This is a genomic window from Bacillus inaquosorum KCTC 13429 (assembly GCF_000332645.1).
In the GTDB taxonomy this organism is placed as follows: Bacteria; Bacillota; Bacilli; order Bacillales; family Bacillaceae; genus Bacillus; species Bacillus inaquosorum.
Window position 1 is genome coordinate 1 of sequence record NZ_AMXN01000007.1, and the last position, 57671, is coordinate 57671.

Genomic DNA, 57671 nt, shown 5'->3' on the forward strand with positions numbered 1-57671 from the left:
ATCGTAGAACGCACTGTCATAGAATACATTCATTATTATAACAATATTCGTATTCAAACCAAACTAAACAACCAATCACCGATAAACTATCGGCAATTGGCTGTTTAAAAGGTGTTTTGACCCCTGTCTCAAAAACGGGGGTCAGTCCCATGCCGGGCGCTTTTTTTATCTCGAAAACTCATGCTCGATAGCGTTTGGTGTACTCTCTCTAAATTTATCTTTTTTTATCGTGAAAATGTTATTGATTTTACGCTTGAGCGATTATAAAATCTAGAGGTCGTCAGAAAATTTAACAAACATAAAGGGAGTCATCAGAATGGCTTGGGAGCTGCTCAGTGTGATTGGTATCATTGCGTTTGCAGTCAGCGGCGCAATCGTTGCGATGGAAGAGGAATATGATATTTTAGGAGTTTATATATTAGGGATTGTCACAGCTTTTGGAGGGGGAGCGATCCGCAATTTGCTGATCGGTGTTCCGGTGTCAGCACTATGGGAGCAGGGAGCGTACTTTCAAATCGCGCTCTTATCCATTACGATTGTGTTTTTGTTCCCGAAGCTGCTGCTGAAGCATTGGAATAAGTGGGGCAATTTATCAGATGCGATCGGTCTCGCAGCCTTCGCTATCCAAGGCGCATTGTATGCCGTCAAAATGGGCCATCCGCTTAGTGCCGTCATCGTGGCAGCGGTGCTGACGGGAAGCGGCGGCGGAATCATTCGCGATCTTCTTGCCGGGCGCAAACCGCTTGTGCTGAAAGCAGAAATTTATGCGGTCTGGGCGGCTCTCGGCGGTTTAATCGTCGGCTTGGGCTGGCTGGGAAACTCGTTCGGCTTGTACGTACTGTTTTTCGTGCTCGTTGTTTGCCGCGTTTGTTCCTATATGTTTAATTGGAAGCTGCCAAACCGTTCTTTTCGTTTAGATAACTAACATTAAAAAAACCGATTTCAATTTGAAATCGGTTTTTTTGCATATAAATAACCCAAACCTTGATTGATATTGGGTGAATGTGCTAAGATAAATTGTATTTGCGTATTTTTATCATATATTGATTAGATGTATCCAATTATATTTTACAGTGTTTCATCGGTGTTTGTCAACTATTTTCTGGAGGTGCCGTTCATGAATCAGCAGGATAAGGAATGGAAGGAAGAGCAGTCAAGAATAGATGAGGTGCTGCAGGAGCTCGGCAAAAAAGAGCGGTTTCTGGAAACGTCTGCGGGCGGGTTAAAGCATGATATTATCGGATTAAGAAAAAGCTTTTGGGAGGATGTTACGGTTAATCTTGATGATGCCCATGAAGCGGTTGAAACGATGGCAAGCATTAAGCAGCAGGCAGAGCTGCTGTCTGATCGGGAACGGAATCATCGGCGAATGGATCAGCAGCTCAAACGAATTCATCAATTAAAAGCTTCGCCTTATTTCGGCCGGATTGATTTTATTGAAAACGGTGAGGAGCAGGCAGAGCGAATTTATATCGGTTTAGCTTCTTGTATGGATGAGAAGGAGGAACACTTTCTGATCTATGACTGGAGGGCGCCGATATCAAGCATGTACTACAATTATTCCCCAGGAAAAGCGGAGTACGAAGTGCCCGGTGAAACGATAGAAGGAGAAATGGTACTGAAACGCCAGTTTATCATTAAAAACGGTGCTCTCAAGGCGATGTTTAATACTGATATGACAATCGGCGATGAAATGCTGCAAGAAGTATTAAGCCATCACTCTAATACCCAAATGAAAAACATCGTGTCTACGATCCAGAAAGAACAAAATCAGATTATCCGTAATGAAAAAAGTAAATTCCTAATCGTGCAGGGAGCGGCTGGCAGCGGGAAAACATCGGCAGCGCTTCAGCGTGTCGCTTATTTGTTATACAGGCACCGCGGCGTCATAGATGCCGGACAAATCGTTTTATTTTCTCCCAACTTTTTATTTAACAGCTATGTCTCCTCTGTTTTGCCTGAGTTAGGGGAAGAGAACATGGAGCAGGCGACGTTTCAGGAATATATCGAGCATCGGCTTGGCCGCAAGTTTCAATGTGAAAGCCCCTTTGATCAGCTTGAATATTGTCTGACTGAAACAAAGGATGGCGGTTTTCCAACAAGGCTTGCGGGAATCATATGTAAGGCGGGATTATCTTTTCAGCAATTCATTGATGAATACGTCACACGGCTGTCCTCTGAAGGGATGATCTTTAAAAATATCATCTTCCGCGGACAAAAGCTGATCACAAAGGAACAAATTCAATCATATTTTTACTCACTGGATCAAAGACAGTCCATTCCGAATCGGATGGAGCAAACAGCGAAGTGGCTGCTGAGTGAGTTAAACAAGCTTGAGAAAAAGGAACGTCGTAAGGATTGGGTCGTTCAGGAAGCTGAGCTGCTCGACAAAGAGGATTACCTGGACGTGTACAAAAAGCTCCAGGAAAGGAAACGGTTCAGTGAGAGTACGTTTAACGATTATCAAAGAGAGCAGCAGCTGCTTGCCGCTATCATTGTAAAAAAGGCTTTCAAACCGCTCAAACAGGCGGTCAGACTCCTTGCATTTCTTGATGTGAAACAGCTGTACCTGCAATTGTTTTCTGGCTGGGGAGGGAAATCTCAGCACGAGAAGATGGCAGCAATAGGAGAGCTGACCCGATCGGCATTTGCGGAAAATAAATTGCTCTATGAGGACGCGGCACCGTTTCTTTATATGCAGGATCTGATTGAAGGCAGAAAGAAAAATACGAAGATCAAACATCTTTTTATCGATGAAGCTCAGGACTATTCACCGTTTCAGATGGCGTACATGAGAAGCATTTTTCCGGCTGCCAGCATGACAGTGCTCGGTGATATCAATCAGTCCATCTACGCCCATGCCATACATGGCGCAAAGCGTATGGATGCGTGCTTTGAAGGTGAGGCGGCTGAATATGTTCGTTTAAAGAGAACGTACAGGTCGACAAGGCAGATTGTAGAGTTAACAAAAGCGATGCTTCAGGACGGAGCGGACATTGAGCCTTTTAACAGAAACGGGGAAATGCCTCTCGTTTATAAAACCGAAGGACGAGAGGATCTTTGTCAAAAGCTTACGAAAGAAATTGAACGGCTCAAGAAGCAAGGTCACGAAACGATAGCCGTCATTTGCAAGACTGCGCAGCAATGCATACAGGCGCACGCTCATATGAGTGAATATATAGATGTTCGACTGATTCATAAAGAAAATCAAACATTCCAAAAGGGAGTTTGTGTCATTCCGGTGTATTTAGCGAAGGGAATTGAGTTTGACGCAGTACTTGTCTATGATGCTTCAGAAGAACATTATCAAACAGAGCACGATCGCAGGCTGTTATACACTGCCTGCACCCGTGCGATGCATACGCTGACGGTGTTTTATACAGGTAAGGCAAGTCCGTTTGTAACGGCTGTGCCGTCTCATTTATATGAGAATGCTGAATGAAGAGAAGGGAACCCTTCTCTTTTTTTATTTAAATGAAATAAGGTGGTTTTATCATTAGGATTCTTAATAGTTATCATCATGTAAATATATTTTACTTAAGCCTAGTATTCCGGTAAAGTTCAATTAGATGCAATTTTCGATCAGTTTATAACTTTGTGAGGTGGATACGTTGCAACTTCAGGTAATGAACAGTCCGTTTAATCAGGAGCAGGCAGAGCTCCTTAACCGCCTTCTGCCAACCTTGACCGAATCTCAGAAAATCTGGCTGAGCGGATATTTATCCGCGCAATCTGTTTCCGCCCAAGAAACTGCGGGGGCGCCGGCGGCAGCGTCTGCAGCAGCGGCGGCACCGGCCGTTTCAAAGGAAGTAACCGTTCTTTACGGTTCACAGACGGGCAACGCACAGGGGCTTGCAGAAAATGCCGGCAAGCAGCTTGAGCAGCGCGGTTTTCAAGTAACTGTCTCGTCCATGAGCGATTTTAAGCCGAATCAGCTGAAGAAAGTAAATAATCTTTTGATCGTCGTCAGTACGCACGGTGAAGGCGAGCCGCCTGATAACGCGCTGTCGTTTCATGAATTTCTCCATGGAAGACGGGCGCCTAAGCTTGAAGCTCTTCGTTTTTCTGTTTTGGCGCTTGGTGACAGTTCATACGAATTTTTCTGCCAGACAGGGAAAGAATTTGATCAGCGCTTAGAAGAACTCGGCGGAAAACGGATTTCTCCGCGCGTTGATTGCGATCTTGACTATGATGAGCCGGCAGCCGAATGGCTTGAAAGCGTATTTGAGGGTTTAAGTGAAGCCGGGGGCGGAAGTGCCGCGCATGCTCCAGCAGCGCCTCAAACCGGTGAGTCTTCCTATTCCAGAACAAACCCGTTTCGGGCTGAAGTGTTAGAAAATTTAAATTTGAACGGCAGAGGATCAAATAAAGAAACACGCCATGTGGAGCTGTCTCTTGAAGGCTCTGGCCTGACTTACGAGCCTGGTGACAGCCTCGGCGTTTATCCGGAAAACGATCCGGAGCTTGTCGAGCTGCTGCTTAAGGAAATGAATTGGGACCCGGAAGAAATTGTGACGCTTAATAAGCAAGGTGATGTCCGCCCGCTGAAAGAAGCGCTGATTTCTTACTATGAGATTACCGTTCTCACAAAACCGCTTCTTGAACAGGCAGCCCAGCTGACAGGCAGCAATGAGCTTAGAGAGCTTTTAGCCCCGGGGAATGAGGGGAATGTAAAAGCGTATATTGAAGGACGCGATTTGCTTGATCTTATTCGTGATTATGGCCCGTTCAGTGTATCTGCGCAGGAGTTTGTCTCGATTCTGCGAAAAATGCCGGCCCGCCTCTATTCGATCGCGAGCAGTTTATCCGCAAATCCGGATGAAGTGCATTTAACAATCGGTGCAGTCCGCTACGATGCGCACGGCCGTGAACGTAAAGGCGTCTGCTCGATTTTATGCGCGGAGCGTCTGCAGCCGGGAGACACACTGCCGGTTTATGTCCAGCACAATCAAAACTTTAAGCTTCCGAAAGATCCTGAAACGCCGATCATCATGGTTGGCCCTGGGACAGGCGTCGCGCCGTTCCGTTCCTTTATGCAGGAGCGCGAAGAGATGGGAGCGGAAGGAAAAGCATGGATGTTCTTTGGCGATCAGCATTTTGTCACGGATTTCCTTTATCAGACAGAGTGGCAGAATTGGCTCAAAGACGGTGTGCTGACAAAAATGGATGTCGCGTTTTCACGTGATACGGAAGAAAAAGTATATGTGCAGCACCGCATGCTTGAACAGAGCGCGGAATTGTTCGAATGGCTTCAAGAAGGCGCGGCCGTGTACATTTGCGGTGATGAAAAGCACATGGCGCATGACGTCCATAACACATTGCTTGAAATTATCGAGAAAGAAGGCAATATGAGCCGCGAAGAAGCGGAAGCTTATCTTGCCGATATGCAGCAGCAAAAACGCTATCAGCGTGATGTATACTGATTTGACTTGAAAGGAGTTTTTCAACATGGTGACCAAAATCTTAAAAGCACCGGACGGCTCTCCAAGTGATGTTGAACGCATAAAAAAAGAAAGTGATTATTTGCGCGGCACACTGAAAGAAGTGATGCTCGATCGGATCAGTGCCGGAATTCCGGATGATGACAACCGCCTGATGAAACACCACGGCAGTTATTTGCAGGATGACCGCGACCTCCGCAATGAACGCCAAAAGCAAAAGCTTGAACCGGCATATCAGTTCATGCTGCGCGTGCGTATGCCAGGAGGCGTTTCAACGCCTGAGCAATGGCTTGTCATGGATGACCTTTCTCAGAAATACGGGAACGGCACATTAAAACTGACGACACGTGAAACGTTCCAAATGCACGGGATTCTGAAATGGAACATGAAGAAAACCATTAAGACGATTCACTCAGCTCTTTTGGATACGATCGCAGCCTGCGGAGACGTAAACCGCAATGTCATGTGTGCATCGAATCCTTATCAGTCTGAAATCCACTCAGAAGTATACGAGTGGTCTAAAAAATTAAGTGATGATCTGCTGCCGCGGACGAGGGCATATCATGAAATTTGGCTTGATGAGGAGAGAGTGGCTGGCACGCCGGAAGAAGTCGAGCCAATGTACGGACCGCTCTATCTGCCGCGGAAATTTAAAATCGGTATTGCTGTTCCGCCGTCTAATGATATTGACGTCTTTTCACAAGACCTTGGATTCATTGCGATTGTTGAAGATGGCAAACTGATCGGTTTTAACGTGGCCATTGGCGGCGGTATGGGAATGACGCATGGCGACACAGCGACATATCCGCAATTAGCCAAGGTGATCGGGTTCTGCCGTCCTGAGCAACTGTATGACATTGCTGAAAAAACGATTACAATTCAGCGTGATTACGGAAACCGTTCTGTCCGCAAAAATGCGCGATTCAAATACACGGTTGACCGCCTCGGTTTAGAAACCGTAAAGGAAGAATTGGAAAACCGTCTCGGCTGGAGTCTGGAAGAAGCGAAGCCGTATCATTTCGATCATAACGGCGACCGCTACGGCTGGGTAGAAGGCATTAAGGATAAATGGCATTTTACGCTGTTTGTTGAAGGCGGCCGTGTGACGGATTACGATGATTATAAGCTGATGACAGGCTTGCGGGAAATTGCCAAAGTTCATACAGGCGAGTTCCGTCTGACAGCCAATCAGAACTTGATTATCGCGAACGTTTCAAGCGATAAAAAAGATGAAATCAGTGCGTTAATCGAGCAATACGGACTCACTGACGGCAAGCATCATTCAGCGCTCCGCCGCAGCTCTATGGCGTGCGTCGCTCTTCCGACCTGCGGATTGGCAATGGCTGAAGCAGAACGTTACTTGCCGACCCTTTTAGATAAGGTTGAAGAGATCATTGACGAAAACGGCCTTCGTGATCAGGAAATTACCATTCGCATGACAGGGTGCCCGAACGGTTGTGCACGCCATGCGCTCGGTGAGATCGGATTTATCGGAAAGGCGCCGGGCAAATATAATATGTATCTTGGCGCTGCATTTGACGGAAGCCGTTTAAGCAAAATGTACCGTGAAAACATCGGTGAAGAAGACATTTTAAGCGAGCTGCGCGTCCTTCTTTCCCGCTATGCGAAAGAACGCGACGAAGGCGAGCACTTCGGTGACTTTGTCATTCGCGCCGGTATCATTAAAGCAACGACTGACGGCACGAATTTTCATGATTGATAAAGAAAGACGAGAGACAGGGAATAGCTCCCTGTCTCTTTTTATCTGAAATTTGCTCTTCGGCAAAAAAGTTCACTGTGAGCATATCATGAGAAATAATACCCTAAAAAGGGTACTATAAAAGAAGACAAGTGTGGAGGGAACTCCTGCGGAATCACATATCGGATGCAAGGCCATCCTAGCCTAAAGCCTCTTTTAAACAAGCAGCTTCATCGACTCATCATGCACGAACACAACAGACGAAGGAGGTCATGCATTTGGACATATTTTTAGTTGTTCTCGTTTTATTAACGATTATTGCGATATCCAATATCGTGAACCGGTTTATTCCGTTTATTCCAGTGCCTCTGATTCAGGTGGCGCTTGGGATTCTTGCCGCCTCATTTCCACAGGGGCTTCATTTTGAATTAAGTACTGAATTGTTTTTTGTTTTGTTTATCGCGCCTCTTCTATTTAATGATGGGAAGAGAACGCCGCGGGCAGAGCTTTGGAATTTAAGAGCCCCGATTTTATTGCTTGCACTCGGTCTTGTATTTGCGACTGTGATTGTAGGAGGCTACACGATTCACTGGATGATTCCTGCTATTCCGCTGGCAGCGGCTTTCGGACTTGCGGCCATTCTTTCACCGACTGATGTCGTCGCTGTCAGCGCATTATCAGGAAGAGTGAAAATGCCAAAAGGGATTCTTCGCCTGCTGGAAGGTGAGGGGCTGATGAATGACGCATCAGGTCTGGTGGCCTTTAAGTTTGCGATTGCAGCGGCAGTGACTGGTGCATTTTCATTAGCACAAGCGGCTGTCAGCTTTGTCTTTATTTCTCTCGGAGGCTTGCTGTGCGGGGTTGTCATTTCATTCTTGATTATTCGTTTTCGCCTATTTCTGCGCCGCCTTGGCATGCAGGATGTCACGATGCATATGCTGATTCAAATTCTGACGCCATTTGTGATTTATTTGGCAGCTGAAGAAATCGGCGTTTCCGGCATTTTAGCTGTTGTGGCTGGCGGTATTACCCATGCTGTTGAGCAGGATCGTCTGGAATCAACGATGATCAAGCTGCAAATCGTCTCCTCAAGTACGTGGAACATTATTTTATTTATTTTGAACGGCCTGGTCTTCGTTATTCTCGGCACGCAAATCCCTGATGTTATTTCTGTTATCTTTAACGACACTGCCATCAGCAACATGAAGGTGATTGGCTATATCCTTGTGATCACATTTACGCTAATGCTCCTCAGATTTCTGTGGGTGCTGTTCTTCTGGAACGGCAAGTGGTTCTTTAATAAGGATCAGAACATCTATAAACCTGGTCTTCGTTCGACGCTGTTAATTTCGATTTCCGGCGTGCGCGGAGCTGTAACACTTGCGGGTTCTTTCTCCATACCGTATTTTCTGGAGGACGGCACGCCGTTTCCGGAAAGAAATCTGATTCTCTTTTTAGCAGCCGGCGTCATTTTATGCACACTTGTCATTGCCACCGTTGTGCTGCCGCTTCTGACTGAAAAAGAAGAAGAGGACGAGGAACGAAATAAGAAGCTGCTGACGGCGAGACGCAAATTGATCAAAACAGCTCTCCAAACGATTAAAGAGGACATGAACGATACAAACAAAACAGCCTCTCTTGCGGTGATAGCTGAATACAATGAGAAAATGAAAAATCTTCGTTTTCAGCAGTATACATCATCTAATCGTATCAAAAAGCAAGAGCGAAAAGTCCGTGCGCAAGGGGTTAACGCTGAGCAAGAGGCGCTGGTGAAAATGCTGGAGCGGGGAGACATCCCGGAAGAAACAGCAAACGTGCTGCAAGAACGGTTTAATGAATTAGAAATTTTGTATGCCAACCCATTTAAGGTCGGATTATCAAAAACAAGGCTCAAGCGGCTAATGTATTGGATTTTCTTCGGTGAACATAAAAAGCCGGAGATGTCGATTTTAAATGAAGCGGGATTGATACGGGCAACGAGAGTGAAAACGGCAAAAGCAGCGATAGACTATCTGGAAAAACATAAAACGGAAGAACATAAAGAAGTGTTTTTATCTGTCATTTCGTTTTATAAACAGTTGATTTTCAGGCTGGAGCACAGCCATCATGAGCTGAAATCAAGCGCTCATTTTGAAAATCAGAAGCTGGAAGTGAAGCTGAAGGCTGTGCAGGCGATCAGAAATGAAATTCAGACGCTCTTTGAGGAGCGGGAAATTTCCCGGGACATCTCCCATGAGCTTCGCCAATACATTAATGATGTGGAAGCCGCCATGCTTGAAGGCGGCGAATAAAAAGCAGCAAAAAAGCTGGCGTTAGAGCGCCAGCTTTTTTCAATATTAGGGGCGATGGAATTCGACAGTGCTGCCATCCCGGTCGAACCAGCCTCTGAAGGCCCAGTTGATCCAGCCGCCATCACCTTTGTTTGTAAAGGTTCCGTCTTCAAATACCCAAATGCCGTACGTAATGCCGTCGTAAACGGCTGAACCGTAAAATTGCACACCGTTTAAGTGATCTTCATATTCCTGGCTTAAATTAAATACCATGACATTGTATTTTTGGCCGGAAGCGTAGAAGGAAGACTCCATGAGGTTTTTCACAAATCCATCCCGGTTCTGTGCGGATTTAATGGCGTCCGCAATCTGATTGGCAATGCCAAGCACATCAAGGTTTACATTTAAACCGACCTCAGCGGCAGTTGTTCCGGCTGTTGTTGTCTGCGAGATCTTCGGAGCGGGGTTTTCTTCAGCGGAAGCTAAGGACAAAGGGGCAATTGTCAAAGCGGCACCAAGCGCAAGTGTCATTGGAATACGAATACGTTTCAATGTGGTTCCTCCTTTGTATATTGTGGTTTACACTATTCGCATACCCTGCTCACTTTTTTTGTAATCTCAATATTGTTAAAATAGGAAAAAAATAGTGTGTTAGTTTGACCGTGCTGTGAAAAAAGAAGCAAAAAGAGGCTCTTAAGCGTATTATTGGTATCGGCTGAGAGGAATGTGAGATAATATAGACACTTACATTTCATTGAAAGGGTGGATGTTCAAGTGGCAACAAGTTTAAAAGATACTGTAAAGCTACATAACGGAGTTGAAATGCCTTGGTTCGGTCTTGGTGTTTATAAAGTAGAAAACGGAAGTGAAGCGACTGAATCAGTGAAAGCGGCAATTAAAAATGGCTACCGCAGCATTGATACAGCAGCGATCTACAAAAATGAAGAAGGCGTTGGCATCGGAATTAAAGAATCCGGTGTGGCAAGAGAAGAGCTCTTCATTACATCAAAAGTATGGAATGAAGATCAAGGCTACGAAACAACGCTTGCTGCCTTTGAAAAAAGCTTGGAAAGACTTCAGCTTGATTATTTAGATCTATATTTAATCCACTGGCCTGGCAAGGATAAATATAAAGATACGTGGCGCGCGCTTGAAAAGCTGTACAAAGACGGCAAAATCCGCGCGATCGGCGTCAGCAACTTCCAAGTTCATCATTTAGAAGAGCTATTGAAAGATGCTGAAATCAAACCGATGATCAACCAAGTGGAATTTCACCCGCGTTTGACGCAAAAAGAATTAAGAGATTACTGTAAAGCGCAAGGCATCCAGCTTGAGGCATGGTCTCCGCTCATGCAGGGACAGCTTCTGGATAACGAAGTGCTCGCACAGATTGCTGAAAAGCACAATAAATCTGTGGCTCAAGTGATTTTGCGTTGGGACCTTCAGCATGAAGTTGTAACAATTCCAAAATCCATCAAAGAACACCGTATTATCGAAAACGCTGATATTTTTGATTTCGAATTGTCTCAAGAAGACATGGACAAAATTGACGCATTAAACAAAGATGAGCGTGTCGGCCCAAATCCCGACGAGCTTCTGTTTTAATGAAAAACTCCCCGTCACGGCACGGGGAGTTTTTTAGTGTGTCTTTTTCTGTTGAATGAAAAACAGCATCAAAAAGGAAATGAAAACGATACAGACGACCCACGCCCAGGCAAGGGCATTGTTGCCGGAATCCAATGCGACATAAATGGCCGTCGGCAGTGTTTGCGTGACACCGGGGATGTTCCCTGCAAACATGAGTGTGGCGCCAAATTCTCCGAGCGCCCGCGCAAGGCTGAGGATGCTTCCGGTCAGCAATGAAGGATAGGCGAGCGGGACGGAAATATGGATAAATACCTGCCATCTGCTTGCGCCGTCTACCATTGCCGCGCCCTGTATATCGGGATCAATGTCGGCAAATCCGGTTTTGGCGGATTGATACATAAGCGGAAAGGCCACAACAGCCGAGGCAATCACAGCGGCCCACCAGGTGAAAATGACAGGCTGCTGAAAGACCCATTCGATGGCTTGTCCAATGAAACTGTGCTTTCCGAAAATGACGATCAAAATAAAACCGACAACAGTTGGCGGAAGAACGAGCGGAAGCATAAAAAAAGTTTCGAGAGCCGTTTTTCCGAAAAATGATGCCCGCGACATCCACGCTCCAGCCAATGTTCCGAGAATAATGACAACAATGCCGGCAACTGCCGCCACTTGGAAGGAAAGCACAACAGGTGTGAAAAACTCTGAAGCGCTTATGCTATTCGGCAGTAAAACCATATTTCTCAAATACTTTCATTGCTTCATCAGATTGCAGGTAATCGTAAAATTCCTTCGCTTCCTTACGGTGTTTTGTATCTTTTACAATTCCTAACGGATAGACAATCGGGCTGTGTGTATCTGCTTTTGCCTCATCAATGATGTTGACCTTTTTAGAGATCAGTGCATCTGTTTTATAAACAACACCTGCATCCACATTGCCGGTTTCAACATAAGAAAGAACTTGGCGAACGTCTTTTCCGTAAACGATCTTATCCTTCACTTTGTCCCATAGAGACAGCTTTGTCAGTGATTCTTTCCCGTAAGCTCCTGCCGGCACGGATTCCGGTGTTCCGAGGGCGATTTTTTCTGAGTCAGCCAGATTGCTGAAGCTTGTCACAGGTGACTCTCCGTTTTTCGGCACGACCAGTACAATTTCATTGCCGACTAAATCAGTGCTGTCTTTTTTGGCGATATCTCCATCATCCACCAGCTTTTGAAATTTATCCTCAGCAGCTGAGAAGAACAGATCTGCCCCTGCTCCTTGAGAAATTTGTTTTTGCAAGGCGCCGGAAGAGCCAAAGTTATCTTGGATTGTAATGTTTTGATGTTCTTTTTCGTAGTTCTTTTGGATTTCCTCAAGCGCATCCTGTGCACTGGCGGCAGCTGAGATCGTTAACGTTACTTCTTTCTCGCTGTCCGTTGAAGACTGGTTTGCAGAGCAGCCTGCTGCAAGCAGAAAAGCGGTTAAGGCTGCTGTTAGAATGGAATACTTTTTAAACATAATTGCACCCCTTATGATTAGTTATATCTAATTATAACTGATTATGTTTGGTTTATGTGGGTTTTTTTACATTCGATGAAAAGGTATAATGAAGTAGGAGAGTGATGAATATGAATGAAACCTCTTCCTATACGATAGAAGAAGTTGCAGGTCTGCTGAAGGTATCAAAGCTGACCGTTTATGATTTGATTAAAAAAGGCATGATCCCTGCTTACCGTGTCGGGAGGCAGATGCGTGTGGATGAAGAAGATTTAAAGCAATATAAGATGAATATGAGAATGTCTCAGCCCATTGCTATAGCTGAAGAGCCGAAAAAGATGCATGAGGCAGAGCCGGACGGCAGACCGAATGTCATGATCAGCGGACAGGACATTTCGATGGATCTGCTCAGCAAGCATTTGGAGAATATCATTCAGGAGACGCCGCTCCGCAAATACAAAGGAAGCTTAAACAGCCTGATTGATATGTATCAAGGCAAGTGTGACATTGTCAGCCTCCATTTATACGATGCGGAAACGAGGCAGTATAATGCGCCTTATGTAAAACGAATTTTGTCAGGTGAACCGTTTTGTCTGATCAATGTCGTTCTCCGCAAAGCCGGACTGTATGTTCAAAAAGGGAATCCGAAAAACATTCAAGGCTGGGAAGACTTGAAAAGAACCGATATCCGAGTTATCAACAGGGAAAAGGGTTCGGGCGCAAGAGTGCTCCTTGATGAACAGCTTGGCTTGCTTGGTGTGAATTCGGCTGATGTAAAGGGATACAGCGATATCGTGACCGATCATTACGCTGTCGCTTCACAAGTCTCAAGCGGACAGGCTGACGCGGGAATCGGAGCGCAGCATGCTGCACATATGGGCAGTGTTGATTTTATCCCGCTCATTGATGAACAATATGATATCGTCATTTTGAAAAAACATGAGCAGCTGCTGAAGGCCGTGAAGGAGATCTTGAATTCTGAGGAATACAAGGCGAATCTGTCTCATTTAAACGGCTATCAAACGAAGCTGACCGGCAAAGTGATGTTTGAAACGTAAAAAATCCCTCTGTAAAGAGGGATTTTTTATTCATAAAAACGGAGCAGGTCACCGTTTAAGATTTTATCAGAGAGAGACAGTTCTTCGTTTGCTTTCTCCTTATAAGAAAGGCACGCATCCTGATCTTCCAGCACTTCCCCTGTTTTTTGGCTGTAGCACGTGTTTTTCGTGTATACATAGTCGTTCGTAATAAAACTGCCGTTTCTCAGCACGGCGAACGGGGTGCGGTCGTTGGACAGCAAATCATTGCCAAATTGAATATTGCCTTTTGTATCAACGCCGAGCAGATGCATCAGTGTCGGCCTGACATCGACCTGCCCTCCGGCATCAGAGATGGTTTCTGGCTTTTGATCTGTGATTCCCGGGATATGTATGATAAACGGCACCCGCTGGAGCTGAACATTGTCATACGGAGTGATTTCATTTTTTCCTAAAAACTCAGCCATCGCATCGTTATGGGCTTCTGAAATGCCGTAATGATCTCCCATAAATACAATCATCGAATTTTCGTATAAGCCTTTGTCCTTCAGCTTTTTGATAAAATGCTTCAATGCCTCATCTTCATAGCGCACCGTGGTCACATAGCGGTTTAACAGGTCGCTGCTTGAATCGTATTCATCAATCAGCTGATCCTTCTCATCGATCTCAAACGGAAAATGATTCGTTAACGTGATGAAACTGCTGTAAAACGGCTGCGGCAGGCTTTTCAGCTTGCCGGCGGACTGCTCTAAAAATTCCTTATCCTTTAAGCCCCAGCTTGTCGATGACCCGGGAGTGACATGGAAATCATCAACATCAAAAAAGCGGTCAATCCCAAATGTTTCGTACATCACATCTCGGTTCCAAAATGTTTTATGGTTGGCGTGAAAGACGGCTGAATAATAATCATGTTGCTTCAGCGATTTGTACATTGTATGAAATTGATGGTCGCTTTTCGTGAAAAAGACGGCGCCGCTAAGGGAAGGATACAGTGAGTTAGCGACGATGAATTCTGAATCAGAAGTTTTGCCTTGTTCGGTTTGCTGATAGAAATGATCAAAGTAATAGCTTTTTTTGATGAGATCATTCATGAACGGAGTGATTTCTTTTCCATTTACCTTTTCATTCAGAACAAAGCTTTGGGTCGATTCAAGCGTGACAAAAATGACATTGCGCCCCTTTGCCAGCCCGAATTTGCTTGGGGCAGGCTTGCTGTAGTCTGCCTCTGTGTAGTTTTTAATGGTGGTCATGCTGTCTTCATCTGCAAATGCTTTCGCGCTTATATTCACAGTCTGAGAAATCGTATCGTAGATATGGAACTGAAACAGACCGATGCTTTTGACGAGCATTTCCCGGTCAAAGGAATGTGCCAAAAGCTTCGGCTGCTGTACTTCTGCAAGTGCCAGGGTGCATAGAATCATGCCGCAGGAAGCTGCATAGTACCGTTTGACTGTGCGGGGGGCGGCTTTTGTCTGCGGATGCTTCTCTTTTCTGGCCAGCAGCAGAAGAAAAACCAAATCCGCAAACAGGGCGATAAACAGAGGATTGAACAGTTCTTTTACACTGCTGCCCATATCGCTCATGTTACTGGCCTGAAACAAAACCGGGATGGTAATAAAATCGATATAAAAGCCGTAAAAAATCGTATTGGAGATCAAGATAACAGTCAGAACCAAATTGGCAATCAGCAAAAAGACCCGCTGTTTGTTTTCTTTCAGAAGCAGGCCGATCCCGAATAAAGGAAGGATAAAGCTGAGCGGATTGATCAGCAAAATCAGCTCCTCCAACAGAGTATCGATCTGCAAATCAAAGCCCAGTTTATAAATCACATACGTTTTGATCCACATGAATACGATCGAAAAACATAAAAACCGCTGATTGGGAAAAAAGGTTCCTTTCATCAATATGACTCCTCACGTTTCCTTGATCTCTGCATGAAATGCTTCTTATGTAAAACCTACTAAAAACAGTCCGTTCAGACAAGTGTCAGCACTCACGTTTAAAACATGCGCCCATGAAACAGCATATAAAAATAATAACATGAAGCAATTGTCAGGCCGGCTAACACAAGCTGCTCAGAAAAACTGCCTGTCTTCATATATAATGGGAGCCGTACGCGAATCGTTGAAGGGAATAATAATTTGATTCCATTCACCGTCCAAGCGTCAAGAATCAAGTGGCTCACCATTCCGATCATCAGCCCGGTTGATATGTTTTTATTTGGAATATATGTGGCTGTGATAAAAAACATGATGAGCAGAAACAGCAGGCTGTGCGTAAAGGTTCTGTGTCCAAAAACAGAGCTGACCGCTTTCGATAAGATAGGAAATCTTCTCCCGATTTTACTTTGTGTGTGGCAGATATCGGGTATTAATGCCCCAACCGCGCCGGACGCAGCCATAAGCACTGGATCAAATCCATAATAATAAGCCGCTGCCGTACAAGAAGCGATGCCTCCCATGATGTGTGTTTTTCCTGTCATTTCTCGCTTCTCCTTTTATCTTTTGCAAAAATCTCTGAATTACAAATATATCAAGAGAATGTATGTTTGATCAACAGGACTTTGGACGATAAAAAATTTCCCGCATAATTTTTTAAGGAAAAAGGCATCTTAAAAATGTACCTATTTTCTAAAAGAGGTGATTCGAATGGGTTTCTTTAATAAAGATAAAGGAAAACGTTCTGATAAAGAAAAAAACGTAATCCAGGGAGCTCTTGAAGATGCCGGTTCAGCTCTAAAAGATGATCCGCTTCAAGAAGCTGTGCAAAAAAAGAAAAATAATCGATAAACCACAATGCGGATAGGGCTTGTCTCTATCCGTATTTTCCATCTGTTCCCTTTGACAGATCACTCTTTCTTTGATAACCTTCTGGAAGTAACTGAATATTTAAATCCTCACTCTTTCTCAGTGAGGTAGAGGTTGCGCGGATGATGAGTCACACATGCCAGGCTGACAGGAGCTGTTAAACATGTGTAAAAGGCATCAGCGCCGAAGTGTAGAGAAAGCCGATCCTTCTCTATGCTGGGACTGTATCTGAATAAGTGCAGGACTGCCGCGTGCTTTTTCGCGGAGGGCTATCCGGAGATCAAGGGTGTGTGTTTCTTTAAGCATGGACTTTTGTTCAGGCTTTTTTTGCGTTTACATGATCTCGGGGTCTGGTCCGTACAAAGAATCATGGAGGTACTGGAATGGAACAGACGAAAAAATGGGGTTTTTGGTTATTAACGGCGTTTGTCGTTGGAAATATGGTTGGATCAGGAATTTTCTCCTTGCCGAGCTCGCTTGCTTCAATCGCGAGTCCGTTAGGCGCCACGTCCGCCTGGCTTTTGACAGGTGCCGGCGTGCTGATGATTGCACTTGTCTTCGGGCACTTGTCCATTCGCAAGCCTGAACTGACAGCGGGGCCGCAAAGTTATGCAAGAGCGCTGTTCTCTGATCCGAAGAAAGGGAACGCTGCCGGTTTCACAATGGTGTGGGGCTACTGGGTGGCGAGCTGGATCAGTAACGTGGCGATCATCACTAGTCTCGCTGGTTACTTGACTTCGTTCTTCCCGATCTTGGTTGATAAACGTGAAATGTTTTCGATCGGCGGGCAAGAGGTGACACTCGGCCAATTGATGACGTTTGCTGTATGTACGATCTTGTTATGGGGAACGCACACGATTCTTGTTGCAAGCATTAACGGTGCAAGTAAATTGAACTTTGTCACAACGCTTTCTAAAGTATTAGGTTTTGTCTTCTTTATCGTTGCCGGATTGTTTGTGTTTCAAACGACATTATTCGATCATTTTTATTTCCCGATTCAAGGAGAAAACGGCACAAGTATTGGAATTGGCGGCCAGGTGCATAACGCCGCGATTTCTACACTGTGGGCGTTTGTCGGAATTGAATCAGCGGTTATCCTGTCCGGCCGTGCGAGCTCTCAGCGTGATGTGAAACGTGCGACAATTACCGGCTTGCTGATTGCTTTGAGCATTTATATTATTGTGACTTTAATTACGATGGGTGTTCTGCCGCATGAGAAGCTTGTCGGCTCTGAAAAACCGTTCGTTGATGTGCTTTATGCGATTGTCGGAAACGCGGGAAGCGTCATTATGGCTCTTTTGGCAATCCTTTGTTTATTCGGAACGATGCTCGGCTGGATATTGCTTGGCTCTGAGGTCCCATACCAAGCCGCTAAAGCAGGAGATTTCCCGGCATTATTTGCGAAAACGAATAAAAAAGGAAGTCCGGTTATCGCACTAATTATTACAAACGTTATGTCACAGGTCTTCATTTTCTCGGTTATTTCCCGGACAATAAGTGACGCATTTACATTTTTAACGACAGCGGCAACGCTTGCGTATTTAATTCCGTATTTGGTATCAGCGATCTACAGCTTGAAGCTTGTCATCAAAGGTGAAACGTATGACCAGCTGAAAGGCTCCCGTGTAAAAGACGGATTGATTGCAATATTAGCATGCGCGTACTCAGTGTTTGTTATCGTAACAGGCACAGCGGATTTAACGACATTTATTCTCGGCATTGGTTTATTCTTTGTCGGTCTGGTGATTTATCCGTTTGTGATTAAGAAATTCTCGAAAGAAAAACAAACATAATAATCCGAAAAGGTACGGTTTTCTTTTCAATAAAAAACGCTGCAATATCAATTGCAGCGTTTTATTTATGTTGTGTTTGTATTTCATCGCTTGAGCGTTTATTTCCTTTATAGATAAAATAAAGGGCAATCATCATAAAGAGTAATGCAAAAGAACGTTTCAAATCTAAAGGTATGACTAAACTATGGAACCAGCCAAAATGATCAATAATCAATCCAATTACAAGCTGGCCAATGATCCCAGCAATATTTGTTGCAATGACCCCGATTCTTGGTACAGCCATAACAGTGAGAAGCAAGTACATAGTACCCAAAAATGCGGCACTTAACTGCCATTTAGGTGCTTCTAATATAGCAAGCACATCTCCATGGCCGAAAAAAAGAATAAAAATGAGAAGAAACATAAATCCGGTTATAAAAGTTAAAAGTGTTGTTTCAATTGTTCCAGCTTTTCGGCTAAAGGTGCCATTAATAGACGATTGTGCACTTAATGTGATGCCGCCCAATAAAGTGAATAAAATCATAAATATACCCATTTTAGACCTCCTAGTAAATTAAAATAAGAGCAATAATCATCGAAATAACTGCAAATATTTTTTCTTTATTGATTCTCGTTTTCTTGCTGCCAAGCCAACCATAATGTTCAATAATCATACTCATTATTAATTGGCCAATAATAACTGCTACCATAGTGAGTCCAACACCAACAAAAGGAACACTAATCACAATAGATGTTAAATACACAACACCTAAAACACCTCCAAGAAGTGACCATTTAGGTGCTTCAACAGCATATGAAAGTTTCCCTTTTCCAAAGAATATCCACAGTAAACCCATAATGATTGAACCCATAAAGAAATTATAAAAACTAGTTTCGAGTTGGCCTATAGTTTTTCCTAGTTCACCGTAGATTGCTCCCTCAAAGCTAAGTGCTGACCCTGCTAATAACGCTAGTATATATGCGAAGTAACGCATTAGATCCCTCTCCTTATATATTTAAATATCTAGAATTATCGATATTAAGTAGATTGAAAACAGAAATCATCCAGTTTAGATTTCTGTTTTAAAATATTCAGCTATCTGCTGAATCACTTCTTCATTTCGCCTGTAATAGGTCCATTGACCATAACGAACAGATTCAAGCAGGCCGGCATTCTGCATCAAGTTTAAGTAATGTGAAACTGTAGATTGAGAAGCTTTGGCTTTTTCTTGAATATCCCCTACACATACTCCTCCTTTAACACTGACCTCCTTTGGCAGGTGAGCGCCTTGTTTAGGGAAATGCTTCTCCGGTTCCTTCAACCAATGCAAAATGTTAAGCCGAGTTTCATTTGATAAGGCCTTAAATACATCGATTGGTTTCATGGTCATATTATATATCGATTTTTTTCGATATGTCAATTTGGAAAGTTATTAATGCTCATTAGGCACTGTTACTTATTATTTTGCCCTGTTTAAATAGATCGTCCCATTCTTTTTTGATAATAAGCAAAAGAGCCGTATCTAGGGCGGCTCTTTTATTTATTTTGTTAAGCTTTCCGTAATAAACTTCAGTTGGCCCTCCAATGAAATCGGATCTGTGAAATAGAAGCCAATCGGGTCAATCTTATAGACATGGTCATTTTTAACGGCGCTTAGGTTCTTCCAAATGGAGCTGTCAAATACGCCGCCATCGTCACCGCCTGATTGCCATGGGCCTGCGAAAATATAATCCCCGGCGAAGTCAGGGAGCTTCTCTAATGAAATACTTGTATATCCAGGGCCCTGGTCAATGGCTTTTTCCTTTGTCAGCTTTGTAGCCTGCAGGCCGAGATCTTTGTAAATGATGCTTCCGCCTCTTCCGAAATCTTTACCGAATACGTAAATGTCTTTTCCGTTCGTTTGCATAATGGAAATGGTTTTGTCACCGACGGCTTTTTTGATTTTTGTTTTAGCTGCCGCAACTTTTTTATCCCACTCAGCCAGCCATTTTTCGGCTTTATCTTCAGTTCCCGTCATTTTTGCAAATTCTTTCAGCTGTTCGATGTTGTCGAGCTTATCGTATTTTACCGCGACAGTCGGCGCAATTTTTTCAAGCTTTTTCATATCAGCGCCTTGCGTTGTCCAGACGATAATCAGGTCAGGGTTCAAATCAATGACTTTTTCAACGGAAGTGCCGTCTCCGATGTTTGTGACACCGTCGGTTTTTCCTTTGTAGTAAGGGTTTTTAAATACATTCTCAGGCGCACCGACGACGTTGATGCCCAGTGTTTTGAAGTATCCGTAGTAGCCGTCTGCCATGACAACCACTCGTTTAGGGTGCTTAGGAATTTTTACATTTCCGTTTTCAGCCTTGTATGTAAAGGTTTCTTCGTCTTTTGAATCAGAGGAAGAGCCTTTGCTTTCTGAGTTATTCCCGCAGGCTGCCAGCGCTGCGATCAATAGGAGGGCAAAAAACGCTGCTCCGATTTTCTTGTATGTATGGGTCATATCTCATACCTTCTTTCTGAAAGATAGATGATAAAGAGAATCATTATCAATGTGATTATACCATCGCAAGTGCCGGTTGGCACGATATTTTTGCAAATATATTCTCATTTTTATTTAAAACGCTCTATTAAATCAGCGGAAAAAAGTGATATACTGGAACAGCAATTGATAATCATTATCATTGATGAAAGGAAGTACGGCTGTTGAGTCAAAAGAAAAATATACAGACCACATCAGAAGAAATCCAATGGACGTCAAGGTCATTTGGCGCAGTCATGGTCCTTATTGCAGGGATATGCTTGCTATGCCTTGGCGCACTTTTATCCATATCCCTCGGTGCTGCGGATATTCATTTGCGCACTGTGTGGGACGCCATTTTTCATTTTCAGCCGACAGAGACGTCCCACCAAATCATACATGATCTCCGGCTGCCGAGAACGGCTGCGGCCGCGCTTGTCGGCGCTTTATTAGCTGTATCAGGGGCGATCATGCAGGGGATGACGAGAAACCCTTTGGCAGAGCCTTCGATTATGGGCGTTACATCGGGCTCTGCGTTTGCCATTTCGATTGCGTTTGCCTTTTTTCCCGGACTTTCGGCTATGGGGCTTGTGCTATGGTCCTTTGTCGGAGCGGGGCTGGGGGCATCAATGGTAATGGGCATCGGCATGTTTTCAAAAGGCGGACTTACGCCTGTAAAGCTTGCTCTGGCGGGAACAGCAGTTACTTATTTCTTTACGGGCATTTCAACTGCTATCGCAATTCGCTTTGATGTCGCTCAGGATATCAGCTTTTGGTATGCAGGCGGAGTAGCGGGTGTGAAATGGTCAGGTGTCCAGCTTTTGCTTATCGCAGGGGCTGTCGGTTTAACGCTTGCGTTTATCATCGCCCGGTCCGTGACAGTACTAAGTCTTGGTGACGATCTGGCGAAAGGGCTTGGACAATATACATCAGCGGTGAAACTGGTTGGCATGCTTGTCGTTGTGATTCTGACGGGAGCTGCAGTTTCTATTGCCGGCACCATCGCATTCATCGGGCTGATCATTCCGCATATTACCCGGTTTTTGGTCGGTGTGGATTATCGGTGGATCATTCCTTGCTCGGCGGTTCTTGGTGCTGTCTTGCTTGTGTTTGCTGATATTGCGGCAAGACTCGTAAACGCGCCCTTTGAAACGCCTGTCGGCGCGCTGACCTCTCTCATCGGCGTTCCCTTTTTCTTTTATTTGGCACGTCGTGAAAGGAGAGGGCTGTAATGAAAACAAAAACGAAAAAACCGCTCGTTGTGATGGCTGTGACCTTTCTGCTCATCGTGCTGGTCTTTTTTATCAGTCTGAATTTGGGCGTCATCAAAATTGCACCGCTTAAAACGCTTCAGGTCTTTTTCGGCCAAGGAACGGCGCGTGACGAGCTTGTCTTATTTGAATTCAGGCTGCCCCGGATCATCCTTTCCTTGCTCGTTGGGGCTGGGATAGCTGTTGCCGGAGCCATTTTGCAAAGCGTGTCTCAAAATGATCTGGCAGAGCCCGGTATTCTCGGAATTAACGCCGGCGGCTCACTTGCTGTGGTGCTTTTTATTTACTTTTTTCAAGGATCAGCTTCAGATCTCAGCTTTTTCGGAACATTTATGCTGCCTTTCAGTGCTTTGGCAGGCGCAATCCTCGCCGCGTTTCTCATTTATCTTCTGGCTTGGAAAAAAGGTGTGACTCCGATTCGGCTGATTTTAGTCGGCATTGGCGTGAATGCCGGATTTAACGCCCTGTTGCTGATTTTTCAGCTCAAGATGGACCCTCATGATTTTATGCAAGCAGCGGTTTGGATCTCCGGCTCGATATGGGGGGCGAACTGGAATATGATCTGGGCAATCCTTCCTTGGATTGTGATCTTGCTTCCGTTTACTTTATATAAGGCACGCTATTTGAACATTTTGCAGCTCGGAGACCAATTAGCGACCGGGCTGGGCACTGCTGTTGAAAGGGAAAGACGGATTCTCCTTCTGGCAGCGGTCACTCTTGCCGCTTCATGCGTGGCAGCTGCAGGGGGCATCGCGTTTCTCGGATTGATCGCGCCCCATGTGGCAAGAAGGCTTACCGGTCCCCGTCACCAGACGCTGATACCGGTCTCCGCCTTCATCGGCGCATTTCTGTTTTTGCTCGCTGATACGCTGGCGAGAAATGTATTGGCACCGTCAGAAATTCCGGTCGGACTTGTCATTTCCGTGTTAGGTGCGCCTTACTTTATTTATTTATTGATGAAAGCGAATTAGAGGAGGGGGCCGAATATGAATTCATTATCAACAGATCAGCTTGGAATCGGTTATGGAGACAGGGTAATAGTAGAGGATTTAAATATCTCGATTCCTAAAGGGAAAATTACCACCTTAATTGGCCCGAACGGCTGCGGGAAATCAACGATATTAAAAACAATGTCCAGAATTATGCGTTCACATGCAGGTGCCGTCTATTTAAACGGCAAAGCGATTCATAAAATGTCTACAAAGGACATTGCGAAAGATATGGCGATTCTGCCGCAGACACCTGAAGCGCCGAGCGGTTTAACGGTGTATGAATTGGTGTCGTACGGCAGATTTCCGCATCAATCAGGATTTGGCAGATTAAATGATGAAGATCGCCAAATTATCAAATGGGCGCTTGAAGAAACAGGCATGGCTGAATTCGCTGAACGGCCGATTGAGGCATTGTCAGGCGGACAGCGTCAGCGCGTGTGGATTGCCATGGCGCTTGCGCAAGGGACGGAACTGCTGCTGCTGGATGAACCTACAACGTATCTTGATCTTGCACACCAGCTTGAAATTCTGCAGCTGCTAGACAGACTCAACAAAGAGCAGGGGCGGACGATTTTAATGGTCATTCATGATCTTAACCATGCAGCCCGTTTTTCTCATTATATGATCGCACTCAAAAAAGGCACGGTCATCAAAGAAGGCACTGCACTGGAGGTCATGACTCCGGACATTTTGAAGCGGGTATTTCAGATTGATGCTGAAATCGTGACTGACCCCCGTACAAATAAACCTGTGTGCTTGACCTATGACCTGATTAAAAACGAAAAAACGCTTCTTTCAGTGTGAGAAAAATCCCGGTTCTGAGCCGGGATTTTTTATTTTCAGCTGTGAAAATACCATTTTTCTATTTGATTGCCTCATTTCAATAAAAAGATTGCAAGTCTTTTTGAATTAATAGATAATATTGGTTAGAATGTTTCGAAAATATTACATAGTTTACAGAAAGAGGAGATCGTTGTGTCCAAAAAGAAAAAATGGCTTATTGGCGGTGCGATATGTGCCGGTGTGCTTGTATTGGCGGGGATCGGCGCCGGCGGTTTTTACTTTTTTACTCACATGAACCGAGTTGCCGTATCAACGGAGCCCTATGCTGAATCAGTAGCGGTATACATGGGAGGAGAATCAGAATCAGGCCAAACGTTTTCTGGAAAGGTTGAACCTGAGAAACAGCAGAAAGTATACATAGATTCAGAGAAAGGCAGCATTAAAAAAACATACGTCAAAGAAGGCGATCAGGTCAAAAAGGGCGATAAGCTTTTTGAGTATGAGGGCGAGGATCATTCTGACGAAGTTGAGCAAGCCAATTTGCAAATTGAAATGACAAACCTCCAAATCAGCCGTTTGCAAAAATCAATAACAGAAACGGAAAAACAGCTGAAAACGGCCGGAAAAGAAGAGAAATCACAGCTTCAAGATGAGCTTGATCAGGCCAATTTCGATTTGAAAACAAGCCAGCTTGAGCTGAAGCAGCATCAAAAAGAGCTGGCTGCCCTGACGAAAAACAAAGGTTCCAATGTGATTACAAGCAAGCATGACGGGATCGTTCAAAGCGTCAATCAGGATATCGCTGACGGAGCAACAGGTGACCAGGCAGCAGGTCCGTATATCCAGATTGTTTCGACGGGCAAATATCTCGTCAAAAGCCAAATCAACGAGCTGTTAATGGACACAATCAAAAAAGGCAGCAAAGTCAGAGTCACGCTGAAAACAGGCGGTGAAGGCGAGTGGAAAGGAAAGGTCACCTCGATCGGCAAGCTTCCGGCGGGAGCAGGCGAGGGGGAGGAGTCAGAAAGTTTTGCTGAAGAAGAAATGAATCCCCAATCCTCTAACTATCCGTTCACAATTTTATTAGACAGCCATAAGGGCCTTGAAGTCGGCTATCATGTCAACATCGAAGTGATGAGTGATGATGCTGATGCGGACAAGATCAAGCTGCCGACCGACATGGTGATTCAGGATGACGGCGAACCATATGTGTGGAAAGCCGATGAGAAGCAGAAAGCGGTCAAACAGCCTGTTGAAATCGGTGAGACTGATGAAAATGACATGGTAGAAATTAAGAGCGGCCTGACGCCGGAAGATTATGTGATCTATCCTGATCCCGCGGTCAAGGAAGGAAAGCAGGTTACAGTCAATGCTGACACTGAATAATATTTCGAAATCGTACAAGCTGGGAAAAGAAGAAGTTCCAATCTTGAAACATATCAATCTGACTGTCCAGGCGGGTGAGTTTCTGGCTATTATGGGGCCTTCCGGTTCTGGAAAGTCAACGTTAATGAATATCATCGGCTGTTTGGACAGGCCAACCTCCGGAACCTATACGCTTGACCAGATAGATATATTGAAAGGGAAAGACGGTGCCTTAGCCGACATTCGCAACGAATCAATCGGGTTTGTGTTTCAAACCTTTCATCTGCTGCCGCGTCTTACCGCGCTGCAAAATGTTGAGCTGCCGATGATCTATAATAAAGTGAAGAAAAAAGAGAGAAGGCAAAGAGCTTATGAAGCCCTGGAAAAAGTCGGTTTAAAAGACAGGGTCTCTTACAAGCCGCCGAAGCTGTCCGGCGGGCAAAAGCAGCGGGTGGCGATAGCGAGGGCCCTTGTCAATCAGCCGAGGTTTATTTTAGCTGATGAACCGACCGGGGCGCTTGATACCAAATCAAGCGAACAAATTTTATCGCTGTTTTCCGAACTGCATCAGGAAGGCAAGACCATTATTATGATTACCCACGACCCGGACGTCGCCAGAAAAGCTGACAGAACGGTTTTTATCCGGGATGGAGAATTGGTATTAGATGAGAGAGGGGATATCAGCCATGCTTGAACATATTCGAATCTCCTTTCAATCAATTTTCTCTCACAAATTAAGATCGATTCTGACAATGCTCGGTGTCATTATCGGCATAGCGGCAATCATCGCGATTGTTTCGATGCTGAAGGGCCAAAGCGAACAATTAAAGCAAAGCATGATCGGCATGGGAAATAACGCGATTAATGTTGTCTATCAGCCGTCGGGCGGAGAAGAGGAGGGCGGCCCTCAGGTTTCGTATACCTCCGCTCCGCCTGTAGCTGAAGAAACAGTAAAGGCGATCAAATCTGATCCTATGGTCAAAGGATTATCTTTATATTACTTGTCTGAAGGCGCGAGCGTTTTTCATTTAACAAATGTTTCGTACCCTCAAGTGTACGGTGTTGACGGTGATTACTTTGATATGTTCCCAATCCGTATAACCGAGGGGAGAAAGCTGACGGAAAACGATTTAAACAGCACCCGCCAAGTGGTGATGATCAATGAAGCTGCCAGAGATGAACTGTTTCCAGACGGAGACGCTCTGCATAAAAACATTGAGATGAATGGTGTGCCGTTTAAGGTTGCCGGTGTTTTTAAAGAAAAAAATCAGCAGGAAAGCATGTTTGAAGGCGACTACGCAAACCCGGTTTTGTACGTGCCGAAAAAAGTATGGCCGCTCATTGAAGGCTTTGACGCGCCAACGCAGATTGCCGTGCAGGCCGATTCTTCTGAGCATATCCAAGAAGCCGGCGTAATGGCTGCGGATCTTTTAAACCAAGGACTGTCTGAAGCTGAGCTGGAAAAAGCAGAGTACAGTGTGATGGATCTTCAGGAGATCGCGCAGGAAGTGGAGTCCTTTAATCAGTCATTTGCATTGCTGCTTGGCGGGATCGCCAGTATTTCACTTTTGGTCGGCGGTATCGGCGTCATGAACATCATGCTCGTTTCCGTCACGGAGCGCACGAGGGAAATCGGGATTAAGAAAGCGCTCGGTGCTAAGCGGCGTGTGATTTTATTTCAATTTTTAACCGAGGCTGTCGTGCTGACAAGCATTGGCGGAATACTCGGTGTGCTGGCAGGCTTCGGCATCGCTAAGCTGCTGACAGTCGTTTTTCCGATGCCTTTTATTGTCTCCGTTCCGGCTGTTGTCGGAGCACTCATCTTTTCAATGGCAGTCGGCATTATTTTCGGCTTGCTTCCGTCCATTAAGGCATCGAAGCTTCAGCCTGTAGACGCGCTTCGCTATGAATAAAAAGAACGCATTCAATTGGAATGCGTTCTTTTTTTAGCTGGGAAGAGCCGAGTTGCATTTGTCTAAAATCAGAAAAACAGATGCGACAATCATTTCTTCTGTGGTGGACAGCCAGATGTCGCTGATCAATTGGTCTGTTGTATGAGCAGTCATCCATAAAAACAGCAGCTGTACGATGCCGGCAAGGAGAATGAATAGGCGTTTTCCTGTCTTAAAAAATGTAAAACTATGTATCATCAGGCGTTCAAATGGTTCAAAGCATAACCCGAGGACAAGGAATAACACGGCAAAAAGCAGGACATGAGCTGCTGAGCGGTAGCTCGTTCCCGCTAAAGAAAACAAAGTAAAAATGATTCCAAAATAGGTCAACACCACTGCTGCTGCGGCCAGCATGTACTGTATGGAGAGCCGCAATAAACGTTTTGAAGAAGTTTGTTGTTTCACTGGTTCAGCTCCTTTTTAGTGCTTGCAGAGAACGAGTGCTCTCTGCAAGCTGCAAGTCTATTATTTACTGCATTTCTTTTTCACAACCGGATGTTTCTCCTTCGAAAGGACATCGGTAAAGTCTTTGCCTAAGTCAAGGTGTGCTTGAACAAATTTTTCAGGAAGCATGGCAAGCCATTGGTTTAAAGAGACATCGGCATAATGGTCGTCTTTGAAGATTTCTAAAAAGACAAGCGGTTCATCCCCGATGTTTTCAACGTAATGACCCATTGCAAATGGGACATATCCGACATCACCGGCCTGGTAGTTAAACGTTCTGGCATGGCCGTCAGATGCAAAAACGGTCATTCTTGCTTTGCCGGAGATGTAATATTGCCATTCGTGAGTATTCGGATGCCAATGCAGCTCTCTCATGGCGCCGGGTTCTACCGTCACGAGCGCAGATGCGATTGTTTTAGACACTGTAAAGTTTGTCGAATCTGCAATGTATACTTTTCCTCCCTCTGATTCAATCGGCTCCTGTTCAAGAAGGCGGTAAGTAAACGGGTAAGGCACTTCGCCGTTCGGCCCTTCCACAATGTCATCTTTTAAACTGCCTGGGATTTGGTTTTCAAATATATATTTTTCTTTTCCCGGCAGATTGGCGATTTCTTCTTTTGTCATGCCAAAGTTCGCAGCAATGACTTCTTTAGGGGTGTGCGCAAGCCAGTCTGTCAGCTGGAACGTGCTGTTTTCAGAGAATGATCCATCGTCAAACACGAGCAGGAACTCGGCTCCTTCATCCAGCGCTTGAATGGAGTGCGGCAGGCCTGACGGGAAGTACCAAAGATCTCCTTCACCTACATCATCAATAAAGCTGCGCCCTTTTTCATCCACAATTGTGACTCTAGCACTTCCGTAAATCATATAAGCCCATTCTGCTTCTTTATGCCAATGCAGCTCGCGAATGGCACCTGGCTTCAGCCGCATATTTACAGATGCAAGGTTCTCTGAAATCGGCAGCTCCCGTACGGTGACTTCACGGGCATATCCACCTTTTTCTAATCGATTATGAGTATCAGAGAACGAAAATTTCATATTGCTGACGGTTCCATGATCGGTTTCCGGCGGAACGAGCATATCAGGATTTTGCCGGTCTCTTTCAATATTGCGCGGGATTTTCACCGTGGCTCCTTTGTCTCCTCTGATTGGCTGCGGAATGTCGTTTTGTTTTTTCATGTAACTGTCTCCTCCTTAAAAATAAATGTTAAGCAGAAAGAGAAGGTGAAAGGCCTTTCGTTTTCCCTTCTGTCTTGTTAAGTGAAAAAAAACAGTAAAAAGTCAACTTCGATTGAAAATTAATTTTTTGCTTTCTGGTCTTTCAGCTCTGTCATCAGTTCTATCAGCTGATCAAACTTTTTCTCAAATCGGGTCAGCAGGTACATTGCAATCAGCGCAGGAAACCCCAGATTGCCGATCTGTTTTACGACTTCCTCTATAAAAACCTGATCCATTGAAAATACCTCCCTTCTTTTTTGGCAGTCATGTATGTAAGTGAAGGAAATCCAAGAAAACGTAAACTGCAGCCGGAGCATTTGCACAAGCGCTAGTCAGAAAGTAGTAGTTTACTTTTTTTTGCTTTCCTTCATTTAATTTAGTAGGGAGGCGGTTTGATGGACTATCAAGGTCTTTTGCGGTCAAAATGTAAGGAGATAATGAAGCATCCCATCGTGAAGCATTTTTTGAGCAATCCTCAGCATTACCGTTTGTTCAAAAACATAATGGAAAGCCCGAACGAAAAAGATGCAAAATCATTGGACGAGCAATTCAGGCAATTTTATAAGGAGATCCGCATCGTCAAGTATATGAATTCAATGATTCGCATCTTTTCTATTGATTTTGATAAGCGGGTTCGCAAAAACCAAAAACGGTATCCGCTGACGGTTGATCATCCTGAAGCAGGAGAACGCCTTCCTTCCGAAACAGGAAGTGATGCGTTTGAAGCATTTTTAGACCGGCAGGATGATTTGAGCCAGCATGTCCAGGATTATCAGCTTTATCAAGCGATCCAGAAGCTGACTGACAAACAAAAAAGCGTGCTGACAAAAGTCTATCTTCACGGTGCCACGATGCAGGAGATTGCGGATTCATTAGGAGAGTCACGGCAAAACATCTCCAACATTCATAAAAAGGGGCTTGAGAATATCAGAAAGCAGCTAGCGGCGCAAAAAAAGGGGGAAAGTAAGCTGTGAACGGCCAGTTTGAACAAAAGAAACAAAAAGACGACATGTATGACATTGAACATCTGATTACATGCTTTTCGCCGATGATCAGAAAAAAACTCAGCAATACGTCCTACCAAGAAAGAGAAGATTTGGAGCAGGAGCTGAAGATCAAAATGTTTGAAAAGGCTGATATGCTTTTGTGCCAGGACGTTCCGGGGTTTTGGGAGTTTATTTTGTATATGGTGGACGAGAATTCATAACTTTCATCTGAAAATACGAATAAACGGGAACTTCCATGTTCCCGTTTTCTGTTTGTCATGCCCGGCAGACTTTCCCTATTCAAAAATGTACCAAAAATAAACGATATAATGATAAGATGAAAAAAACAGTGACAGAAAGGAACATAAAAGTGGAAAATGCGTCAATTTTAATCGTAGACGATGAGAAAGCGATTGTGGACATGATCAAACGCGTTCTCGAAAAAGAAGGTTATCGAAATATACTGGATGCTGCAAGCGCAGAAGAAGCAATTCCGGTTGTGAAGGCCAATAAGGTTGATTTGATCGTGCTGGATGTCATGATGGGCGGAATGTCCGGTTTTGAAGCCTGCACGCTGATCAGAGAGTATTCAGACGCTCCGATTTTTTTCCTGACGGCAAGATCATCCGACGCGGACAAATTGTCGGGCTTTGCGGTTGGGGCTGATGACTATATCACAAAACCATTTAATCCGCTGGAATTAGCAGCGCGGATCAGAGCGCACCTCAAGCGCACATATCAGTCGAAAGAAACGAGCTCAAATCAAACCTATACATATGATTATTTTACATTTTCTCCGCAAAATGCCGAGCTGATCGTAGGCGGGGAAGCTGTCGCTTGTTCAGCTCAGCTTTTGCAGCTATTGCAGTATTTTTGTGAACATCCTAATGTGGTGCTTTCCAAAGATCAAATTTATGAAAAAGTTTGGGGCTATCCTTCCTATGGCGACAACAACACCGTTATGGTTCATATCCGCAAGCTTCGGGAAAAAATTGAGCGCGATCCGAGCAATCCGGAGTATATCGTCACCGTTCGCGGTCTCGGCTATCGTTTTATCCCAAATCCTGAAGGCAAGCGGTCATGAGGTTAAGATGGAAGTTTCTGTTTCACTTTTTCGGGCAGATGCTAATTGTAATCCTGCTGCTTACGGTTATGCTTGTTGCTTCGTTTTTCTATTTAGACGCTCGGTTTAGCGATGCGGAATCCAATTCAGGGCTGACAAAGGCAACAACTGACACACTTGAAGCATATCTCGATGTAAACGAAGATGGGTCATGGGAAGTGGATAATTTTCTGAAGAAATCTGTCGATAAACAGCATGGCTGGATGCAAATCATTGATTCGAAAGGGAAAACCGCTTATTCGTACAGCGTGCCGAAAGACGTGCCCGGCACCTATACCAAGAAAGAGCTTTTGTCTATTTATAAAACCAAAAAGCTTCATAACTATAAGCTGAATTACTGGGCCATCAATATTGAAGATAAGTCGTATCTTCTATTGTCCGGCTGGAAATCAAAGAGCGAACAGCTGCTGACTTCCGTTGAAAAGCGAGAACAAAAGATAGATTCTCTAGCACATTATAAGTCCAGTACCATCGACTATATTAAGCGGGAAAAAGGTGCCATTTACCTATTAGACAGCAATGGAAACATTATCCACAGCATCAACAGCACAAAAAGTGAAAGAAAAACGATGAACCAGCTGGAGCTGCTCAAATACAGCTCTAAACCTTGGAACTATAAACGGGAAATTTCCGTTAAGATCCTCAATAAAGACAGATGGATGGTCGCTACGGTGCCGAACCCTGTCTATGTAACCGATCAGGAGTTTAACAAATCATTTCTGAAGGTTGTGCTAAAGGCGATGTTCCTGATTATGGGTGTTCTGTTCCTGTATATCATTTGGATGACTGTTTGGTATATGTTCCGATTCGGGCTGCCGATTTTTCACACGATTAAATGGCTGGTCAATCTATCTAAAGGGAAACTCGAGGAACCGAAAAACCGGAAAGGCCGTCCTATCAGCAAAAACAAAAAGGGGAAAATCAAACAGCCGTACCGCTTCTTCGGTGAGATTTTTGAATCAATGGATCAGCTGACTGAAACGCTGAGGCGGGATAAAAGAAACAGAGAAAAAATCCAGGCGACAAGGGAAGAATGGATTGCCGGTTTGTCGCATGACTTAAAAACACCGCTTAGCAGCATTTACGGCTACAGCATGATGCTCGAGTCGAAGCAGTATGATTGGTCGCCGGAAGAAGTGAAAGAAATGGGACAGGTTGTCAGAGAAAAATCTGAATACATGTCCAAGCTGATTGAAGACTTAAATTTAACGTATCGGCTGAAAAATGATGCTCTTCCAATTGAGAGAAAGCTCACAAGCCTTATCCCGTTTTTTAAAAATGTCATTGAGGATTTTAAGAAAAATCCATTTTCTGAAGGGTATGATATCTCCTTTGTATCCAAAGAAGAGCATATTGAATTTGCGCTTGATGAAGCGTGGTTCAGGCGCATATTAGAAAACCTGCTTGGGAATGCCGTGAAGCACAACGACAAAGGAACGGAGATTCAGGTCATTCTGGAACAAGCAAAAAATCATATTTCTTTGAAGGTAAAGGATAATGGGAAGGGAATGGATGAAGAAACGATCACCAATTTGTTTAACCGTTACTACAGAGGGACGAACACAAAAGATCCTGCTGCCGGAACGGGCCTCGGGCTTGCGATTGCCAAGGAGCTTGTCCATCTGCATAACGGGACGATTCATGTGAACAGCAGAATAAACATTGGATCAGTCATCACCATCCTTTTCAAAAAACAATAAACATGTGGTTTGGACACCTTTTTGCCGGGAATAACAATATGTAGACTGAAGCTAAAGAGGTGTAGCACATGGATGCAGTATTGGAAGCAGACACTAGGGCAGTCATTGGTGAAGGCCCGTTATGGGATGAAGAAAGCGGCCGCTTATATTGGGTTGATATCTTAGGGAGTGAGCTCCACATCTTCGACCCTCAAGAAAAAATCAACCGGTCGATCAAATTTAAATCCTTTGTGACGGCGCTTGCGAAATACGCAAAGGATGAACTGATTATGACGATGAAGGACGGGTTTTACCTGTATCATCTTCAGGATGACAGCCTGGAAAAAATCAAACAGCCGAAGGATATGCATGAGAGCCTGCGTTTTAATGACGCTAAATGTGACCCGTACGGACGGCTTTGGGCGGGGACGACGAGCATGGAAGGCGAACAAAAACAGGCCTCGCTGTACCGTTTGGACCTAGATGGCAGTCTTGCCAAAATCAAAGATCAAGTCTCTACCTCAAACGGTTTGGATTGGGATCGCGAGCGGAATTTGATGTATTACATCGACACGCCGACGCAGGAGATTGTGCGTTACAGCTATGATCCCGAAAGCGGAGATGTCTCAAATCCAGAACCCGTCTATCGTTTTGATCAATCAGACGGATTGCCGGACGGCATGACAATCGACCAAAATGGCATGCTGTGGGTGGCGCTGTTTGGCGGCAGCCGCGTTGTTCACATTGATCCGTTTCAGAAAAAAGAAATCGATTCAATCAGTGTGCCGGCCAAATATGTCACGTGCTGCGCGTTCGGCGGCAGGGACTTAAAAACCCTTTACATTACAACGGCAACGGAACAAATGACAGAAACAGAAAGATACGAGCAGCCTCATGCGGGAGGATTGTTTTCAGCAAAATTGGAAACAGGCGGATACCAGCCGGTTCCATTCGCTGGAGACGTATAAAAAAACGCATCCGAAATACGGATGCGTTTTTTGCATATTACAGAGAACGGATAATGCCACCTTCCACACGCTGTGCCGTGCCGTTGATGGCAGATGCAGCGTCAGACGCGAGGAATACAATCGTGTTAGCAACTTCTTCTGCTGTCGCGTATCGCTGAATAAGAGAAGTCGGCTCATTGACTTTAAAATAGTCCTTAATGAATGTATCTGTATCCTGGCCGGCAGCTTGTGCGGCGCCTTCCATATAGGATGCGACGCCCTCTGTCCAAGTGGGCCCCGGAAGCACTGAGTTGACCGTCACATTCGTGCCTTTCGTCATTTCAGCCATCCCTCTTGAAAGGCTGATCAGCGCCGTTTTTGTCATGGAGTATGGAATCATCGTTGGAAGCGGTTTGATGCCTGCTTCACTTGCGATATTTAAAATGCGTCCGCTGTTTTTGGCAAGCATTTTTGGAAGGAAGTGACGGCTTGTCCGAACCGCGCTCATCACGTTCACTTCGAAATATTGATTCCACTCTTCATCTGTTACATCGGCAAAGTCTTTTACCTCGAAGAAACCAAGGTTGTTGACAAGGATATCGATATCACCGATTTCATTTACTTTTTCAATAAAAGCCGCTGCTTCATCTGTTTTTGACAAATCGGCAGCCGCACCGTGCACGGTTCCATATGCAGAAAGCTCTTCAACTGTGCGATCGACAGTCTCTTGTTTGCGTCCGTTGACAATGACAGCCGCACCCTCTTGCAGAAAGCTTTTTGCTGCAGCTTTCCCGATACCTGAAGTCGAGCCGGTGATTAAAACGAGTTTGTCTCTGAGCTGTAAATCCAAAAGAATCATTCCTTTTTATTGATGATGGTATTAAGTATACAAGATCAAATTTAGTGTTTACGAGGATTTTGCTCTCATACATATACCGGGGAAAAGTCATTCAGGACGCATATACAAGCCTGTCAGTCATATAGTATAATTACTCCGAAAAAAGGATACGAATGTCAAATAGGTGCCGGTCCGTGAACAACAGCCGGCTTAATAGGGAAACCGGTAAAAGCCGGTGCGGTCCCGCCACTGTAATTGGCCATAGCGCCAAGAGCCAGGATACCTGCCTGTTTGATCAGCACGAAGTCTGCGAGGACAGATGATGTGTAAACAATAGGCTTTTTTGTGTTGTTTACAGCATCTTTACCATCGTAGAGATGCTTTTTTTAGTTCACTTAGGAGGAAAGGTTATGAAGAAACTAGCCGGAATATGGACTGCGCTTCTGCTGGCTGCTGTTATGATGACAGGCTGCGGAAATGCTGCAAATCAGGAGGACTCCAAGGCAAAACAAAAGACAGAAGCGTTTCCTGTCACCATTGATGATGCGTCAAATCAAGATGTGACAATCAAAAAGGAGCCGAAAAAGATTGTTTCATTAATGCCTAGCAACACAGAAATTACATACGCTCTCGGCCTCGGTGACAAAGTGGTTGGCGTCACCACAAACGATACATATCCAAAGGAAGTCAAAAAGGTTGATAAGGTCGGAGATATGAATGTAAACGTTGAGAAAGTCATTTCTCTCAAGCCGGATCTCGTTCTTGCCCATGAGTCTTCCATGTCAGCGTCAGCGGATGCCATCAAACAGCTGAAGGACGCGGGCATTACCGTGCTGACTGTCAATGATGCACAATCATTTTCCGAGGTGTACAAATCAATCGAAATGATCGGAGAAGCTGCCGGGGCAGAGAAAAAAGCCGATCAGCTCGTGAAAAGCATGAAATCAGATTTGCAGGATATTCAAGAAAAAGCGAAAACCATTTCAAAAGACGAGGAGAAAAGCGTATTTATCGAGGTTTCTCCTGATCCTGACATTTACACAACCGGAAAAGACACGTTTATGAATGAAATGCTGAATGTCATCCATGCTAAAAACGTAGCAGCGGACCAAACAGGCTGGGTGCAAATGACAGACGAGGCGATCGTAAAACTCAATCCTGATGCTATCGTTACAACGGACGGAGTGAAAGCGAAAGCAGTGGAAAAACGCGATGGCTGGAGCGAAATCGATGCTGTGAAACATCATCGCGTGTATGATGTGGATCCTGATCTTGTGACACGCTCCGGCCCCCGTCTGATCGAAGGGGTCGAAGAACTTGCGGAAAGCATTTACCCGGATACGTTTAAGGAATAATTGTTACTCCGCATATATCATCAGTTTTTCATTTTTAGCCGTGAGCATCATATTAGGAATTTCTTGCGGCAGCCTGCAAATTCCTATACCTGCTATCTTTCGTGTCTTTTGGCATGAAGGCTTTGGCGGCTCTATCGGTTCTGATGACCCGATGTACACCAATATTATGATGAATATCAGACTGCCGAGAGTTGTGCTGGCCGCCCTTGTGGGGGCGGCTCTTTCTATCGCAGGGGCTGCTTTTCAGGGGCTGTTGAAAAATCCTCTTGCTGACCCCTACACACTTGGTGTTTCATCCGGTGCTTCAGTCGGAGCGGTTGTGACCCTATTCTTTAGCCTGCAGCTTCCTGTTATCGGAGGGTTTACACTCCCGGTTGTGAGTGTAGCCGCGGCACTTGCCACGATGGCGGCGGTCCTTTCCTTCAGCCGCCTCGTTCATGCTTCAATGTCTGTTTCTACCCTGATTTTGACCGGTGTCATCATTAACTCTTTTTTGGGCGCATTTATTTCTCTTATCATTGCCTTGACAGGCGACAACCTGCTGCCGATTGTGCATTGGCTGCTCGGCAGTGTCTCCATGAGGGGCTGGAGTTATGTTGTTCTGTTTCTCCCGTTTTTTCTTTTGGGAACCGTTTTACTGATCGTCAATGGAAGAGAGCTGAACGTAATGACATATGGAGAAGACAAAGCAAAGCTTCTCGGAGTCAGCGTTCAGCAGAGAAAAATGCTGATTTTGATAGCTGGCTCTCTTTTGACGGGAAGCGCTGTGGCTGTATCCGGCACGATCGGCTTTGTCGGTCTTGTGATTCCGCATATCACAAGGCTTTTGTGGGGAACGGACCATCGGCATTTACTGCCGCTGTCCGCCTTGCTCGGAGCAGGTTTTCTTGTTTTAGCTGATCTGCTTTCCAGAACGATCATTGAGCCGATTGAACTGCCGATTGGGATTATTACGTCCTTGGCGGGGGCACCTGTTTTTGCCCTTATTTTAATTCGGCAGCACCGCGGGGGGAGAAGCTTATGATGAAGGCAGAAGGGCTGTCGGGAGGATACGGAGACAGCCGGCTGATCAACAATGTCAGCTTAACAGTGGAGAAGGGTGAATTTCTCGGTATTCTCGGCCCTAATGGAAGCGGAAAAACCACGCTTTTACACTTGCTGACTGGTACGCTGCCGGCCAAGGAAGGCAGTGTTTATTTGGATGGCAAACCGCTGGCAGACTATAAACCGAAGGAACTGGCGCAAATCATGGCCGTCCTGCCGCAAAAAACGGATCAAGCCTTTACCTTTACCGTCAAAGAAACTGTAGCCTTCGGCAGATATCCATTCCAAACAGGGCTGTTCAGACAGCAGACTGAAAAGGATGAAGCCATTGTACAGGAAGCAATGGAGCAAACCGGAGTGGCCGCTTTTGCAGGAAAATCGATCCGCGATCTAAGCGGAGGGGAACAGCAGCGGGTGTATTTGGCCCAAGCTTTGGCGCAGCAGCCGCGTATTTTATTTTTGGACGAGCCGACAAATTTTCTTGATCTGGCTTATCAAAAAGAACTGCTTGATCTCATCAAACGCCTGACAAGAGAAAACGGATTGGCAGCTGTCAGCGTTTTTCATGATTTGAACACCGCGAGCCTGTACTGTGATGAGCTCTTGTTTATGAAAAATGGTACAGCCGGGCCTAAGCAAAAGCCGGAATATGCGGTCACAGAACATCACATAAAGGCCGTGTACGATACAGATGTCACCACCTTGGTCCATCACAGCTCCCCAAAACCGATGATTGCGATACAGCCTGAAAAAGACAGCGTGAAGCAGCAGCCTATCCCGTTTGAATCTTTGCTTCAAACGGGGCATGATGACATTCTTCTGCAAACGGAAATCCCGCTTCGTACACTGTCCTCAACGCCTGTCGGTGCAGGGTTTTCGTGGAGCAGGACGCTGATACATAAACGGCTGCCAATTCAGTCAGATCCTATAGAAGGGCTTACGGCCTATCTGTCAGAAAACGGTTTTCATCTGCCGGAAACTTGTGCGATGGCTTCTCCGGGAAGGCTTGACCGTTTCGTGCATCGAACGTATGAAGATGGAGAGCTATCCGTTTTGATATGTGTCATGACCGGCTTTTCGATATGGATTTTGATCAACGGCTATGCGGCAGATCAATGCTTTGTCAGAGCTCTCATGACTGCCGAAGCAGAACGGATGAAAGTGCTGGGAGACGGACGGGCAGAGGGTGATATTCTCATCGCTGCGACACAAACTCAGCAATCTGAAAACACAGAAAAGCGGCTGAATCAATTGATACAGATAGGAACAGCTGAATGTGTAAAAGAGGCTGCAGAGCTGTTTGAATAAGTCTGTAAAGGAGACACATGTATGAAACTATATACAAAAACAGGCGATAAGGGACAAACGAGCTTAGTCGGAGGCAGAACGGACAAGGACAGCCTCCGCGTCGAAAGCTACGGCACGATTGACGAGCTGAACAGCTTTGTTGGGCTTGCTTTGTCAGAGCTTTCCGGGCAGCCCGGCTTTGAAGATTTGACAGCCGAGCTGCTGATCATCCAGCATGAGCTGTTTGACTGCGGAGGCGATCTGGCAATTGTCACAGAAAGAAAAGACTACAAACTAAAGGAAGAATCCGTTTCCTTTTTAGAAACGCGCATTGATGCCTATACATCAGAAGCGCCAGAACTGAAGAAATTTATTCTTCCGGGCGGATCGAAGGGCGCTTCGCTTCTCCATGCGGCGCGCACCATTGCTAGGCGGGCGGAACGCCGAGTGGTGGCGCTGATGAAAACGGAGGAGATCCATGAAACAGTGCTTCGTTATTTGAATCGTCTGTCCGACTATTTCTTTGCCGCCGCACGGGTTGTGAACGTAAGAAGCGGCATTGACGATGTAGAATATGAAAGAAGTGCTATTGTATTTCGGGACCGAAACAGCAGCGAATCATAAAAAGAGAAAATAAAAGCCGGCGTATTCCCTACATGCCGGCTTTTTTGTTTTTCATTCTGTCAATCTCCCATTTTACGACAAAAAATGAACCTTATGAATTATTGACTGAAAAATGGAAAAATGAGATATTGGAATAAATAGATGTAAAAAATAGGCAGTGGGGGGCTCTGATAGATGGTGAATTTAATTGAAAGTGATAGCATCTGGAAGAGAAATTTCAATTATCTTTTTTTCTCAAGAATAGTCAAGATATCCGGCGATATGTTCGCATTTAATTCAATATTATGGTTTTTAATTTATGACGGCAAAGGTGCGATCGGGACTGCTTTATTGATTGCTGTTACCTTTCTGCCGGAAGCTGTACTGGCACCTGTGACGGGTCCTTTCATGAAACAGAACACGCTGAAATTTTGGATGTACTTTTCAGATCTGACAAGGGCTGCGATTGTTTTGATTATTCCTCTGTGTCACTTTGCCGGCTTTTCTCCGCTGTGGTTTGTCATGACGCTTATGATTGTGCATTCTGCTACGGGCGCCGCCTACAATCCCGCCTCCATAGCTTTGATTCCTCAAATCGTAAATGAAGAGGGCATTCAAAAAGCAAACGCTGTACTGCAGTCCTCTGCTCAAATTGTCCGGCTCGGAGCTGTCACGTTATGCGGTGCTTTTCTTACATTTATCAGCCCTTCTTATACAATGCTTATCGCACTTGTTCTCTATTTGGTTTCTGGCTTTCTCGTCCTTTTTATTAAGTACACTGCGGTTGAATCCCAATCAGAGTCTGCTGCCGTTACGCAGAGAGGCACATATATCGGAAGACTGAAACGCGGTTTTACGCTCGTCAGAAGACATCAGATTTTATATCCGCTCGCCATTTATTGTATTTTTATGAATTTCGCGGCTGCCCCTTGGGAAGCGCTCTCAGCCGTTTACGTTGCAGAAGATTTAAACGGCCAGCCGATCGTTTACTCGCTTTTAAAGGCCACCACCGCCGCAGGCGCATTTTTATTGGGATTTGTGCTGGCGAAAGTCAAAGTAAACAGATACGGCCTGTTATTTGTAACTGCCGGCATTATTGAAGGATTGGCTTTCTTTATTACCGGTATGAATACCTTTTTGCCGCTCGTCTTTCTCGCTGCGTTCACCTTTGGCGCCGCAGTCAGTGCTGTTAATGTTCCAGAGTACACGATTATCCAGACCTCTGTTGATAGTGAGGATCAGCCGCAGGTCTACGCCGTTATACATATGATCTCAAATATTTCCATTCCTGCCGGAGCTGTCATTTGCGGATATGCCGCAAACGCTTTTGGTTCAGGAACAGTGATCGCTGTCGGAGGGGTTGTCGAAATTATTGCGGGTATCGGAATTTTGCTGTTCACAAAGCTGGCTAAAGCAGAACGGTCCGACCTGATCAAAGAAAGGGAAGCAAGTGTTCATCTGTAAAGGGTTTTGAAACGCCATGCCTCGCGCATGGCGTTTTTTTGTGTCTATGGGTCCGGCACAAGATACGACTCCGGTCTTATATAAAAATCAATCTCTGATTCGTTTTGCGCAGATGCTAATTTGTTTAAGATGAAGACAAGGAAAACGAAAGGAGGATCTGCATGAAGATAAACAAGAAAACAATAGGCGGATTCTTATTAATTGTATTTGGGATCTCCGTCTTTTTTGGAGGAGGAAGCTTCGGCTTTATCATCCCGCTCGCCATCGGGGGCTTGATGACATACGCAGGAATCAAAAGGTTTGCTGCAGGAAAAACCATCACAGGAATCATCTTGGGCGGTATCGGAGCGATCATGCTCATTTGTTCACTACCGTTTGTCGTCGGAATTGCGCTGGCGGCCGCTATGGTGTATTACGGCTGGAAGCTGATGAAAAACGGATCAGCTGATAACGGTGTGTCATCTTTTGATCCTGAACCGGCTTCAGCTGGCTACCAATCTCACTTTGATGACGAATGGGAAGAATTTTTGAAGAAAAAATAATATCAGCATATTAGGAGGAATCAGGTATGGTATTAAAAAGAATCAGAGATATGTTTGTTGCGTCAGTTCATGAAGGTCTTGATAAAATGGAAAACCCAAAGGTGATGCTGAATCAATATGTACGTGATATGGAAAGTGACATTGCCAAAGCAAAACAAACGATTATAAAACAGCACACGATTGCCTATCAATTCAAGAAAAAATTTGAAGAAGCAGCTGAAGTGGCTGGAAAACGCAAAAATCAGGCACAGCTCGCATTTGACTCAGGCGAAGAAGAACTGGCAAAAAAGGCGCTGACTGAAATGAAGTACTTAGAAGGGAAGGCGGCTGAGCATAAAGCGTCCTATGAACAAGCGAACAGCCAGCTGGCTGAGCTGAAAGAACAGCTGGCTGCACTTGAAACAAAGCTTCAGGACGTAAAGGATAAAAAACAGGCGCTGATTGCCCGCGCAAATGCTGCGAAAGCAAAAGAGCATATGAATACGACATTTGACAAAATTGACAGCGAAAGCGCGTATCGTGAATTTTTGCGTATTGAAAACCGTATTGAGGAAATGGAAATCCGCGCGAATTATTCAAAGTCAGCGGAAGCCGGCACAGAACTCACACGCAAAGAATACGCAGATGATGTGGAAGCGGAGATTGAAAAAATGCGATCGCTCTCACTGCAAAAATCAGACCAGACGTCAAAAGCAGCAAATGAATAAGCGGAACGGGGAAGGATTTGCGGTCAAGTCCTTCCCTTCCGCACGTATCAATTCATAGGCTTTTCCTTTATAATAGAATGAATGAGAAGGATGAAATCGAATGAAAAAAATGCTGGGCAAACTGCTGATCATTGCCGGTATTCTTATATTTTTCGCCGTCGTGGTAAAAGACGTGTTTGCTGCAGGCTTGGGTTTCGTAAGCGGCACAGAAGCTAATTCAGCCAGCGCATCGCCGCGGGACATCGGCAGCGTGGTCATTGAGTCGGATAACAAGAATGTCCGGATCATAGCGGAAGAACGAAATGACATATCGGCAGGCATATCAGGAGACTCCGGGAAGTTATTTGTTACTGAAAACAGAAGAAAACTGGAGCTGACCGCAAAGGAAAAAGAATTTCAATTTCTGAATGGGTTTAACCGTTCTTCCCTTGTCGTCCTGCTTCCGTATGATTATAAAGGTGATCTGACGGTGCGAACCTCAAGCGGTGACGTGTCTGTGGACGGGAATCATCGTCTTGCGCTTTCGGGGCTGAACGCAGTATCTGCGAGCGGAAATATGAGAGTGACGGACGTCCGCCTTCAAGACCTGAAAGTGAAGGGATCATCCGGAGATGTCACCATTTCAAATGCCGTCTCCAAATCAGCCGGCATTGACTTAGCTTCAGGAGATGCAAACCTGGCTGATGTATCAGGCTCTCTTGATGTGAAGATGACTTCAGGAAACCTTGATGCTGCACTGAAAAAGGTAACGGGCCCTGTATCTGTCACGCTGACAAGCGGCGATGCGGATTTGAGCCTTCCCAAAAACGGCAGCTTTACAGTCAATGCAAAATCAGCGAGCGGGAGCGTCAGTTCGCCGTATTCATTTGCTGATACAGCACATAAAGCTCATCATCAAATCACAGGCTCACAAGGAAGCGGCCGGCATCCAATCGATATCAAAACGGACAGCGGAGATCTAGCGATACGGTAGCACCAGGCAGAAGAAAGGAGGCGGACACCAGGAATGACAAAAAAACAGCTTCTTGGATTTATTATTGCTTTATTCGGCATCAGTATGTTTTTGCAAATTATCGGAATAGGCGATCTGCTGTTTTGGCCGCTCTTTTTTCTGATTGCCGGCTATTTCTTGAAAAAATATTCCCGTGATTGGCTCGGTTCCGTCATGTACATCTTTGCCGCATTTCTATTTTTGAAAAACCTATTCAGCATCACCTTTAATTTATTCGGCTATGCGTTTGCCGCATTTCTGATTTACGCCGGCTACAGGCTTGTCAAAGGGAAGCCGATATTTGAACCAAATGAAAAACGGGTCGATCTCAATAAAAAAGAACAGCATGAGCCGCCAAAAGATGTGAAACATCCCGATATGCGCAGCTTTTTTATCGGAGAGCTGCAAATGATGAAGCAGCCGTTTGACCTGAATGATTTAAATATCTCTGGTTTTATCGGTGATATCAAAATCGACTTGTCTAAAGCGATGATTCCCGAGGGAGAAAGTACAATCGTCATTAGCGGAGTCATTGGAAACGTTGATATTTATGTACCATCAGACCTTGAAGTGGCCGTCAGCTCAGCTGTTTTTATCGGTGATATCAATCTGATCGGCTCGAAGAAAAGCGGATTAAGCACGAAGGTATATGCCGCGTCATCCGATTTCAGTGAGTCAAAGCGCCGGGTCAAAGTGTCCGTTTCCTTATTTATCGGTGATGTGGATGTGAAGTACGTATGAGAAAAAAAATGCTTGCGAGCCTCCAGTGGCGCGCCATCCGCATGACAACGGGAATCAGCCTGCTCCTTTTTGCCTGCTTGATTTCCTTTATGATGTTTTACTATCGGCTCGATCCGCTTGTTTTGCTGTCGTCAAGCTGGTTTGGAATTCCATTTATCCTGATATTGCTGCTGATCAGCGTGACGGTCGGTTTTGCCTCAGGGTATATGTACGGCAATCGGCTGAAGACAAGGGTTGATACATTAGTCGAATCGATTTTAACCTTTGAAAACGGCAATTTCGCTTATCGAATACCGCCGCTTGGAGATGACGAAATCGGCCTGGCCGCCGATCAGCTGAATGAAATGGCGAAGCGCGTGGAGCTTCAAGTCGCTTCCTTGCAGAAACTTTCCAATGAACGTGCGGAATGGCAGGCGCAAATGAAGAAGTCGGTTATCTCAGAAGAACGCCAGCGATTGGCAAGAGATCTTCATGATGCAGTCAGCCAGCAGCTCTTTGCAATATCGATGATGACATCAGCTGTGTTGGAACACGTCAAGGAAGCTGATGATAAAACGGTCAAGCGGATCAAGCTGGTCGAGCATATGGCAGGTGAAGCCCAAAATGAAATGAGGGCGCTGCTGCTTCATTTAAGGCCTGTTACCCTTGAAGGAAAAGGACTGAAAGAGGGGCTTACAGAGCTTTTGGACGAGTTCCGGAAGAAACAGCCGCTTGATATTGAGTGGGATATTCAGGACACGCCGATATCCAAGGGTATGGAAGATCATTTGTTCAGAATCGTTCAGGAGGCCCTTTCAAACGTATTCAGACATTCAAAAGCCTCAAAAGTATCCGTGATTCTGGGCGTAAAGAACAATCAGCTCCGGCTTAAGGTTATTGATAACGGAAAAGGCTTTAAAATGGATCAGGTGAAAGCATCCTCATACGGCTTGAACTCTATGAAAGAACGTGCAAGCGAAATCGGCGGGGTCGCCGAAGTGATTTCAGTAGAAGGGAAAGGCACACAAATCGAAGTGAAGGTTCCGATTTTCCCGGAAGAAAAAGGAGAGAACGAACGTGATTCGAGTATTATTGATTGATGATCATGAAATGGTCAGAATGGGGCTCGCGGCTTTTTTGGAGGCGCAGCCTGATATTGAAGTCATCGGCGAAGCGTCTGACGGCAGCGAAGGCGTGCGGCTTGCTGCTGAATTGTCGCCTGATGTCATTTTAATGGATCTTGTCATGGAGGGCATGGATGGCATTGAAGCCACAAAGCAGATTTGCCGAGAGCTTCCAGATCCGAAAATTATTGTGCTCACAAGCTTCATTGATGATGACAAAGTGTATCCGGTCATTGAAGCGGGCGCGCTCAGCTATCTATTGAAAACCTCAAAAGCTGCGGAAATCGCCGATGCCATCCGCGCCGCAAGCAAGGGAGAACCTAAGCTGGAATCCAAAGTGGCGGGAAAAGTATTATCCCGGCTGCGCCACTCAGGTGAACACGCGCTCCCGCATGAATCACTTACGAAACGGGAGCTCGAAATTCTCTGCCTGATCGCAGAAGGAAAAACAAACAAAGAAATAGGCGAGGAACTGTTTATCACCATTAAAACAGTCAAAACCCATATCACCAATATTTTATCAAAACTGGATGTCAGTGACCGGACGCAGGCGGCGGTGTATGCACACCGAAATCACCTCGTAAAATAGGCGTCTGCTATTTGTTTGCGCCTTTCGTCCCGAAGTCTCTGACAACCACATTGACCCGGTAGTCTATTTCCGCATTGCTGAAATAATCATCATCCCATTTTCTTGCAATCTTTTTCCACTTTTGAGGATAATGAATTCTGACCTCGTTTCCCAGCCCGGTGACATCTGCTTTGATATCTTTCTGCAGTGTGCCTGTAATAAATGCTGTTACTGTTTTGTGTAATCGTTTTTCGACTGTCTTTTCAATATCTTTGATATATGAATCCTTAAATGAATCTTCATTCGGATTCCAGTCCTCTGATAAACGACCTTCAATATTGCGTGTGACGGTGAATTTGAACTTCCCGTCTTTGTAGTCTGTCTTGATCTTGCGATTGCTGGAGTAGACTTCATAAGAAAAAAGATTGCCATTATGCCTCATATCAATGACGCCTCCTTCGACAGTGCCTGTAAATAAGTTGATATTTTGAACCTCAACCGGTGTTAAATTCCGGTTCCATAATTTATTTTTGATGATGGCAGCCCCGTTTATCGCGAGTTTGCCGTTTTCCTTACCGACATGAGGGATGAGGAACGAATCGTCAGAGGTCAAGTGTTCTGAGATCTCCCCCAATGTAACAGGCTCCATCATTCTGATCGTTACCGCATTATTCTCTGTCAGATCGTAAATCACATTAGATGCGGGTTCGCCTTGATCATTCATTTTAAATATATCCTTAGTTCTGCCATCGGTGACAAAGACGTATGAACTCCTCCTTGTTCCGTTGTCTCTGACAAACTGGTTAATGATCGCGTCCATTCCAATATGTTCCGCAATTACGCTCTTGGAAAGCAGAATGAGACGCAAATGCTGTGAAAACGTAGGGTTATGCTTTAATGCAGATGTTCTCATCATTTGATGGACAGTTTCACCCTTTGTGATTGCAAGCTGTGTCGGATCAGATGAAGAGCCTTCTTTGGAGCTGATTTTTTTCGGGACGAGAATCTGCTGTGTCAGTTCTAAATTTTTATCATCCGGCTTGTCTAAACCAACACCGATGATCAGGCTTAATTCCTCAATATTCCGGCTGTCCCAGCATCCGGACAGCAATAGGGTGCATATGAACATACTTAAAATCCGGAATTTCATTTTGCTGAAATCCTCCTTTTGAGAGCTACAATGAAAAAGAGAATGAAGGGAAGCAGAAACACGCCGATGAAAATGTATCCGAGATAATCGCTGTACATCATGACCTGATTGGAGTCATCCGGCCAGAGGGAAAAATAATAGACAGCCGCGCCGATGAGCATCATGCTTTTTTTAGTTGATAATCCGAACGTCTTCTTCAGTCCGTTAGCGGCAAAATATCCGTAAATGACAAACGTTGTGAAAAATTGAATGATCCAGACGATCAGTAAAAACGATTCAAACCGTTCAATGAATATGCCTTTGAGTTCAAAGGACTGAAAGAGAGAAATGGTAGGCCAGATCAGTGTTTTGACCTCGGGAGCCGTTAAAGCCCCGACAACGATGATATACGTAAGGATATATAATACAATCGGAATCAAAAATCCTATAGATGCATATCGGAATGTGTATTTCTTTTTCTTCATATGTTCAGGAAGAAACAGCATCACTTCCATTCCTAAAAAAGAGATGGAAACAACAGTTAGCGAGTTCGCAATGGGGCCAAGGCCTTCACCTAAAACAGGGCGTAAATTATTGATGTCAAAAATTTTAAAACTGATCCCAAACACAATCAGCAAAATAATAATCGTCACTGTTAAATAAAAGGGAAACAGCCGCGAAACATCACTGAGCCCCCCAACGATTAAATAGATGCCGCAGCAGATAAACGTTAAAATAATAATCTGAATCGGTGTTCTCTCAAGCAGGAAAAACTTCACCATTTCAGCCATCGCCCTGGTTTCAAAACTGGCCACTCCGATAAAATAGCAGGAGATCAAAAGCCCTATGATGCTGCCAATCCATTTCCCAAGGCCTTCCCGCAAATACTCAAACAGTGAGGGATATTGATGTTTTTTCTGAATGAGCGTGTTTAAATAAATGAAAAAAATGAAAATGACACCTTCTAATATCAGCACAATCCAGCCGTCAGGAGTATTACCCTTGGTGGTCAGCGCTCGGGGCAATGTTAAAAGACCGGCCCCGAGCATTGTATTTGCAACAACAGAAATACCTTGAAAGGTATTAAGTTTCAGTGGAGTCTGTTTTTGGCTCATTTGGATTATTCGCCTCTTTTGGTTTGTTTTTAATTGGTAGACGGATAATGGAATCATCTGTATTTTTCAGACTGAAGAATCCATTAGGCGAAAAATACGGAGATCCAAAGCTCGTTTGTCTCGTTAGGTGCGTATAAACGACCAGCATAAATAAAATAATCCCGTACAGCCCGAGTATTGCGGCTGAAAACATCGAAATAAAACGCAGCACGCGGAAAGACAGACCCATTCCGTATTGGGGAACGGTAAAGGATGCTAGGGCAATGACACTGACAACGATAACCATAATCGAACTGACAAGGTTGGCTTCTACAGCTGCCTGTCCGATGACAACGCCCCCGACGAGACCAATCGTCTGGCCGAGCGGATTGGGGAGGCGCAGCCCGGCTTCTCTTAGCAGCTCGATTGTCACTTCCATCAGCAAGGCTTCAAATATCGGCGGAAACGGCACGTTTTCCCTGTTTGCCGAAATCGTAACGGCGAGTGCGGTCGGCAGCAGCCCTTGATGGAATGACACGAGTGCGATATAAATCGATGACAAAAACAAGGTGATAAAGATAGAAGCGAAACGCAGCGACCGGATAAGAGATGCTGAAATCCAGCGTTCATAGTAGTCATCCGGGGACTGCATCAGTATGCCGAGAGAAACCGGGACCAGCAGCACAAATGGTGAACTGTCGACCAAAATGGCCACACGGCCGTTAAACAGGGCCGACGATACCTTGTCAGGCCTTTCCGTATTTTGAATCTGCGGAAACGGCGAGTATTTATTATCTTCAATGAGCTCCTCAAGCGTTCCGCTGTCCTGGATATCCTCCAGCTGGACATTTTTAAGCCGCGCCTTCACTTCTTTTATGACGGAATTTTTTGCTTTCCCTTCAATATACATAATGGCCGCCGGCTTCAGCTTGTTTTGGCCGATCATGATTTTTTTGGTGATTAATTTCGGATGAGAGGTTCTTTGTCTGATCAGAGCGAGATTTGTATTGAGATCTTCTACAAACGCGACTTTTGGGCCGCGAACCACTTTTTCAGTTGTCGGCTCTGCCAGGCTTCTTGTTTTTTTCTTTCCTGTAGACAGAATATAGACTTTGTCCAATCCGTTGATAAACACAGCACAATTGCCGCTGAGAATGGACTCGATCGTTTTTTTTACGGTTTCAACGGGTCTCGCGTCAAGCTGGTCAAGGCGTTTTTTGACTTGGTCAAGCGTCAGGGTCTCCTCATCTTTGATTAAGGTTTTAATCGAATCTGAAACCTTCTTCTGATCATTCAGCTCACTAAAATAGAGATAGTAAAAAACAAGCCCGTTGGCGAGCATTTTTTTGTTTTTTACGAGATCGTCGTTTTCTTTTAATTTTGGAAGCACCAATGCTAAATTATCGTGTATATATTCCTTAAATTCTGTTTGTTCCAACGAGGTCACCTCTTATCCAAAACCTTAGTAGAGGTTATCTTTTCCTGTTAAAAAAATGATATACTGTGTTACAGTATTTCATGGCAGCAGTTTTTTTATGAAAGCGGAGGAAATGAAGTGGCACAGGTAAGGCTTGCAGGAAAACAAGAAGAAATCGAACAGCTCATCAGATCATTTGAAAAGCATTATGATGTCTCCTATACATCAAAGGAGTACGGCAGGACGAATCCGAAGTACAAATATTCAAAGGATTCCCGCGTATATCTTGAATTAAAATTAAAATCTGCCAAGATCGAAAAATAAAAAGGATTTTTTATATCACTGGCGAATTATGATCTATTGAAGCAACCGTTATGGAGGGATACATAAATGGAATACAGAATTGAACGAGACACCATGGGAGAAGTAAAAGTTCCTGCTGATAAATTTTGGGGCGCCCAAACACAGCGAAGCAAGGAGAACTTTAAGATCGGTTCTGAAAAAATGCCGATGCGAGTTGTGAAGGCGTTTGCAATATTAAAACGAAGCACAGCGCTCGCTAATAAACGCCTCGGCAATCTGGATGCGGAAAAAGCGGAAGCGATTGCAGCGGTTTGTGATGATGTGCTCAAAGGCAAATACGATGACAACTTCCCGCTTGTCGTATGGCAGACCGGAAGCGGCACACAAAGCAACATGAACATGAACGAAGTGGTGGCCAACCGCGCTACTGCTTTATTAAAAGAAAAGAACTCTGATCAAACGATTCATCCAAATGATGACGTGAACCGCAGCCAAAGCTCAAACGACACATTCCCGACTGCGATGCACGTTGCTGCCGTTTTGGCTGTTTACGAGCAGCTTGTGCCGGCGCTTGACCAGCTTCGCAGCACATTGGATGAAAAAGCGAAAGCATACAATGATATTGTCAAAATCGGACGCACGCACCTTCAGGATGCTACGCCTCTGACGCTTGGACAGGAAATCAGCGGATGGGTGTACATGCTGGATCGTTCGAAGGAAATGATTCTAGAAGCGACAGACAAAATGCGCGCGCTTGCAATCGGCGGAACGGCTGTCGGTACGGGAATCAACGCTCACCCAGAGTTTGGAGAGCTTGTCTCAGAAGAAATCACAAAACTGACCGGCCAAACGTTCAGCAGCTCGCCGAATAAATTCCACGCGCTGACAAGCCATGACGAAATTACTTATGCGCATGGCGCATTAAAAGCGCTTGCGGCTGACTTAATGAAAATCGCCAACGATGTCAGATGGCTTGCAAGCGGACCTCGCTGCGGCATCGGGGAGATTGTCATCCCAGAAAATGAGCCGGGCAGCTCCATTATGCCTGGTAAAGTCAATCCGACACAAAGTGAAGCATTGACAATGATCGCAGCGCAAATTATGGGGAACGATGCGACAATCGGCTTTGCGGCAAGTCAGGGTAACTTTGAACTGAACGTGTTTAAGCCTGTGATTATTTACAACTTCCTGCAGTCTGTGCAGCTGCTGAGTGACGGCATGAATTCATTCCATGATAAATGTGCTGTCGGTATTGAGCCAGATAAAGAAACCATCCAGGAAAACCTGTCAAATTCATTAATGCTTGTTACGGCGCTGAATCCGCATATCGGATATGAAAACGCGGCGAAAATCGCCAAGCTTGCCCATAAAGAGGGATTGACGCTGAAAGAAGCGGCATTGAAGCTTGAATTGCTGACAGAGGAGCAATTTAACGAAATGGTTAAACCGGAAGATATGGTAAAGCCAAAGGCGTAATAGAAAGAAAAAACGGCTGCTTTTAAAGCAGCCGTTCTTCTAAATATGTTGCTGTTTTAATAGATATTTAAGCTGCTCCGCATCTTTGGCAAGAGCTTCAGACTCCGTCAGATTATGGATCATTCCTTTTATGATCGCCAGCTTCGGTGTTTTTTTCTTCATTTCTGCTTCAAGTATGTCCAAGCTCTCCGATAATTCAAGAGAGGAGTTTGTGTTTAAGCTGTTTATTTTGTCACGAAGGCTTTTCACAATCGATTCAGTCAGCGGGTCAGGCCGTCCGTGCGTAAGAGGCCCAAATAAAGAGCTTGCCTCTTCCAATGTGATGAAAGGCTTATCGTTTCGTTCAGACATGCCTTTTACCATATCATCAATTCTATTAATAATGATATCAGCTAATTGATCCGGCTTCACATTGTACCCGAGCAAAATCATGCTTTCCAGGTAAATCTGGCTGATGCCCTCTATTAAAAAACAAAGCTCTGCAGTATACGGTTCCGCCTTTTTTCCGTAAATGTTCAGCAGGCTGTCGATATGAAATTGAAGTGAGGACTGGCGGATTTTTTTTGCGCATTGCTCCACTTCCTCTGTGTAAGGCAGAGAACCTTCCTTCATCTGCATGCTGATAAAATCCTTGTGTTCAAGGATGTTTTCATAGAGCACGGTCAGCTGTTTGCGGTAAGCCGTTCTGGGGCTGTCGCCCTTCGTTTTAATATTTAAAATTCGGGTAAACGTTTTATCATAATAGTAGTTCAGCATAGAGAGAAGAAGCGCTTCTTTCGAAGGAAAATAAATATAAAAAGCGCCTTTAGATATTTTGCATTCTTTTGCGATTTCCTGTACTGATGTTGAGTTGTATCCTTTTTGGGCAAACAGTTTTAAGGCTGTTTCAATAATCAGCTTTTCTTTTTCCTTCAATGGTTCCACCCTTTCGGAGCCCGGAGGCCTTCATAGGATATGACCATATAGTCACACCTTCTGTTATAAAATTAACCTTATTGTAACTTGTTTTTTTATCATGTATTATTTATATTATAAATTGAGATGACCGAACGGTCAAAGCTCAAGCGAAAGGGTGAATCTAGAATGAGAGAATTGGACGAAATGATCAGCCGCTTGCGAAACAGAGGAATCAAAGTGGAGAAAGTCAAATATCCGAAGCAGACCTTGTCAGAGAAAAAATGGGTTCATCAATGCAAACAGCCGCTCAAAACAAATTACAGAGACTTTAACGGCTATTCTTTCACATAAAAAAATAGACTGCAAAAACATCTACAGTCTATTTTGGCACTGCTATGCGGTATGTTACACCCGTTTTGTCATTTTCAATTGAGATAGAGGCCTTATGAAGAGTTAAAATTCGTTTTACGATGCTGAGACCAATGCCGAATTCGCCTTTCTTCCCTTTATTAAAAGGCTCATAGAGGCTGGAGAGCATCTCATCTTCAATATGCGGACCGTCATTTTTGATGGTGATCACGATATTCCGATCATCTTGTTTCATGCTGATTTCTATTTTTGTCGCAGCATAGCGGATTTGATTTTCCAGAATATTCTCAAGGAGTTTGTTCCATTGCTCCGGATCGCCCGGCATCAGAATGTCTTCTTCTACATCAATATCCCACGATAATTCTTTCCGTGCCCACTTCAGTCTATCGATGACTTCTTCTGTCACTTCCACGATACTGAACATGTCGTGCTGCACTTTTTGCTTTGCTAAATAATCCAGCTTTGTTAAATATAATAAATCCTTTATTTTTTTCTCCAGCTTAAGGGCTTCGCCTTCAATAACATCTACTGTATTTTCAAGATCTCCTTTAGGAAAAATCCCGTCTTTAATAGATTGTGTATAACCTCTGATAACCATAACCGGTGTTTTTAAATCGTGAGAGATATTTTGCAATAGGGTTCTTTCTGTTTCGTCCTTTTGCACAAGCTTTTGACGCATCTCCTCGATGGTATGGCCCAATTTGCCGATTTCATCTTTCCGATCCACTTTCACTGGGTCATCCCAGTCCTGTTCGGAAATCCGTTTGACGTGCTTTTCAAATGACACGAGAGGCCTTGATAAATACTTCGCAAGCCAAATGGCCGGAATCCAGCTTAATAAAATGACAACAGCTAAAATAAACAGAAGCTGTCTGAATAGGGTATAGGCCAGATCGTCCCGATAGGAATCAAGCGCGTAGGAGAGCATCATGGCTGATTGTCCATTGACGGAAAGCCCCTTTTTAATGACAAAAAACACTTTCTCTCCATCGACGTTGGCGCTGTACCGTTTCTTTTTGGCCTCCTGCTTATCAGCCAGCTTGTACACCTTATGGATAAACGAAGATGACAGGATTCTCAAATCCTTGTCTGAAGAAGCAGCTTCATTTTCGGGCAGGAGCACGTGCTGCACAGAGCGCACAGTCGTAGGCGCCGTGGCTTCCTCACTGTAATAGCGCCTTTCAATTGAACCCGGCAGGCGGTACTCCGTCAGAACATGCTGCTCATTTTCAATTGTCGTATACGTTTCATTGGTAAAGAAATCGCGCAGCGTGTTTGAAAATAACACTAGCAGTAAAATAGATATCGCTAACAGGATGCCGGATATGACAACCCATATTTGAAACGCGAGCGGCTTGTTTTTCATGATGACATCATCCTGTAGCCGAACCCGTAAATCGTCTCCACCTTCAATTCAGGCATCTTTCTGCGCAGTCTCCGAACGAGGTCATCAACAACCCGGTCTGTGCCGAAGTAGTCATGCCCCCATACTTTTACGAGAATATCCTCACGTGAGTATGGATGTCCTTTATGATGGATAAATAAAAGCAGCAGATCAAATTCCTTCGACGTCAAATTGATGATATTTCCGTTTTCATCATATACCTCGCGGGCGTCTTCGGCGACCCGATACGAAGAGACGGCGATTTCATTTTTTTGTACAGGCGGAGCTTCCTTATAAACGAGCTGCAGCAGCTTTTGTACACGTATTATCAGCTCCCGCGGCAGAAACGGCTTTGAAATGTAGTCATTGCTGCCAAGCTCTAAGCCAAGCACTCTGTCAATATCTGCATCTCGGGCGGAAATAAAAATGACCGGCACGTCAGGATCTTTCGCTTTAATTTCTTTTATTAATGTATAGCCGTCAGTATCCGGCAGCATGATATCGAGAATCCAAAGGTGGGGAGACGGCGTCATTTTCTTTCTGGCGTCTTCACCTTTCGTAAAAGATGTAATGTTCCAGCCCTCATTCTCTAAATACTTCGTCAGCAGTTCATTCAGGTTATCCTCATCTTCAACTAGATAAATGGTGTATGACAAGGCTCTTCACATCCTTTCAACGTCATTATAAACTAGTTTTAACATACGGCAGGCAATTTTCATAATTTCACATATTCTTTTCATTTTTATCCCACAATGTTTGTTTATGATATGTATAAGGGAAGAAAGGAAGAGAAAAAGAGCGAGGAAGATGTAGGGTGATCAAACATATTCTATTTTGGTGCTTTGCTTTTCTCCTCATCATTGGGACAATTGAACTTGTACATGCGATTAATATGTAACGATAAATGAAAAACCGTTAAGGGAGTGTAAGAACATGGATTATCGACGTGATGACCAAAACGATCAACCTCAAGCAGAATCTTCACATACAGAACATCAGAATACAGAAAACCGGCAGCTGATTGAACATTCTGAACAGAAATTGCTTGACGCGCCTGTTTCGTATGAAGCGGGAAAGCAGGAAACGGCTTCTGCTTTAGAAAGGGAGAAGACAGAAACGGCTGTGAAAAAAGAAAAGAAACGGAGAGCCGCTTGGCTGAGCCCGATTTTAGGCGGAATTATCGGCGGGGGCCTGATGCTCGGCATCGCGCCTTATCTGCCGTCAGACCAAAATCAGGCGACTGAGGCCGTTTCCGCCAATAAACAGGTGCAGTCAGATAATTTTACAACGACACCGATCACTAACGCTTCAAACGTCGCTGATATGGTAGAGGATTTAGAGCCGACGATTGTCGGTATCTCCAATATCCAAACCTCCCAAAATAACACATTCGGCACGGGAGGCGGCTCCAGCTCAGAAAGTGAAAGCGGAACGGGGTCAGGTGTCATTTTCAAGAAAGACAGCAATAAAGCGTATATCATTACAAACAACCATGTTGTTCAAGGCGCGAATAAGCTGACTGTCACGTTATACAACGGAGAAACGGAGACTGCCAAACTTGTCGGCAGCGATACCATAACTGATTTGGCCGTTCTGGAAATCAGCAGCAAGAACGTCAAAAAAGTGGCGAGCTTCGGTGACTCTTCAAAGCTGCGCACGGGCGAAAAGGTAATCGCCATCGGAAACCCGCTCGGACAGCAGTTTTCCGGTACGGTGACACAAGGCATCATCAGCGGATTGAACCGGACAATTGATGTAGATACAACACAAGGAACGGTGGAAATGAACGTGCTGCAAACTGACGCAGCGATCAATCCGGGGAACAGCGGAGGCCCGTTAATCAATGCAAGCGGCCAAGTCATCGGCATCAACAGTTTGAAGGTGAGCGAAAGCGGCGTGGAGTCACTTGGATTTGCGATCCCAAGCAATGATGTAGAGCCGATTGTTGACCAGCTGCTGGAAAACGGGAAGGTAGATCGTCCGTTTTTAGGCGTACAAATGATTGACATGTCACAAGTGCCAGAAACCTATCAGGAAAATACACTAGGCCTGTTTGGAGATCAATTGGGCAAAGGTGTTTATGTAAAAGAAGTTCAAGGGAATTCACCTGCGGCAAAAGCCGGTATCAAATCTGAGGATGTCATTGTCAAACTAAACGGTAAAGACGTGGAAAGCAGCGCGGATATCCGCCAGATCCTTTACAAAGACTTGAAAGTCGGAGATAAAACGACAATTCAAGTACTGCGAAACGGAAAAACGAAAACCTTGAACGTGACACTGACCAAGCAGACAGAAAGCAGCACAAGCTAAGCGGTAATCAAAAAGCTGAACCCGAAAAGGGTTCAGCTTTTTTTTATCCTAAGTAAGCGGAAAGCATCCACACTTGTTTTTCAACTTCATCAATTAATCCGACAAACAAGTCCGCTGTCGCATTGTCTTGATTTTCTTCAGCCAGGCCGATCACGAATTTAGATTCGCTGCTGATTTGTTTGTAGTCATTTACCAATGCTTGTACCATTTCTGACGCTGATGTTTCGTTTCCGCCGTCTGTGATAGACGCATGCTCAGTGTATTCTTTCAATGTGGCAACAGGCTGTCCGCCAATCGCGAGCAGGCGCTCAGCGATGGTATCGACCGTTTCAGCCGCATGATCATACAGTTCTTCAAATTTTTCATGCAATGTAAAGAAATGAGGCCCTTTCACATACCAATGGAAGCGGTGGAGCTTAGAGTATAACAGAAACCAGTTTGATAATTGTGTGTTCATGGAATTCTCAACTAATGTTTGGTTTGTTTTTGCGTTTTCAGTTTTCATAAAATAACGTCCTCCTTGTGATCTGTTAATTTAATTATACCACCTATTAATTAAAAATCAATACTAAATTATAATTATTATAATTTAGATCAACTGAAAAGTTTTTTCTTGAGGATAGATTCCCACGCAGACCAAGGAAAAAGCGACCGGAATAACAAGGTGAGCTTGATGCCTTTTCCGATCGGGTATCGCAATTTCTTTAAGTGCTGTTTTGTTGCCAATTGATAAATGAGGTCGGCAACCTCTTGGGGATCTCCACTTTCATCTGCGTTTTTTTCAACGTAGGAAAGGATCTTTTGATAGTATCGATGATAAGCTGAATCGTCAGCGGGCACCGACATATAATTTGATAATGATGTTGACCAGATTGATGTCTTGTATGAGCCCGGCTCGATCAAAGCGGTTTCGATTCCGAACGGAAGCAGTTCCATACGCAGGCTTTCAGAAAAGCCCTCCAGTGCATGCTTGGAAGCTGCATAAGGCGACAGCGCAGGGAATCCGGTCAGACCGCTGATGCTGCTCACATTTATAATCTTTGCGCCGCTATGCTTTCTTATGTAAGGCAAAACGGTTTTTGTCACATGAATTAATCCGAAGACATTTGTTTCAAATTGTTGTCTGAAATGTTCCATCGGCACATCCTCGACAAATCCTCCATAAGCCGTTCCGGCGTTGTTCACAAGAATATCAATGGGAGCGTAAGTGCTAACAGCTTTTCCGAATGAAGCGATTGATTGCTCATCGGTGACATCGAGAGTGGTAATGTGAATAGAATCAGACACATTGTGTGCTGCGGCCAATTCCCGAAGCTGTTCAGCTTTCTCAGGCTGTCTTGTTGTGGCAATTACGAAAAATGACTTGGCGAGCTTCACGGCTGCCAGCCGACCAAAGCCTTTTGATGCTCCTGTTACGATGGCAATTTTTTTATTCATCATATACCTCCTATTAAACTGCTACAGCTATTGTACAATCATGAACGGAAAATTACGCCTATCAAAGAAATTTTTATACAATAATTCAGAATTGTTCTATAATAAAATGAAAGAAGGAAAGGGGTTTTGTGTTATGGCGCTGCAAGGGGTAGACCAAAGATGGGATCTTGATTCATTTTTTAAGGGCGGGAGCCAATCAGAAGAATTCAAGGGATATATCGAGAAGCTGTCACAAAGTCTGCATGCATTTCAAGACATGACTGATGCGTTTCAGGTGCCTGAATCGCCTGAAGATACTGAAGAACTGACGTCTTTGCTTGATTTATTCGAACAGACATCCGTCAAGCTTCAGCAGGCCGGCGCTTATGTCGCTTGCCTTATGGCCCAGAATATCAGTGATCATAAGGCTAATGAGCATAAATCGCTGATGAATCAGCTTTCTGCTAATTTTCAGTCCTCTCTCGTCACATTGGATCATAAGCTTGTGGACATTGACCAAGACGTGTGGAATACACTGCTTACAAAACCGGGATTACGTGATGTATCGTACATATTAAACGAAAGAAGACAGCGGGTTGCTGAGAAGCTCAGCCCGGGTAAAGAAAAACTGATTGGAAACCTTGCGGTGGACGGGTATCATGCTTGGAGTGACTTATACAATATGGTTGTCGGGAAAATGACGATACCTTATGAGGAAAACGGTGAGAACAAGCAATTGTCTGTTGGCCAGGCTGAAAATGTGATGGCCCATCAAGACCGCGCTGTCAGAAAAACAATATATGAACGCTTGCATCAAGCCTGGGAGAGCAAGCAGGATGTGTTCAGCAGCACACTGAATCATTTAGCGGGATTCCGGCTTGAAACCTATAAAGCACGCGGCTGGGAGAACGTCCTGAAGGAGCCGCTGCAGATCAACCGGATGAAAAAAGAAACACTGGATACGATGTGGCAAGTCATCGCTGAAAACAAGCAGCCGTTCGTTCAGTATCTGAACCGGAAAGCATCGATGCTCGGTCTTGAAAAGCTCAGCTGGTACGATGTTGAGGCACCGATCGGTTCTGAGGGAAAGGCCTATTCATATGATGAAGCCGCAAATGTCATCGTCAGCCAGTTTTCAACGTTTGGCAAAAAACTGTCCTCTTTTACTGAAAAAGCGTTTCGGGACCGCTGGATTGAAGCGGAAGACAGGAGCGGAAAAAGAGTCGGCGGCTTTTGCACGAGCTTTCCGGACAGCGGTGAATCACGAATTTTTATG

General features: G+C 44.8%; 58 protein-coding genes and 2 riboswitches (1 of these 60 running past the window's edge). Of the genes, 37 read left to right on the plus strand and 21 right to left on the minus strand.

What is annotated here, in order from left to right; all coding sequences use genetic code 11:
- The 6 genes from BSI_RS22255 to BSI_RS04900 all read left to right on the plus strand — a co-directional run.
- A partial coding sequence (locus tag BSI_RS22255) for an IS3 family transposase (protein WP_139312028.1) occupies nucleotides 1-108 on the plus strand: 108 nt, incomplete at its 5' end.
- A gap of 208 nt (nucleotides 109-316) precedes the next feature.
- Nucleotides 317-925, plus strand: a complete 609-nt coding sequence (locus BSI_RS04920; RefSeq protein WP_003219999.1) for a trimeric intracellular cation channel family protein — start codon at nucleotides 317-319, stop codon at nucleotides 923-925.
- Between the two features lie 192 nt (nucleotides 926-1117).
- Entirely contained in the window at nucleotides 1118-3442 is a 2325-nt protein-coding gene (helD, locus tag BSI_RS04915) for an RNA polymerase recycling motor HelD (RefSeq protein WP_003240673.1), read from the plus strand.
- 169 nt (nucleotides 3443-3611) lie between these two features.
- Nucleotides 3612-5423 (plus strand): assimilatory sulfite reductase (NADPH) flavoprotein subunit, encoded by a 1812-nt coding sequence (locus tag BSI_RS04910; RefSeq protein WP_032732254.1) that lies wholly within the window; start codon nucleotides 3612-3614, stop codon nucleotides 5421-5423.
- Between the two features lie 25 nt (nucleotides 5424-5448).
- The gene (gene cysI, locus BSI_RS04905) at nucleotides 5449-7161 is read left to right on the plus strand and encodes an assimilatory sulfite reductase (NADPH) hemoprotein subunit (protein WP_003240679.1); all 1713 of its coding nucleotides are present in this window, start codon (nucleotides 5449-5451) and stop codon (nucleotides 7159-7161) included.
- Between the two features lie 257 nt (nucleotides 7162-7418).
- Nucleotides 7419-9431 carry a Na+/H+ antiporter gene (locus tag BSI_RS04900; RefSeq protein ID WP_003240681.1) on the plus strand — a complete coding sequence of 671 codons (2013 nt, stop codon included), beginning with the start codon at nucleotides 7419-7421 and terminating at the stop codon, nucleotides 9429-9431.
- A 45-nt stretch (nucleotides 9432-9476) separates the two neighbouring features.
- On the opposite strand, the gene yvgO is transcribed toward BSI_RS04900, so the two are convergent.
- The gene (yvgO, locus tag BSI_RS04895) at nucleotides 9477-9962 is read right to left on the minus strand and encodes a stress response protein YvgO (RefSeq protein ID WP_003240683.1); all 486 of its coding nucleotides are present in this window, start codon (nucleotides 9960-9962) and stop codon (nucleotides 9477-9479) included.
- A 222-nt stretch (nucleotides 9963-10184) separates the two neighbouring features.
- On the opposite strand from yvgO, the gene pgoN reads away from it, so the two are divergent.
- Entirely contained in the window at nucleotides 10185-11015 is an 831-nt protein-coding gene (gene pgoN, locus BSI_RS04890) for a glyoxal/methylglyoxal reductase (protein ID WP_003240685.1), read from the plus strand.
- A gap of 33 nt (nucleotides 11016-11048) precedes the next feature.
- Here the strand turns inward: pgoN and modB are convergent, their stop codons facing one another.
- Both modB and modA read right to left on the minus strand, forming a co-directional pair.
- Nucleotides 11049-11741, minus strand: a complete 693-nt coding sequence (modB, locus tag BSI_RS04885) for a molybdate ABC transporter permease subunit (RefSeq protein ID WP_133486029.1) — start codon at nucleotides 11739-11741, stop codon at nucleotides 11049-11051.
- Nucleotides 11713-12495 carry a molybdate ABC transporter substrate-binding protein gene (modA, locus tag BSI_RS04880; protein WP_003240689.1) on the minus strand — a complete coding sequence of 261 codons (783 nt, stop codon included), beginning with the start codon at nucleotides 12493-12495 and terminating at the stop codon, nucleotides 11713-11715. Before modA ends, modB begins: the two co-directional genes overlap by 29 nt.
- A 110-nt stretch (nucleotides 12496-12605) precedes the next feature.
- On the opposite strand from modA, the gene BSI_RS04875 reads away from it, so the two are divergent.
- Nucleotides 12606-13532, plus strand: coding sequence for a substrate-binding domain-containing protein (locus tag BSI_RS04875; RefSeq protein WP_003240691.1), 927 nt, complete (start codon nucleotides 12606-12608; stop codon nucleotides 13530-13532).
- Between the two features lie 26 nt (nucleotides 13533-13558).
- Here BSI_RS04875 and BSI_RS04870 read toward each other — a convergent pair whose 3' ends face one another.
- Nucleotides 13559-15412 (minus strand): LTA synthase family protein, encoded by a 1854-nt coding sequence (locus BSI_RS04870; protein WP_003240693.1) that lies wholly within the window; start codon nucleotides 15410-15412, stop codon nucleotides 13559-13561.
- A gap of 98 nt (nucleotides 15413-15510) precedes the next feature.
- Nucleotides 15511-15993, minus strand: coding sequence for a metal-dependent hydrolase (locus BSI_RS04865; RefSeq protein WP_003240695.1), 483 nt, complete (start codon nucleotides 15991-15993; stop codon nucleotides 15511-15513).
- A gap of 166 nt (nucleotides 15994-16159) precedes the next feature.
- Here BSI_RS04865 and sspJ point away from each other — a divergent pair, with 166 nt between their 5' ends.
- Together sspJ and BSI_RS04855 are read left to right on the plus strand one after the other, a co-directional pair.
- Nucleotides 16160-16300, plus strand: a complete 141-nt coding sequence (sspJ, locus tag BSI_RS04860) for a small acid-soluble spore protein SspJ (RefSeq protein WP_003240697.1) — start codon at nucleotides 16160-16162, stop codon at nucleotides 16298-16300.
- Nucleotides 16301-16418: 118 nt separating this feature from the next.
- A riboswitch (Lysine riboswitch) is annotated at nucleotides 16419-16598 on the plus strand.
- A gap of 103 nt (nucleotides 16599-16701) precedes the next feature.
- Nucleotides 16702-18111: an amino acid permease gene (locus tag BSI_RS04855; RefSeq protein ID WP_003240702.1), complete on the plus strand. Its 1410-nt coding sequence runs from the start codon at nucleotides 16702-16704 to the stop codon at nucleotides 18109-18111.
- Between the two features lie 61 nt (nucleotides 18112-18172).
- Here the strand turns inward: BSI_RS04855 and BSI_RS04850 are convergent, their stop codons facing one another.
- The 4 genes from BSI_RS04850 to BSI_RS04845 all read right to left on the minus strand — a co-directional run bounded on the left by BSI_RS04850 (nucleotide 18173) and on the right by BSI_RS04845 (nucleotide 20579).
- Nucleotides 18173-18646: a DMT family transporter gene (locus tag BSI_RS04850; RefSeq protein WP_003240704.1), complete on the minus strand. Its 474-nt coding sequence runs from the start codon at nucleotides 18644-18646 to the stop codon at nucleotides 18173-18175.
- Nucleotides 18647-18656: 10 nt separating this feature from the next.
- Nucleotides 18657-19085, minus strand: coding sequence for a DMT family transporter (locus tag BSI_RS0121490; RefSeq protein WP_032732255.1), 429 nt, complete (start codon nucleotides 19083-19085; stop codon nucleotides 18657-18659).
- Nucleotides 19086-19160: 75 nt separating this feature from the next.
- Complete coding sequence (locus tag BSI_RS0121495) at nucleotides 19161-19475, minus strand: ArsR/SmtB family transcription factor (protein WP_032732273.1); 315 nt, start codon at nucleotides 19473-19475, stop codon at nucleotides 19161-19163.
- A 156-nt stretch (nucleotides 19476-19631) separates the two neighbouring features.
- A complete protein-coding gene (locus tag BSI_RS04845) occupies nucleotides 19632-20579 on the minus strand; it encodes an iron-hydroxamate ABC transporter substrate-binding protein (protein ID WP_003240717.1) in 948 nt (315 codons plus the stop codon).
- A gap of 203 nt (nucleotides 20580-20782) precedes the next feature.
- Here BSI_RS04845 and BSI_RS04840 point away from each other — a divergent pair, with 203 nt between their 5' ends.
- The 6 genes from BSI_RS04840 to BSI_RS04815 all read left to right on the plus strand — a co-directional run bounded on the left by BSI_RS04840 (nucleotide 20783) and on the right by BSI_RS04815 (nucleotide 26921).
- Nucleotides 20783-21829, plus strand: a complete 1047-nt coding sequence (locus BSI_RS04840; RefSeq protein ID WP_003240722.1) for a FecCD family ABC transporter permease — start codon at nucleotides 20783-20785, stop codon at nucleotides 21827-21829.
- Nucleotides 21829-22839 (plus strand): FecCD family ABC transporter permease, encoded by a 1011-nt coding sequence (locus tag BSI_RS04835; RefSeq protein WP_003240724.1) that lies wholly within the window; start codon nucleotides 21829-21831, stop codon nucleotides 22837-22839. Before BSI_RS04840 ends, BSI_RS04835 begins: the two co-directional genes overlap by 1 nt.
- A 15-nt stretch (nucleotides 22840-22854) precedes the next feature.
- Nucleotides 22855-23664 (plus strand): ABC transporter ATP-binding protein, encoded by an 810-nt coding sequence (locus BSI_RS04830; protein WP_003240726.1) that lies wholly within the window; start codon nucleotides 22855-22857, stop codon nucleotides 23662-23664.
- A 171-nt stretch (nucleotides 23665-23835) separates the two neighbouring features.
- The gene (locus BSI_RS04825; RefSeq protein WP_003240728.1) at nucleotides 23836-25029 is read left to right on the plus strand and encodes an efflux RND transporter periplasmic adaptor subunit; all 1194 of its coding nucleotides are present in this window, start codon (nucleotides 23836-23838) and stop codon (nucleotides 25027-25029) included.
- Nucleotides 25013-25702 (plus strand): ABC transporter ATP-binding protein, encoded by a 690-nt coding sequence (locus BSI_RS04820; protein WP_003240730.1) that lies wholly within the window; start codon nucleotides 25013-25015, stop codon nucleotides 25700-25702. The genes BSI_RS04825 and BSI_RS04820 overlap by 17 nt, the downstream gene beginning before the upstream one ends.
- Nucleotides 25695-26921 carry an ABC transporter permease gene (locus tag BSI_RS04815; RefSeq protein ID WP_003240733.1) on the plus strand — a complete coding sequence of 409 codons (1227 nt, stop codon included), beginning with the start codon at nucleotides 25695-25697 and terminating at the stop codon, nucleotides 26919-26921. The genes BSI_RS04820 and BSI_RS04815 overlap by 8 nt, the downstream gene beginning before the upstream one ends.
- 33 nt (nucleotides 26922-26954) lie before the next feature.
- Here BSI_RS04815 and rsiO read toward each other — a convergent pair whose 3' ends face one another.
- The 3 genes from rsiO to BSI_RS04800 all read right to left on the minus strand — a co-directional run bounded on the left by rsiO (nucleotide 26955) and on the right by BSI_RS04800 (nucleotide 28858).
- Nucleotides 26955-27365, minus strand: a complete 411-nt coding sequence (gene rsiO, locus BSI_RS04810) for an acid stress-sensitive anti sigma factor RsiO (protein ID WP_003240734.1) — start codon at nucleotides 27363-27365, stop codon at nucleotides 26955-26957.
- Between the two features lie 60 nt (nucleotides 27366-27425).
- Entirely contained in the window at nucleotides 27426-28583 is a 1158-nt protein-coding gene (gene oxdC / locus BSI_RS04805) for an oxalate decarboxylase (protein WP_003240737.1), read from the minus strand.
- A gap of 119 nt (nucleotides 28584-28702) precedes the next feature.
- Nucleotides 28703-28858, minus strand: a complete 156-nt coding sequence (locus tag BSI_RS04800) for a YvrJ family protein (protein ID WP_003221632.1) — start codon at nucleotides 28856-28858, stop codon at nucleotides 28703-28705.
- A gap of 201 nt (nucleotides 28859-29059) precedes the next feature.
- On the opposite strand from BSI_RS04800, the gene sigO reads away from it, so the two are divergent.
- The 5 genes from sigO (at nucleotide 29060) to BSI_RS04775 (ending at nucleotide 33378) form a co-directional block, all read left to right on the plus strand.
- Nucleotides 29060-29596, plus strand: a complete 537-nt coding sequence (gene sigO, locus BSI_RS04795; protein WP_080030891.1) for an RNA polymerase sigma factor SigO — start codon at nucleotides 29060-29062, stop codon at nucleotides 29594-29596.
- Nucleotides 29593-29829: a sigma-O factor regulator RsoA gene (gene rsoA, locus BSI_RS04790; protein WP_003240741.1), complete on the plus strand. Its 237-nt coding sequence runs from the start codon at nucleotides 29593-29595 to the stop codon at nucleotides 29827-29829. The genes sigO and rsoA overlap by 4 nt, the downstream gene beginning before the upstream one ends.
- A 149-nt stretch (nucleotides 29830-29978) precedes the next feature.
- The gene (gene yvrH, locus BSI_RS04785; RefSeq protein ID WP_003243545.1) at nucleotides 29979-30692 is read left to right on the plus strand and encodes a two-component system response regulator YvrH; all 714 of its coding nucleotides are present in this window, start codon (nucleotides 29979-29981) and stop codon (nucleotides 30690-30692) included.
- Nucleotides 30689-32431 carry a two-component system sensor histidine kinase YvrG gene (gene yvrG, locus BSI_RS04780; protein ID WP_032732256.1) on the plus strand — a complete coding sequence of 581 codons (1743 nt, stop codon included), beginning with the start codon at nucleotides 30689-30691 and terminating at the stop codon, nucleotides 32429-32431. Before yvrH ends, yvrG begins: the two co-directional genes overlap by 4 nt.
- Before the next feature lie 68 nt (nucleotides 32432-32499).
- Nucleotides 32500-33378 carry an SMP-30/gluconolactonase/LRE family protein gene (locus tag BSI_RS04775; RefSeq protein ID WP_003240747.1) on the plus strand — a complete coding sequence of 293 codons (879 nt, stop codon included), beginning with the start codon at nucleotides 32500-32502 and terminating at the stop codon, nucleotides 33376-33378.
- A 37-nt stretch (nucleotides 33379-33415) separates the two neighbouring features.
- Here BSI_RS04775 and BSI_RS04770 read toward each other — a convergent pair whose 3' ends face one another.
- Nucleotides 33416-34207: an SDR family NAD(P)-dependent oxidoreductase gene (locus BSI_RS04770; protein WP_003240749.1), complete on the minus strand. Its 792-nt coding sequence runs from the start codon at nucleotides 34205-34207 to the stop codon at nucleotides 33416-33418.
- A 153-nt stretch (nucleotides 34208-34360) separates the two neighbouring features.
- Nucleotides 34361-34500, plus strand: a riboswitch (cobalamin riboswitch).
- Between the two features lie 105 nt (nucleotides 34501-34605).
- Between BSI_RS04770 and BSI_RS04760 the strand changes: the two genes are divergently transcribed.
- From BSI_RS04760 to liaR, 11 genes are all read left to right on the plus strand, one after another.
- Entirely contained in the window at nucleotides 34606-35550 is a 945-nt protein-coding gene (locus tag BSI_RS04760; protein WP_003240753.1) for an ABC transporter substrate-binding protein, read from the plus strand.
- Entirely contained in the window at nucleotides 35513-36574 is a 1062-nt protein-coding gene (locus tag BSI_RS04755; RefSeq protein ID WP_032732257.1) for a FecCD family ABC transporter permease, read from the plus strand. The genes BSI_RS04760 and BSI_RS04755 overlap by 38 nt, the downstream gene beginning before the upstream one ends.
- Nucleotides 36574-37902, plus strand: coding sequence for an ABC transporter ATP-binding protein (locus tag BSI_RS04750; RefSeq protein WP_080030892.1), 1329 nt, complete (start codon nucleotides 36574-36576; stop codon nucleotides 37900-37902). Before BSI_RS04755 ends, BSI_RS04750 begins: the two co-directional genes overlap by 1 nt.
- Nucleotides 37903-37923: 21 nt before the next feature.
- The gene (locus BSI_RS04745; protein WP_003240757.1) at nucleotides 37924-38505 is read left to right on the plus strand and encodes a cob(I)yrinic acid a,c-diamide adenosyltransferase; all 582 of its coding nucleotides are present in this window, start codon (nucleotides 37924-37926) and stop codon (nucleotides 38503-38505) included.
- A gap of 174 nt (nucleotides 38506-38679) precedes the next feature.
- Nucleotides 38680-39948, plus strand: a complete 1269-nt coding sequence (locus BSI_RS04740; RefSeq protein ID WP_032732258.1) for an MFS transporter — start codon at nucleotides 38680-38682, stop codon at nucleotides 39946-39948.
- Nucleotides 39949-40109: 161 nt separating this feature from the next.
- On the plus strand, nucleotides 40110-40490 hold the full coding sequence (gene liaI / locus BSI_RS04735; RefSeq protein WP_003240759.1) for a cell envelope stress-induced membrane anchor protein LiaI: 381 nt from the start codon (nucleotides 40110-40112) through the stop codon (nucleotides 40488-40490).
- 26 nt (nucleotides 40491-40516) lie between these two features.
- Entirely contained in the window at nucleotides 40517-41197 is a 681-nt protein-coding gene (gene liaH, locus BSI_RS04730) for a stress responsive protein LiaH (RefSeq protein WP_003240760.1), read from the plus strand.
- A gap of 100 nt (nucleotides 41198-41297) precedes the next feature.
- A complete protein-coding gene (gene liaG, locus BSI_RS04725; protein ID WP_003240761.1) occupies nucleotides 41298-42170 on the plus strand; it encodes a LiaG family protein in 873 nt (290 codons plus the stop codon).
- 33 nt (nucleotides 42171-42203) lie between these two features.
- A complete protein-coding gene (liaF, locus tag BSI_RS04720; RefSeq protein WP_003240762.1) occupies nucleotides 42204-42929 on the plus strand; it encodes a cell wall-active antibiotics response protein LiaF in 726 nt (241 codons plus the stop codon).
- Nucleotides 42926-44008 (plus strand): two-component system sensor histidine kinase LiaS, encoded by a 1083-nt coding sequence (gene liaS / locus BSI_RS04715; RefSeq protein WP_003240764.1) that lies wholly within the window; start codon nucleotides 42926-42928, stop codon nucleotides 44006-44008. Before liaF ends, liaS begins: the two co-directional genes overlap by 4 nt.
- Nucleotides 43986-44621, plus strand: coding sequence for a two-component system response regulator LiaR (liaR, locus tag BSI_RS04710; protein ID WP_003240766.1), 636 nt, complete (start codon nucleotides 43986-43988; stop codon nucleotides 44619-44621). The genes liaS and liaR overlap by 23 nt, the downstream gene beginning before the upstream one ends.
- A gap of 7 nt (nucleotides 44622-44628) precedes the next feature.
- Here the strand turns inward: liaR and gerAC are convergent, their stop codons facing one another.
- The 3 genes from gerAC to gerAA are packed head-to-tail and all read right to left on the minus strand — an operon-like array spanning nucleotide 44629 to nucleotide 48261.
- Nucleotides 44629-45750: a spore germination receptor protein GerAC gene (gene gerAC / locus BSI_RS04705; RefSeq protein ID WP_003240768.1), complete on the minus strand. Its 1122-nt coding sequence runs from the start codon at nucleotides 45748-45750 to the stop codon at nucleotides 44629-44631.
- Nucleotides 45747-46844 (minus strand): spore germination receptor protein GerAB, encoded by a 1098-nt coding sequence (gene gerAB, locus BSI_RS04700; RefSeq protein WP_003240770.1) that lies wholly within the window; start codon nucleotides 46842-46844, stop codon nucleotides 45747-45749. The genes gerAC and gerAB overlap by 4 nt, the downstream gene beginning before the upstream one ends.
- On the minus strand, nucleotides 46813-48261 hold the full coding sequence (gene gerAA, locus BSI_RS04695; protein WP_003240771.1) for a spore germination receptor protein GerAA: 1449 nt from the start codon (nucleotides 48259-48261) through the stop codon (nucleotides 46813-46815). The genes gerAB and gerAA overlap by 32 nt, the downstream gene beginning before the upstream one ends.
- A 117-nt stretch (nucleotides 48262-48378) precedes the next feature.
- On the opposite strand from gerAA, the gene BSI_RS04690 reads away from it, so the two are divergent.
- Together BSI_RS04690 and fumC are read left to right on the plus strand one after the other, a co-directional pair.
- Nucleotides 48379-48564, plus strand: a complete 186-nt coding sequence (locus tag BSI_RS04690) for a YvzF family protein (protein ID WP_003221676.1) — start codon at nucleotides 48379-48381, stop codon at nucleotides 48562-48564.
- Between the two features lie 66 nt (nucleotides 48565-48630).
- Nucleotides 48631-50019, plus strand: a complete 1389-nt coding sequence (gene fumC, locus BSI_RS04685) for a class II fumarate hydratase (protein ID WP_003240775.1) — start codon at nucleotides 48631-48633, stop codon at nucleotides 50017-50019.
- A 39-nt stretch (nucleotides 50020-50058) separates the two neighbouring features.
- On the opposite strand, the gene BSI_RS04680 is transcribed toward fumC, so the two are convergent.
- On the minus strand, nucleotides 50059-50934 hold the full coding sequence (locus BSI_RS04680) for a TetR/AcrR family transcriptional regulator (protein ID WP_003240777.1): 876 nt from the start codon (nucleotides 50932-50934) through the stop codon (nucleotides 50059-50061).
- 168 nt (nucleotides 50935-51102) lie between these two features.
- Between BSI_RS04680 and spxO the strand changes: the two genes are divergently transcribed.
- A complete protein-coding gene (gene spxO / locus BSI_RS04675) occupies nucleotides 51103-51267 on the plus strand; it encodes an anti-adapter protein SpxO (RefSeq protein ID WP_003221681.1) in 165 nt (54 codons plus the stop codon).
- 28 nt (nucleotides 51268-51295) lie between these two features.
- On the opposite strand, the gene cssS is transcribed toward spxO, so the two are convergent.
- On the minus strand, nucleotides 51296-52651 hold the full coding sequence (gene cssS / locus BSI_RS04670; RefSeq protein WP_003240780.1) for a two-component system sensor histidine kinase CssS: 1356 nt from the start codon (nucleotides 52649-52651) through the stop codon (nucleotides 51296-51298).
- Nucleotides 52648-53325 carry a two-component system response regulator CssR gene (gene cssR / locus BSI_RS04665; protein WP_003240782.1) on the minus strand — a complete coding sequence of 226 codons (678 nt, stop codon included), beginning with the start codon at nucleotides 53323-53325 and terminating at the stop codon, nucleotides 52648-52650. The genes cssS and cssR overlap by 4 nt, the downstream gene beginning before the upstream one ends.
- Before the next feature lie 277 nt (nucleotides 53326-53602).
- Between cssR and htrB the strand changes: the two genes are divergently transcribed.
- Nucleotides 53603-54979: a serine protease Do-like protein HtrB gene (gene htrB / locus BSI_RS04660; protein ID WP_003240785.1), complete on the plus strand. Its 1377-nt coding sequence runs from the start codon at nucleotides 53603-53605 to the stop codon at nucleotides 54977-54979.
- A gap of 43 nt (nucleotides 54980-55022) precedes the next feature.
- On the opposite strand, the gene mrgA is transcribed toward htrB, so the two are convergent.
- A complete protein-coding gene (mrgA, locus tag BSI_RS04655; protein ID WP_003221689.1) occupies nucleotides 55023-55484 on the minus strand; it encodes a metalloregulation DNA-binding stress protein MgrA in 462 nt (153 codons plus the stop codon).
- A gap of 89 nt (nucleotides 55485-55573) precedes the next feature.
- Nucleotides 55574-56416, minus strand: a complete 843-nt coding sequence (locus BSI_RS04650; protein WP_003240787.1) for an oxidoreductase — start codon at nucleotides 56414-56416, stop codon at nucleotides 55574-55576.
- A 133-nt stretch (nucleotides 56417-56549) separates the two neighbouring features.
- Between BSI_RS04650 and BSI_RS04645 the strand changes: the two genes are divergently transcribed.
- Nucleotides 56550-57671, plus strand: partial view of a M3 family oligoendopeptidase gene (locus tag BSI_RS04645; RefSeq protein ID WP_003240788.1) — the 5' portion only. 675 nt of this gene lie beyond the right edge of the window; the window shows 1122 of its 1797 coding nt (coding positions 1-1122); its start codon is at nucleotides 56550-56552; its stop codon lies beyond the right edge, outside the window.

Bases quoted from the DNA above. Each gene is read 5' to 3' on its own strand.
- BSI_RS04920 (WP_003219999.1), top strand. From the start codon at position 317: ATGGCTTGGGAGCTGCTCAGTGTGATTGGTATCATTGCGTTTGCAGTC.
- helD (WP_003240673.1), top strand. From the start codon at position 1,118: ATGAATCAGCAGGATAAGGAATGGAAGGAAGAGCAGTCAAGAATAGAT.
- cysI (WP_003240679.1), top strand. From the start codon at position 5,449: ATGGTGACCAAAATCTTAAAAGCACCGGACGGCTCTCCAAGTGATGTT.
- modA (WP_003240689.1), bottom strand. From the start codon at position 12,495: ATGTTTAAAAAGTATTCCATTCTAACAGCAGCCTTAACCGCTTTTCTG.
- BSI_RS04875 (WP_003240691.1), top strand. From the start codon at position 12,606: ATGAATGAAACCTCTTCCTATACGATAGAAGAAGTTGCAGGTCTGCTG.
- BSI_RS04870 (WP_003240693.1), bottom strand. From the start codon at position 15,412: ATGAAAGGAACCTTTTTTCCCAATCAGCGGTTTTTATGTTTTTCGATC.
- BSI_RS04865 (WP_003240695.1), bottom strand. From the start codon at position 15,993: ATGACAGGAAAAACACACATCATGGGAGGCATCGCTTCTTGTACGGCA.
- sspJ (WP_003240697.1), top strand. From the start codon at position 16,160: ATGGGTTTCTTTAATAAAGATAAAGGAAAACGTTCTGATAAAGAAAAA.
- BSI_RS04855 (WP_003240702.1), top strand. From the start codon at position 16,702: ATGGAACAGACGAAAAAATGGGGTTTTTGGTTATTAACGGCGTTTGTC.
- BSI_RS04850 (WP_003240704.1), bottom strand. From the start codon at position 18,646: ATGGGTATATTTATGATTTTATTCACTTTATTGGGCGGCATCACATTA.
- BSI_RS0121490 (WP_032732255.1), bottom strand. From the start codon at position 19,085: ATGCGTTACTTCGCATATATACTAGCGTTATTAGCAGGGTCAGCACTT.
- BSI_RS0121495 (WP_032732273.1), bottom strand. From the start codon at position 19,475: ATGAAACCAATCGATGTATTTAAGGCCTTATCAAATGAAACTCGGCTT.
- BSI_RS04845 (WP_003240717.1), bottom strand. From the start codon at position 20,579: ATGACCCATACATACAAGAAAATCGGAGCAGCGTTTTTTGCCCTCCTA.
- BSI_RS04835 (WP_003240724.1), top strand. From the start codon at position 21,829: ATGAAAACAAAAACGAAAAAACCGCTCGTTGTGATGGCTGTGACCTTT.
- BSI_RS04830 (WP_003240726.1), top strand. From the start codon at position 22,855: ATGAATTCATTATCAACAGATCAGCTTGGAATCGGTTATGGAGACAGG.
- BSI_RS04820 (WP_003240730.1), top strand. From the start codon at position 25,013: ATGCTGACACTGAATAATATTTCGAAATCGTACAAGCTGGGAAAAGAA.
- BSI_RS04815 (WP_003240733.1), top strand. From the start codon at position 25,695: ATGCTTGAACATATTCGAATCTCCTTTCAATCAATTTTCTCTCACAAA.
- oxdC (WP_003240737.1), bottom strand. From the start codon at position 28,583: ATGAAAAAACAAAACGACATTCCGCAGCCAATCAGAGGAGACAAAGGA.
- BSI_RS04800 (WP_003221632.1), bottom strand. From the start codon at position 28,858: ATGGATCAGGTTTTTATAGAGGAAGTCGTAAAACAGATCGGCAATCTG.
- sigO (WP_080030891.1), top strand. From the start codon at position 29,060: ATGAAGCATCCCATCGTGAAGCATTTTTTGAGCAATCCTCAGCATTAC.
- yvrG (WP_032732256.1), top strand. From the start codon at position 30,689: ATGAGGTTAAGATGGAAGTTTCTGTTTCACTTTTTCGGGCAGATGCTA.
- BSI_RS04775 (WP_003240747.1), top strand. From the start codon at position 32,500: ATGGATGCAGTATTGGAAGCAGACACTAGGGCAGTCATTGGTGAAGGC.
- BSI_RS04760 (WP_003240753.1), top strand. From the start codon at position 34,606: ATGAAGAAACTAGCCGGAATATGGACTGCGCTTCTGCTGGCTGCTGTT.
- BSI_RS04750 (WP_080030892.1), top strand. From the start codon at position 36,574: ATGAAGGCAGAAGGGCTGTCGGGAGGATACGGAGACAGCCGGCTGATC.
- BSI_RS04745 (WP_003240757.1), top strand. From the start codon at position 37,924: ATGAAACTATATACAAAAACAGGCGATAAGGGACAAACGAGCTTAGTC.
- BSI_RS04740 (WP_032732258.1), top strand. From the start codon at position 38,680: ATGGTGAATTTAATTGAAAGTGATAGCATCTGGAAGAGAAATTTCAAT.
- liaI (WP_003240759.1), top strand. From the start codon at position 40,110: ATGAAGATAAACAAGAAAACAATAGGCGGATTCTTATTAATTGTATTT.
- liaH (WP_003240760.1), top strand. From the start codon at position 40,517: ATGGTATTAAAAAGAATCAGAGATATGTTTGTTGCGTCAGTTCATGAA.
- liaG (WP_003240761.1), top strand. From the start codon at position 41,298: ATGAAAAAAATGCTGGGCAAACTGCTGATCATTGCCGGTATTCTTATA.
- liaF (WP_003240762.1), top strand. From the start codon at position 42,204: ATGACAAAAAAACAGCTTCTTGGATTTATTATTGCTTTATTCGGCATC.
- liaS (WP_003240764.1), top strand. From the start codon at position 42,926: ATGAGAAAAAAAATGCTTGCGAGCCTCCAGTGGCGCGCCATCCGCATG.
- gerAC (WP_003240768.1), bottom strand. From the start codon at position 45,750: ATGAAATTCCGGATTTTAAGTATGTTCATATGCACCCTATTGCTGTCC.
- gerAB (WP_003240770.1), bottom strand. From the start codon at position 46,844: ATGAGCCAAAAACAGACTCCACTGAAACTTAATACCTTTCAAGGTATT.
- fumC (WP_003240775.1), top strand. From the start codon at position 48,631: ATGGAATACAGAATTGAACGAGACACCATGGGAGAAGTAAAAGTTCCT.
- spxO (WP_003221681.1), top strand. From the start codon at position 51,103: ATGAGAGAATTGGACGAAATGATCAGCCGCTTGCGAAACAGAGGAATC.
- cssS (WP_003240780.1), bottom strand. From the start codon at position 52,651: ATGAAAAACAAGCCGCTCGCGTTTCAAATATGGGTTGTCATATCCGGC.
- htrB (WP_003240785.1), top strand. From the start codon at position 53,603: ATGGATTATCGACGTGATGACCAAAACGATCAACCTCAAGCAGAATCT.
- mrgA (WP_003221689.1), bottom strand. From the start codon at position 55,484: ATGAAAACTGAAAACGCAAAAACAAACCAAACATTAGTTGAGAATTCC.
- BSI_RS04650 (WP_003240787.1), bottom strand. From the start codon at position 56,416: ATGAATAAAAAAATTGCCATCGTAACAGGAGCATCAAAAGGCTTTGGT.